The organism is Acinetobacter sp. YH12241, from assembly GCF_013417535.1.
GTDB lineage: Bacteria > Pseudomonadota > Gammaproteobacteria > Pseudomonadales > Moraxellaceae > Acinetobacter.
This window is the reverse complement of record NZ_VPDQ01000011.1, coordinates 57672-115342: the sequence shown is the minus strand read 5'-3', so window position 1 is coordinate 115342 and position 57671 is coordinate 57672. Positions and strand designations below refer to the sequence as shown.

Below are 57671 nucleotides of genomic sequence, written 5' to 3'. Positions count from 1 at the left end.
TTTATAAATCATCAAAATTATGCTGATTTTTTCTGCTTAAAATAGCCCAGAATTTCATCCAGTTTCAGAATAAATTCCAGACCAGGCTGCCAGTGATAAGCGCCTTGTTCAGCCTGACCATTTATACCGCGCAAATACAGATAAGTCGCCCCACCCAGATGCTGCTGCATGTCATATCCCTGCATGTTCACGCTTAGATAACGATGCAATGCCACCAGATATAAGGCCGCTTGCAGCCAGTAACTGGAGTGGGTCATATTCTGCTGGATGGCCTCGGCCGTGTAATGCTGCTGATCCGGCCCGAGAAAATTGCTTTTATAATCGGCAATATGATAACGCTGGCCATCAAAATAAACCAAATCGATAGAACCGGTCAGATAGCGTGCTGATTTTGCCTCATTAAAATCAGGCATGAGAATATCATGCTCGACAAACAGTTGCTGGATCTGACGAATCTGTAACGGCACATCGGTTAAAGACAGGTAAAACGGGAATTCAGACAAATAAGTACCTTGCTGCAACTGCTCCAGGCTGAACTCTGCCTGTAGGGGTGCAGCCAGAATTTCTTTGAGCCAGTCATGAACCCGATTGAGCAGAAGATCTTCAATCATCTCATCAATGAAATGATCGAATGCCTGCTGAAAAACGGTTTCTACATCCAGTTGCGCTGCTGTCTCAGCAGGCGTCATCTGCGCTATTTCCTGTTCGAAAAACAGGATAAAAGGTTCATCATCCAGTTCTGTAACATAGCGTTGAAACTGCCCTAAGAAGTTCAACCATTCAGAGTGATCGAATGTTTGAGCGGAACGGAAAAACTGCTGCCATTCCTGACGATAAGCTTCACTCTGATCATGCAGGCGAATTCCGGTCAGGATTTTATAATTCAGGCTGGAGAGTACTTTTTGCATACTCTGCTGCAATTTCTCCGGCTGCATTTGACCTTGACGGGCCACCTGACTGAACAGGGTCTGTAAATTCACACAGGCCGTCTGATAGCCCGGGGTAAATGCCTGCTGTAACAATGGACGAATATGAAAGGCCTGATGAAATTTCTCTTTCAGTTCCTGCCAGATTTGTGGTGCGGTATTTTTAAAACGACGACGGATTTCCAGATTCCAGTAACTGCGATCCTGAAAATCGATATGCTCAAAAATACTGTGCAGGAAGGTTCCGGTTACCGTGCCTTTTGGGAAATTCAGCTTAATCCAGTCCAGTGGCTGACCGGCTGATTGCTGTTCCAGTTCCAGCAGATTCATTTCATCTGCGGCACTGTCCGGACGTTCAGAAGCGATGACCAGATCATCCTGCAATATCGCCTGATGCGGGAGATGCTGTGACAGCGCGGTAAAGCTGGTTTTAGTCCGTGGATAGAACTGTCGCTCCGGTAAAGGATGAGCCTGCATCTGTAACGATGCTTCTGTCTGTTTTGCCACAATTCTAGGCGGCTCAGAAGCCAGAGGTTGTTCCAGCAGACTTAGGGCATGCTGAAAGGCCGCCTCACCTTGTCCACGCCAGAATGCCAGTCCTGAATCCGCCTGTCCGCTCTGATCTTGCAGCATGGCATAAACCCGGTGACTGGCCCGGGTCAGTGCCACATACCAAAGCCGGTGATTTTCTGCGGCATTCCGAGCCGCATTTTGCAAAATCGCCTGCTCATGCAAATCCTTATGATTAACTGCAATCACTCGGGATTGTTCCAGTACATTTTCCGCGGCTGACAGGGAAAAGTTCAGATTCCCTTTATTTACATCAAAAGGCGCATCGGCACCTAACAGGAACACCACTTTGAATTCCAGACCTTTGGAAGCATGGATGGTCAGCAGTTGCACCCCATGATCGCCGGAGAGTTTGCGCTCTTTTTCATTGTCCTTGCCGGAAGGTGATTGCAATTGACGCAGATACCAGTGATACAGCTTTTGAGCACCCTGATAATATTCACTTTGCTGGCACAGAATCTCGGTCAGGTGACGTAAATTCACCACTACCCGTTCATTGTCCAGGCTCTGGCTTGCAACCAGATTGGTCCAGACCTGAAACAGGTTTAAGGCATAATTCCAGGCCGTCAGAAACCCTTTTTCAAACCACATTTCCCGGATAGCATCAAAGTCTGCAATATAACGGCTCAGACCTTCGCTCTGCTCTTGCAGTTCGATTAACTTTTTCAGGTTAAAGCCCAATAAACGGGTCAATAAGGCACGTTTGACTTTGGTTTCATTAAAAGGCTCCATGATCGCGGTCAGAACAGCTGCAACATCCTGAGCCACCGGGCTGGCAAAGATGCTCTGCTTGGATTCCTTATAACAGGGAATACCCATACGTTGCAGACGCTGCTTGACCTGTTCCAGCGCATAATGGCCAAAACTCAGGACTGCAATATCATCCGCTTTTAAGTGCTGAACGTTGTCACCCTGCTGGAAATACAGTTGCTGCTGTTCAGACTGATTCAATAACTGGCGGATTTTCCAGACCACCTGATCGGCTTCAACATCCTGTTCACCGAGTTGAATCCAGCGCAGTGGATGCGGATTGCTCAGCGTTTTATCGATTAAATCCGGATGTGGCCGGCTCCCCGCCTGAATCAGGGTGTAATGCACCTGTTCACCAAAATCCATCTGGCGTTGAAACAACGCGTCCACCACCTCGACCAGAGGTTTTACCGAGCGATGGTTCTGGATCAGAGTATATTCACGGCCCTGCTTTTGCAGCACATCGGCACGCGCCTTGTTATAGGTCAGCATGTCGCCGCCACGAAAACCGTAAATCGCCTGTTTCGGGTCCCCAACCATGATCATACAGCCAGCTTTCACTCGGTTCGGATCACGCCAGATTTTAGCCAGCAGATCATCCTGATCCTGGTTGGTATCCTGAAATTCATCCACCAGAATGAGTGGATAGCGTGCCTGTACAAACTGGGCAAAGCGTTGACCTTGCTGTCCCTGTAAAGCTTCAGCCAAGGTTCGAATCTGTTGGGAAAATGTGGTTTCACCCTGTTTTTGCAAGGTTTGCGGCAGACGGTTCTGCACACTGCGAATAATATGATATTCAAGATAGGTGGTCAGCTGCTTCAACTGTGCATCCATCTTCTCTTTGACTTCACACAATCCATCAATGGCCTGAATCAGGCTATGTTGCAGAATCTGCTGCTGCTCTGCTTCCGGACAGCTTTTGTTAAATACTTGCTTCATTGAGACCGGTTGAAAATCGGTTTTCTTGCGGCGCAAATAACACAGATTCAATAAAATCGCATGCAGTTCTGGATCAAAAAAGCTCATCGCGCCTTTGGTTTTCAGCACAGCCATCCAGGTCATAAAGTTTTCACAGACATCGCTTAATCTGGTGAAAAAACTCTTATGAAAATACTTCGGAGAATTCTGGCAATACTCCCGAATGATCTCAATTTCATGTTCATGTACATCGAACAGGCGCTGAATGCAGTGCTCTAGTTCAGCCAGATCCCATTCGACGTTTTCTACCTTCTGAAAGTATTGCACACGGAAATTTAGAGCATCACGAACTAGTCCAGTATAGTGTTCTACTGGTTTCAACAGGTTTTGCAGATATAGATGATTGACCATATACTGCGGCTGCTGCTGGATCCATTCTCGTAGCACATCATGAATCAGCTGCTGGATATACAGGTCCTGATCTTCAGTCAGTTCGGCCCGTTCAATCTTGCCGCTTTCAAAGGCAAATTCACGCAATAATTTCTGGCTAAAGCTGTCCAGTGTTCCGACAAACAGCTCATCCAGCTGGTTCAGAACCAGACGTAGACGGCGCCGGGCATAGTCCATGCGTGAGCCATAATCTTTCAACACCTGCTGGAACAGCGGATCCGATTCAGCCTGGATTTTGGCGGTGATTTCGACCGAATTCAGCTCCTGATGACGCTGAATGAAGGCTAGCGTTTCCTCGACTCTGAGACGTACCCGGTTTTTCAGTTCAGCTGTAGCCTTACGGGTAAAGGTTGTGGCAATCACCTGATGCGGATAATACTGATCCAGAAAAATCCGTACCATCAAACTGGATAAGGTATAGGTTTTACCGGTCCCCGCGGAAGCTTCAATCCAGTGCAGGCCGCTAAAGCGCATGTCCTGAATCGGATTGGTTGAAATCTTTTTGTTCTGGTTGGGTAACATGGTCATTATTCTTTTATCCATTCCAGATGTTCATGAATCGGTGCATATAACGCATGGGCAAAATCATGGCAACAGCGTTGCAAGGCCAGATCCGGGTCCTGATCCTGCAAAATAAACTGCCAGTCCTGATGCAACTGGCTGGATTCATCGCTGGCCAAAGGCTTGGCACTTTCATAGCTGTTGTTCCAGGCCTTTAGCAGTTCCTGCATCTCGGCAATGGTGATCTGTCCCTGTTCATTTTCGGTCCATTCCCAGGCCTTTTTCATCAGTAATTCGGCAGGCAATACCAGCGGCTGGGTCTGTCCGATTTCCCAGGCTTTCAACCAAGCCTGTAAATGATGACGTGCCTGACTAGAACGCAGCCCGGAGAACTTCAGGGTTTTATTACTGAAAATGACAATCCGTTCCAGCTGCGGAGACAGTTCATCATTGTTCAGATAGGCCAGCCAGAGCAGATATTCCAGCCAGACCTGTGCCCGACGTTTTTCCGAAGCGGAGGAAGACTGCATACTCAGCCAGTAACTGCTGTGCGGCACTTGCGGCAAGGTAATATGAATCAGCAATTCAGGGTTATATTGCCAAGTTTGCTGCGTTACAGGTGTCAGCTCTTTATTCAGCTGCAATAAACGTTCTTTTAGCGATTGCTGTTCCTGCTGACTGCTGAGCCAGGTCGCTTCCTGAGTTTTTCCGACCGGTAAGCGGTCCAACATCAGCTGTGGCTCAATCTCTTGATCCTGTTGTAATAGGAAATCACGGACCTGATACTGTTCCAGTTTATTCAGCAATAAGGGTTCTCGTGAACTTGGCAGATCGGCATATCTCACACTGGAAACACCGATACTTTTCAGGAATAGACGTGCTGGGAAAATCATGTCACGAATCCATTCATCCCCTTTCAGCACCCGGATTTCTTTCTGCATCAGTGCCGGATAATGGGCATTGATCCAGCTGCTGCGCTTGCCCTCTGCACTGCGAATATATTCTGCTACAGCAAACCACTGGGTCTGATAACGTGGAGTATGAGATTCAACGTAACCAATTGGATCGAACGGCTGTAATGGATGTACATAATAGAGTTGACGGATATGTTTGGCCACGCTCAAACCATTGATTTCAAACGTTTCATCGACTTCAGCATCGGGCTGGTCTGACTGGCAAATCAAGGCAATATGCTGGATCAGTTCCTGCAATGAAGTGGATGGATCACGCGCTTCACCATCATCAACATCAAAGCCATTATAGAACAGCCATAAATTGTCCTGTGCCAGTAGCAATGCATCCAGAAAAGCGCCTTGGTCATCATCCAGACGGGAACGATCCCCTAACTGCGGCTTCAGACTGTTCATCAGGTCAAATGGCACCTGCTGATTCCGGCTCGGAAATTTACCGGTATCCAGATTCAGCATCACCACCAGCTTATACGGCAACGGACGGATCTGGCCGATTTGACTAAAGGTAATTTGTCCGGTCGGCTCGGCCTGATCCAGTTGCATCTCCAACGTATTCTGAATTTCTTCCAGTACATAAGGCAATGGCAGACTTAAGGCGACCAGCTCCTGGCTGGCCTGCGGATCATCCTGATCATGGTAATCGGCCAACGTCAGCATCCGCATCTGCTTGTCAATGATTTCTGCGACCGTCTTTAAGGACTCAACCCCGGCTTCACGGAACTCATTCAAGTCTTCACGCAGATATTCCAGCCAAGTTTTTACCGGGGTACGTTGTCCCTGTTCATGCAAAATCAGCCAGTCACGGCGCTGAACCAGATCCTGATAAATCTGGATTAAAGTCGAGATCAGAGGAAAATCACTACTCAAGACCTGAGCATAGCTTAAGGTATCCTGAAACAGGGCGTGTTCTGGCACTGCAAGTCCGAGTGCCAGCCGATCCAATGCAAATTTAAAACTGAAACGGTAATCTTCATCACCGGCAGTCAGGCTTTGCTGTAAATGCTGCTGATCCAGACCGCGTTTAAAGCCCGCTTCGCCCAGTAACTGCAACATGCGCTCAACTTGCGCGTAGTCCAGCGCATATAGTTGCTGGGTCGCATTCAGGCTGAGCCAGTCGGCAAAATCTTCGATACTGAAACGTCGATGCACCAGCTGAATCCGGCCCAGTACCGCGCGCCAGGCATTGCTGACATCGAGTCGGGACACCCCGGCAATCTGAATCGGTAAATATAGATTATCTTTTTGCAAACGCTGGCTATGGCCTTCCCGTTCTCGCGGGGGTGGTGCAAAGACGCTACGAATCGCCGGTTCCAGCTCTTTCAGGTTCGGGGCCAGCACCAGAATATCGCTCGGCTGACGTGGGGCATCTTCCGTGCCTTGGGCCAGCCAGTGAATCATCTGTTCTTTTAAGACTTCCAGCTGGCGCAGTGAGGAATGACAGACATGAATCTGTACCGAATCATCGTCGGGTTTGAGCGGATACTGGTGTTTTTCCGGTTCCAGCAGGTACAAAATATCCGACTGGATTTTGGCCAGTAACTTATCCTGATATTCATCCACGAAAGCATCGGCCCAGAGACCTTCTTCACCTGAAGACAGTTTGGACAATAACGAGAAATGATCACGCGCCTGTTTGCCAAAGCGGGTCAGCAAGGGATGACGCGATTCCCGGTCTTCGGCATTAAAATTCAGCTGAAAGGCTGCAAAGAAATGCTGGATTTCGGTATCAGTTGGCAAACGCCCCTGCGATTTTTCAAATTTCCTGATGAAACGTTCCTGCACGCCAAGGTCATAACGCGCTTTCCAGTCCGGATCGACGCTGTCGGCCCAGTATTCCTGTGAAGGGTTAAAGTGGAAAATATAAATATCGATGTATTGACCGAGACGGCGCAAGAAATCCAGCTGACTCGGTGGCAATTCTAGCAAGGTAAAGACCACGACCTGTTCTGGCAAACGTTTTAAAGCCTGTACCTGAGTATCTTCATTTTCCAGACGTTCCCAGTACATCTGTTCGATGTCCAGAATCTTGGCATAATCATCCTGAAAGACATGCTGCCACAACCAGCGCTGCCAGGCTTCCAGTTCGCGTGCCTGAATCTTGACGAAGTCTGCCACCGGAATTTCATGGCCATTTTCATCTTTAGGAATATAGATCATATGCTCAACATCGAGCGCAATATCCTGCCCCCAGGACACCAGCCAGTTAGTGGGACAACGACATTCCTGTGGTGGGCAATTCCGCGAGCAATAACCACGGTAATCCATATAATGGCTAAACAGGCGCGAGACCTGTTCGGATACCCAGTACAGCATGCTTTGTTTTTTCAGCTGCTTCTCTGTGCCCTGTTCCAGACGATCTGCGCTGTCATAAATCCGCTTGATAATCGAATACAGCGGATGATCGATCTCTAAAGGAATTTGCTCAGGCAAAATACATTTGCGTAGTGCCTGAAATACCCGCCATTTAATAATAATTCGGGGAATATTGGCTTCACGGACCTGTTCAACTTCTTTTGGATTATTTAGCACCCACTGATAGGAAGTCCACTGAAAGGCACGGATCCGATGATGAAACTGGGTATTGGCACTGATGCCCTTTTTCTCGGCAATTTTCTGGGTGAGCCAGGCCTCGACTGCAGGAGACGGTACAATAAAATGCCGTGCCTGTAACACGGCCAAGGGATTTTTCGCGCTCTGGTTGACGATACGCAGCATACTATCCAAAAGCACATCAATGCGTTGACTCTGAATAACATGAATTGCCATCGTTTCCCCTGAAAAATGAGATGGAGCAGTACTACAAAATGATAAAGATTATTTACTATACTTACCGAACTGTCTATGTCACTTTAAAACTCATACTTCAGTCAAAAAAGTTCTTTGAAAAAAGCATCTTATTGATGTTTGAACAGAAAAAAACAACATCTAGCTTTAGGTAATGCCCATGAAATTAGACAAAATTCCAGATCGTATCGATCCAAGTTTAGATTTAGACAGAATTCGCAACGAGTGCTTAGAGCTAACCAAAAAACGTGCCTATTATTCTGCCGGAGCAGCTGTGATTCCGGTGCCATTTCTGGACGTGGTCATTGATGTCGGCATTCTGTCGCAACTGATTCCGGAGATCAATGCCCGCTTTGGTCTAGCCCCTGAACAGATCAGTGTGTTTGATCCTGCAACCAAACAGGTGCACTGGAATGAACTGCGTAAACGCGGAATCGAGTTTTCCGGTCTGGTGGTAGCACGTACAGCAGTCAAAAAATCTTTGAACAATGTTGCAGCGAAAGTGATCACAAAGCAAGTCACAAAATTCATTCCGCTGGGTGGTCAACTGGTAGCCGCGAGCCTCGGTTATTTTGTCATGAAGAAAATTGCTGAAGCGCATGTGGAAGATTGCTATCGCACAGCAAAAAATATTCAGCAAAAACAGATTGCTCAAGGCAAATAAATTTCCCGCCCCATTGTTTATCCCCAAACTTTTCAAAACTCAGGCAGATTAATCTGCCTGAAGCTGCTTTAAAATTGTTTTTAAAATTTCGACCCGAGCGGTGTTTTTATCATCAGTGGCGATAATGTGCCATGGTGCCTGTTCTGTCGACGTACGTTCAAACATGTCGGCGGCCGCTTTTAAATAATCATCCCAACGTTCCCGGTTACGCCAGTCCTCATCGGTGATTTTAAAGCGCTTATGTGGGGTATCTTCACGCGCCTTGAAACGGGCCGCCTGCTCTTCCTGGGAAATCGCCAGCCAGAATTTAATAATTACGGTTTGATGGTTAATCAGGCTCTGTTCAAATCGGTTAATTTCATCATAGGCCCGCTGCCATTCTGCCGGGCTGGCAAAGCCTTCTACCCGTTCTACCAGCACCCGACCATACCAGGAGCGGTCAAAAATACAGATATCATCATCAGTTTGCAGCTTGTTCCAGAAACGCCATAAATAAGGTCGATTCAGTTCATATTTTTCCGGCGCCCCGATGGTCTGGATTTCATATTCACGTGGATCCAGCTTTTTCACAATCCGCTTGATTGCTCCGCCCTTGCCTGCTGCATCCATCCCTTCAAACAGCAAAATCACATTACGTGGGTCTGAGCGCAGCGCCTTGGCCACCTGAGGAGACAGTTTTTTCAGTTCCGCTTTATAGTCCTCTGTCTTGGCAAGTTCTTGCGAAGGATGCTGCAATAATTCTGGAATTTTGGCCTGTTTCCATCGTCCTTTGGCCCGAACCGGATGATTGGGACAATGTTTTAGCGCCTGCAAAATATACTGTGCAAACTGCTGGTCACGCTGTTTTTCATCTTCCCCGTCAATGATCAGCCAGTCTTCGTCTTTAGTAAACCGCTCTCGCAAACGTTGCACGGTGTCGTACTTTTTTTTGTCGCGCCAGTCCAGCCCATGCAGTTTGTGCCATTGCATTTCACTCGGATCCATCTGATCCAGGCGTTTTTGTAGCGTTTTCCAAGGTAAGTCGAACCAGACCTTGACCACATCAACATAGTTATTTTTTAGATCCTGCTCAAAGACACGCATATCTTCCAGATAGGCATCAAACTGGGCATCATCAATGGCACCAGTCTGCATGGTGGTTCTGAGCAGATCGCTGTACCAGTTACCAAACAAGACCATGATCTGGCCTTGGGCAGGAATAAACCGTGTATAAGGTTGCCAGAAGGTCTGTTTTTCTCCTAATACTTGCGGCTGATCGGCCTTCACCTGCAAATAACGGGGATCTACCCATTCACGTAACTGTTTGACCGCTTCGCCCTTACCTGCCAGCTCAATTCCATTGACCAGAACAATTAGGCTTTTGCCATTTTTCTGACCTTGGGTTTTTCTCAGATCATACTGGGCATTGATCAGCGCAAGGGATAGCTCGTCTTCATCCATTAACTGGAAAATTTGTTCTTCTGTACGCATGGAGATCCCTCATCTTTTATTCTTGTGGGCAGTATAGCGAGGAGTCTGAACGCAAAAATAGCGTTAGCAACGTTTTTCACACGATTAGATTGTCTGTTTAAACAGCAAATTGACATTCAAATAAGGAATCATTGATCAATTTGTCATAGCGAGATTGCGCCACACCCTCTAAGATTCTGAGATCGAAAAATCATATTTGAAAATACATGTCCAAACTTGCCCGATTAGATGAACTCTTAGAACAGTATTATCAGCTGAAATATCATACTCAGCCTGAAATTTTAAGCCGTTTACAGGATGTGCAGGCATGGCAAAAGGCACGGATGCAGCGTAGCCATCATCAGCATTTTTCTGAAAAAAATAACCAGCTGATGGCCGAATATTTCCTGAACCGGCTCTACGGCGGCCCGGACTTCGACGCACTGGCCGAGCAGATTGCACGACTGATGAAATATGCGCACAAGGCAGAAAAAATGATTCCGGAAAATGCCCTAAAAACCGGAACCTCAGGCGTAGAACTGGCGATTCTGGCGGTACAACTGGATGAACAGGTCGCAATCCAGCTTTTAGAGGATTATCCTGCCAACGCACCATTGACCGATGAAATGATGCGTGTGACCTATCTGAAACTGGATCAGGGTGAGGCGCGCTTGAAACAGCTGGCATTGCTGGATCAGCTGGGTGTCAGCCTGGATAAATATATGCGTTCCTTTGTGGTTTATACCGCCTTCAAGATGTGTAAAGGCGCAGCCAATAAATATCATTTTCAGGTGATGTATGAGTTTATGCAGGACGGTTTCCAGGCCATGAAACCGTTAAAATCGGCAGAAAAATTCGTACATGACTTTACTGCGATTGAACGCGGCATTATTGATAAGGTGCATTCAGGCGATCCAACGCCATTTCAATAATAGATGCCTTTCCCATGCCCAATGAGGAAAGTTTATGGTCCTGCCTGATCCTGATATTTTCAGGTTTTTATGGCAGGCCATCGCCAGTGATAAATCATATGAATTATTCGATCACTGGCAGTGAAGATTTCCGCCCATATTCCTATTTTTCTGTATATTATTCATAACAATTGCATCATGATTGCTGAATAACATCCAAGAATCTGTCATTATGCAGGCAATGCAAGATTAACCCGATTGATATGTTAGGAGTGACTCCAATGTCGAATGAAAATCAAACGCCTACCCCTACACCCGAGTCGGCACAACAGACAGACAAAGTGAGCCCATTCTTAACCACTCCGCTTCCGCAAGGCGCTCCACAAGGTCAGCAACAATCTCTAGAACAACGCCTGACCGATATGCCTGTGACTGGAACTGTCCCTAAATATAACCTGCCACGCGGTGCCAATACCGGTAACGTCGGTCCAACCACGCACTTCGGCTACAAGACTGTGAGCAGTGACGAAAAAGCCCAGAAAGTGGCTGAAGTATTCCATTCGGTGGCCAGCAAATACGACATCATGAATGACCTGATGTCATTCGGTATCCACCGTCTATGGAAACGTTTTGCGATTAATATGTCAGGTGTGCGCCGTGGCCAGCATGTGCTGGATATTGCGGGCGGTACAGGTGACCTGGCTAAAGTATTTAGCCGTGAAGTAGGCCCTACCGGCCATGTGGTATTGTCTGATATTAACGAATCCATGTTGAATGTTGGCCGTGACCGTCTGATTGATGCCGGCTGTACCAATGTTGATTTCGTTCTGGCGAATGCGGAAACATTAGAACCATTTGCCGATAACAGCTTTGATCTGGTAACGATTTCTTTTGGTCTGCGTAACGTCACCGATAAAGATGCAGCACTGGCTGCGATGTATCGCGTACTTAAGCCAGGCGGCCGTTTACTGATTCTGGAATTCTCTAAACCAGTCTTCGAGCCATTCTCAAAACTGTATGACCTGTATTCATTCACCGCTTTACCAATCATGGGTAAAATCGTGGCGAATGATTCAGAAAGCTATAAATACCTGGCTGAATCAATCCGTATGCATCCAGACCAGCGTACTTTAAAAGGCATGATGGAAAATGCTGGCTTCCAGAACTGTGATTACCACAACCTGACCGGTGGTATCGTTGCCGTTCACCGTGGCTTCAAGCTTTAAGGGTCGTACCCGATATGTGGTCACTTCTCGCCCTCGGTGCTGTTGAACGCCTGATTCATCATATGATTGATCTGGATGCGATTACCCGCATTCAGCTCAATACTTTGGCTGGCAAAATGCTGCGGGTGGTCATTGCTTCACCACAGCTGTCCGTCGATGTCTTCTTTGATGAGGGCAAGGTTCGTCTGGAACCAACGCCAACCGGCCATACTGAAGACTCTTCGATATTTGAACAGCGCCCTTATGAAGCCAATAGCGCACAAACGCCTGAAGCAACGGCGACGCTACAGGTGAGCAATATCGTAGAGCTGCTTAAGCTGCTGCTTGCTGATGAAGTCGGCAATATTCCGCTGCAAGGTGACTATAAACTTCTGCAAGAAATCCAGCGTATTATGCAGCAGGCTGAACCTGATCTGGCGGCGCATTTAAGTCCCTGGATTGGCCCTGCTCTAGCGCATGAAATTGGCAAGTTGCAGCTGGCTCCGAAGCATTTAAAACGCACTTTACAAAGCCAGTTATTTTTTGCTGAAGATGCCCTGAAAGAAGATAGTGGTCTCTTTGCCCCGCGCTGGCAAATGGATGACCTGAATCAGGATACCCGTATCCTGAACCAGAATTTAGATCGCGTCGAAGCCAAAATCCGTCAGCTTCAGGCTCAGATTGAATCTGACGATTCTACTGATCAGCCATTTACTCCTGCTACACCTCATATTCCTTCTCAATACTAGGTACACCGCTTTATGATTCCGCATGTTTCACGTTTACTCGAACTTTGGCGCATCGCCGCGCACTATAGACTCGACACGTTGTTTCCTGCGGAAGAACTTCCTGAGAAAGCCCGACATATTTTATCTTTGATCCGTATGCATCCGGCAGCCTGGTCCAGCCGTGAGCGCAAGAATTCACTTAAGCTGAAACTGGCACTGGAAGAAATGGGACCGCTAGCGATCAAGCTGGGACAATTGCTTTCGACCCGTCGTGACCTGATTCCGCCTGAAGTGCTACAACAACTGGTCCTGTTACAGGATCAGGTCAAGCCCTTTGATAATGATGTCGCCAAGATGCGTATTCAGGAATCCTTAAAAGCGGATGTAAATACTCTATTCGCCCGATTTGATGTTCAGCCATTGGCAGCAGCTTCGATTGCACAGGTGCATACTGCTGCCCTGCATGATGGCCGTGAAGTAGTGGTCAAAGTGACCCGCCCGAATATTCGTCAACAGATCTTGCAGGATTTTGAGATTCTAAGCTGGCTGGGTGATTTTCTGGAAAAGCGTCTGGAAGCAGCGCGTGCCCTACACTTGTCTGAAATTATTCAGGACTATCGCCAGATCATTCTGAATGAGCTAGACCTGACTCTGGAAGCGGATAATACCCGCCGTATGCGTCATTACTTCACTGGCTCCAGCATGATGTATGTGCCTGAAGTCTATATGGACAGTAAGGACGTGCTGGTAGCAGAACGGATTACCGGTGTTCCGATTTCGGATATTGCCACCTTTGATGAACTGGGTATGGACCGTGCTGATCTGGCACGTAAAGGTCTAACCATTTTCTTTACTCAGGTGTTCCGCGATAACTTCTTCCATGCTGACATGCATCCAGGCAATGTCTTTGTCGAAACTATCAATCCGGCCAATCCGCGCTTTATTGCGCTGGACTGTGCGATTATGGGCGAGCTGTCCAAACATGACCAGATGACCGTGGCACGTATGCTGCTGGCGGTCATGAACAGCGACTTCATGCAGCTGATTCAGATTGTGCATCAGGCAGGCTGGATTCCACCAGGTACCGATCAGGACGCGCTAGCACGCGAAATGCGTCGCACTGTGGGCCCAATGGTGTCCAAACCGATGCATGAACTGGATTTTGCCGGGATTCTGATTCAGGTCATGGACATCGCCCGTCGTTTCCATCTGGAAATCCCGCCACAGCTAATGTTGTTATTGAAAACGCTGGTTCATGTAGAAGGTCTGGGAACAGACTTATATCCTGAGCTGGATATCTGGAGTCTGGCGAAACCCATCCTCACCGATTGGGTCAAAGCCCAGATGAATCCGCAAAAGAATATCAAGGAACTCGGACAAAAAATCCCGGATCTGCTTTTGGGCGCGCAGGACCTACCGACCCTGATGATCGACAGCCTGAACGGTCTGAAAAACCAGTCCGCCTGGCATGCCAAGCAGCTTAATGAATTGCAAAGCATGCGCCTGCAAATGGAACATCAGCAAAAACGTAGCTGGATTTTTGGCAGCATCATGGCCATTCTGCTTTCGATTGCGATCATTTCACCATGGTTTGTGTCAGTGATTTTGATCGTACTGGCAAGCGTACTCGCAGTCTGGCGGATTGCAAAATAACTGAAATAACCTGCTTAAAAGACCTGACATTGTTCAGGTTTTTTTATTTTTCTCCTTCCCTATGACTGCAAAGTCACCTTAGGGTATATCTTGCCATTGGGCTTTGTGACCAGATGCTTAAAATATGTCCTCATTGGTCAAATATGGGTTGAACCTTTATGCAGATTTTACAAAAACATGCGCCTGCTCTGAAAATCCGCGCTGGGCATCAGGCTCGTGAGCTGATTCTGAAAGAAGGTTTGCAACCCGAACAGGTCGATATTGTGCCGGGTGCTGCAGGTGGACCCAAAGGTATTGGTATTCAGGGACTGGATCAGGCCATTTTTGGCGAGTTTTTCCCACGAGCTCCTCAGCGTAGAACGCTAGTCGGCTCATCCATTGGTAGCTGGCGTTTTGCCAGTGTCGCGGCATGGGGAGCCAAAGCAGGTACTGAACGTCTTGCCGACTTGTATACCCATCTATACTTTCACAAGAAAATGACCCGTAAGAAGGTCAGTGACGTTTGTCGTGGCATGCTGCTGGATCTGGTACAAGGCAAAGAAACCGATTTAGTGAATCATCCAGATTATCATCTGACGGTATTATCGATTAAAGCCCAGCACATTTTCCAGAGTGACAAGGCGCTCCCCCTACTCGCCTCTGTGGCCGGCATTGTCGGAACTACCGCTGTGGCGCGCAAACATAGTCGCCATTTTATGCAACGTGTGATTAGCCAGCCGAATACGGGTGAACAGTTTAAAATTGCCGATGATGGATTTACTACACATTATCACGCCTTGACTGAGCAAAGTGTTTTGTCCTGGCTGATGGCTTCTGCCTCTATTCCGGGCGTGATGGCAGCAGTCAATAATATTCCGGATGCACCGCAAGGTTATTATCGCGATGGCGGTCTGATTGACTATCATATTGACCTGCCTTTCCAGAGCAAAGGCATCGTGCTGTATCCGCATTTTACTGACAGCATTACTCCCGGCTGGTTCGATAAACTGTTTAAACGCACGGCACGCCCGGAAAATCAGGCACGAACTTTGCTAATTTCACCCTCTCAGGAATATTTGCAAAGTTTGCCTTTGGGTCGTTTACCGGATCGTAAAGACTTCACTTTGAAAGGTTTGGATCAAGCTCAGCGGATTCAGCTCTGGAAGCAATGTATTGCTGAAAGTCAGCGCCTGGGAGATGAATTTCTGGAACTGGTCGAGAAGCAGAATTTTGCCGATGTGATGCAAAGCCTGTAATGGGCACAGCCTGTCCGAATTGTTTGTATAATTGCCTTAATTTTTTGAACTGTTGAGATTTATGCAGAAATTTTTAGTGATCCTGCAATATGCATGTATAGCCTTTGGACTTTATCTGATTTATAGCGTTAGCATGTCGCTGTATACCCAGCAATTTGAGCTGATGGAACTGGTGGCAGATATTGGCACCATTCTGATCTGTCTGGATTTGGGTGTGTTTTTATATACCAGTAAAGGCAAACAAGGCATCACCATGGAAGAGTATGCTAAACAGCTAGAACAACCACCATCTAAACTGGTTTATGTGACACGTAAACTGGGACATCTGGGTATTTTATTGATTATTACCAGCTGGATTGTTCCAATCGTGAACTCATAAAGATTCAATAAAAAAACCTCCCAATTGGGAGGTTTTCTTTTAGAACCTAGCTTTTTTGTATTGATTTGCTAATTTAGGAAGATCCAAAAATGCATACCGTTCTTTCGACTTAATTGGATATGTGGAATACACATATTCAATAAATTCATTAAAATACATAGATTTAGTCTTTTCTATAACTAAATAAAGAATTTTTTCAACTTGAGTAGTCAAAATTATTTCATCTCTAGAACCAATAAACTGAATCACAGTCTTTACAGAACCGAATGCGGTTTGTTCATATGAAATTTGAAATTTATCATTATGGTTTTTTGCACATAGGTAAATATCATCGACATAAGGACCATAGTGATTAAAATACCAATTGATTTGTGTAATTTGCTCTTCATATGCTAATGAATAAAACCAATCTGCCAAGTAAACCATTTTGGTTAATCTTGCATCCGATAGTTCTGAAGGATAAGGATACGATATACAAAAGAAAGCTATCACATCAATTAATCTATTCATGAGCAGCTCCAACACCATTTATTTCTTTTAAAATTTCTTCTTCGATATCGACTGAGTCAAGATCACCTTTTGCCTTCATCATTCCTATAGTATCGCATCTAATACCTTCCTTAACATATGAAGTCAAATGAACCTGATGTTTAGCGCAATAATCCCTAATCACACCAACTTTTTGAGTAGTAATAGGTCTTTTACTGTCTATAGTTTCAAAAACAATAACACCTAAAGGTTGGATCTGATCTTTAATAGCAAAAGCTATATATTGACATGACTTCATTGTCAATCTTCGCGCTTTTTCCTCATCAAAACCATATTTATCTTTCATATATTGTAAGTATTTATCAGGATTTTGGTCATAAATCGGACAAGCAACTATATCGATACATTCTCCATGCTCCCAAGCTTGACTAATTACCCCTTTATTTTTTTCAAAAGAAATAGAATGCATATCATCAAATAAGGGATTTGCAGAATAACGACTCAAATAAAAAAAACTTCCGTTAGAGTAAACAAATATAGTGACTCTAAATTTACTATTATCTATTTTCATAGCAATCATAGTTGCTTTAAGCCAATTTTGTAGAAAATTGCTGTAGAGTTTAGAATGTTCTTGTTTAGCTTTCGTCAAATCTTCTGTTAGCTTTCTTACCTTCTTTTGTTCAATTTCTAATATTTTTTTAGCTTCATCACCTTTAATAGCATAGTCATTTTGCAATTCTTCAAAAGATAACTTTATGTTTTCATTACTAATAGTTAAATTCTCAAAATCTTGAGATTTATTAGAACGACCAAACCATACTAAACTAATACCAATTGCTCCCCAAAAATAAGGACTGCAAACTAATTCAATAATACTATGATTTGAAAAATCCCATGAATAATAACTTGGTGATTTTATTGTGGTAGCTACTCCTGTAATAATTAAAGCACCTAAATATTCAGCAAATGTATAAACCCCTCTTGATACTACGATTGCTTTATTAATAAAGAATTGAGAATCTCCAGTAAAACCAAAAGGTATTTTTTATATTTTTTCATTAAACTACCATAAATATTAAAAAGCCCCCTTAAGAGGAGGCTTTAATATAACGTAGAAATTCAAAGATTATTTCGAACCTTTAATCCCTGCTTGCAATAACAATGCCCCTAAACCACCAATTTTATTTTCTTGTGGTTTAGCCGCTTGAGGTTTCTTGCCATGTGGGCGATCACCTTGCGGACGCGCATGCTGTGGACGTTTGCCTTGTGGCTTGCGCTCACCACGTTGCTCATTGTCACGACGTGGTTGACGTGGTGCTTTCGCTGGCGCTTCCGAACCTTCAGGACGCATCGACAGATTGACACGGTTACGTTCCACATCAACGTTCAGTACACGAACTTGTACGATTTGACCTGGTTTTACCACTTTATGCGGATCAGCCACAAATTCATTCGCTAGTTCAGAAATATGTACCAAACCGTCCTGATGTACACCAACATCCACGAAAGCACCGAAGTTAGTCACATTGGTGACTACGCCTTCCAGCTGCATGCCTTCAGTCAATTGAGCCACTTCAGTAATATCATCACGGAATTTTGCGGTACGGAATTCTGGACGCGGGTCACGGCCAGGTTTTTCCAGTTCAGCCAAAACGTCCTGAACGGTTGGCAGCCCGAATTTATCATCGACAAACTCTTCTGCATTCACTTGACGAATGATTTCAGTATTACCAATAATATCTTTTACAGTGGTTGCTTTCGCTTCAACAATTTTAGATACCAGTGGATAAGACTCAGGGTGAACTGCAGACGCATCTAGTGGTTCTGAACCTTGCTGGATACGCAAGAAACCAGCCGCCTGTTCAAAAGTACGTTCGCCTAGACGTGGCACTTTTTTCAGATCCTGACGATTGTCAAAACGGCCATTTTCTTTACGGAAGTCCACGATTTGCTGCGCGATTGACTTGTTCAGACCTGCGATATAACCCAGGATCGCAGCAGATGCAGTATTCACATCCACACCGACCGAGTTCACACAGTCTTCAACCACGGCTTCAAGAGTTTTTGCCAGACCGGTCTGGTTTACATCATGTTGATACTGACCTACACCAATGGACTTAGGATCGATTTTCACCAGTTCAGCCAATGGATCTTGCAGACGGCGCGCAATTGATACTGCACCACGGATCGATACATCCAGTTCAGGCAATTCCTGAGAAGCCAGTTCAGATGCTGAGTAAACAGAAGCACCCGCTTCTGAAACAGAAACACGAGTCAATTTCAGGTCGCTATTTGCAGCCATCATTTCAGCAACCAATGCTTCAGTTTCACGGCTTGCCGTACCATTACCGATTGCAATCAGGTCAACATTGAATTCGCGGCAAAGACGTGCCAATTCAGTCTGTGAACCTTCTTTATCATCTTTCGGTGCAAATGGATAAATGGTGCTATGTGCCAATACATCACCTGATTCATTCACCACTGCCAGTTTTACGCCAGTACGGATACCAGGATCTACGCCCAGTGTCGTACGTGCGCCTGCAGGCGCAGAAAGCAGTAAATGACGCAGGTTTTCAGCAAAGACCTGCATTGCTTCAGCTTCAGCAGCCAGACGTTTTTCAGTCAATAATGAATGTTCGATCGTTGGACGAACTTTACCAAGCCAGAACAGTTTTGCAGTCTGTTTCAGGAAATCCTGACGAGATTGCGGCTGAATGGTATCCAGGTTGTATTCAGTCTCAATACGTGACAATGGTGCATCATCTTCACCATCTACTTTAAGGCCCAGTACATTTTCCTGACGACCACGTAGCATTGCCAATAAGCGGTGTGAAGGTACCTTGTTCAGATTTTCAGAGAAATCGAAGTAATCACGGAATTTTTTACCAACTTCTTTTTTCTCTTCGCTAGCGACCAGACTTTTCAGCACAGCAGTTTTAGCAAACATTGCTTTAAGCTCAGTGGTCAGCGCAATATTCTGTGCCCAGTCATCAATCAGGATATGCTGGATCGCATTGAGCTGGCTTTCCTGATCTGGATAATCTTCATGGCTAAAGCCCGCTAAAGCTTCTGCTGGATCCACGGCTTCAGTAAAGATTTTTTCTGCAATCGGACCTAAACCGGCTTCTTTGGCTTTAAACGATTTGCTGGTACGTTTTGGACGGTATGGTGCGTAAATTTCTTCTAGGGCATTTTTAGTTTCTGCCGCATTCACCCGTGCCAATAAATCATCAGATAATTTATTTTGTTCTTTTAGTGATTCGATCACCTTTTCACGGCGTTCATATAAATCACGCAAATACGATAAACGTGTATCGAGCTGGCGTAGTTGCGTATCGTCTAAGCCCTGCGTTACTTCTTTACGGTAACGTGCAATGAAAGGAACGCTGGCACCCTCATCAATCAGTTTGATGGCAGCTTCTACTTGATTTGGACGTACGGCAAGTTCTTTTGCCAACTGCTGAACTAAGTCAGTCATCGTGTTTGATCCCACAAGGATAAGTACTAAATGGCATGATTATAAAGACCAGGTCTATAAAATCCACCATTGTTTTTATTAATTTATATAAGCTTCAGATAACCGTATACGATCGTTTTCCAGTTTTTCCACTAAAGTTTGCATGAACTTTGCATTTTATTCTTGTTCCGGGACGATTTTTTTCGCATATAGATGTATATATTTGGTATCTATGTCTTGATTTTAACTGCAATATTTGATGCTTTAGAGCATAGTCAATTAATAGTAATGAATCGTATACTCAAAGCATATTTCATTTTTTGTTTATGACGACAATAAAGAATAAAGGAGCACCTCATGAGTTTAGTGGTACCTGCTGAAAAACCCGATGCTGTACATACCGAAACCGACCGGGTCGAGCGCATCCTGGTTGTCGATGATGATGTGCGTCTGCGTACCCTGTTACAACGTTTCCTTGAAGATAAAGGCTTCGTCGTTAAAACTGCGCACGATGCTACCCAGATGGATCGACTATTACAGCGGGAACTGTTTTCTCTAATTGTGCTCGATTTTATGCTGCCTGTAGAAGACGGCCTCAGCATCTGTCGTCGCCTACGCCAGTCGAATATTGATATTCCAATTATTATGCTTACCGCACGTGGCAGCGATTCGGATCGTATTGCCGGTCTGGAAGCCGGTGCAGATGATTACTTGCCTAAGCCATTTAATCCAAATGAATTACTGGCACGTATCCGTGCAGTTTTGCGTCGTCAAGTTCGTGAAGTTCCAGGTGCTCCTAGCCAGCAAATGGAAGTGGTATCCTTTGGCCCATGGTCACTGGATCTGTCGACACGTACCCTGACTCGTGAGGGCCAGGTAGTGACCCTGACCACTGGTGAATTTGCGGTATTGAAAGCACTGGTTCAGCATCCACGTGAACCTTTAACGCGTGACAAACTGATGAATCTGGCACGTGGCCGTGAATGGGGTGCGATGGAACGTTCAATTGACGTTCAGGTATCACGCTTACGTCGTTTGATTGAAGAAAACCCTGCCCGTGCGCGTTATATTCAAACCGTTTGGGGTGTCGGTTATGTGTTTGTTCCAGATGGTGCTGAATAATTTTCTTATTAGAAGAAAGTAAAATATTCGTCCGTCTATCAATTTAGTTTTTAATTACGTGACAAATTCATTCGCAACTGTTTGAGGCAGGAGGTATTCATCTCTAATGTTTCTGCGATAAATTGATTACTTGCCGCAATTTGACGAGTTTTGCGAATGAAAATGGTTTTGCCTACTTTTGCCGAAACAAAAGTAGGTCGAACCGAAGGTTTTAACCTATATCTAAATTACAGATGGTTTGACTCCGGTGTGATAAGGCCTTTTAATCAACTCATAATAATTTGCTGAAGTCATAGCACAGGATTGCTCAGTGAAACTCGACCCCATCGACCCACAAAAATTTACCGATTTTGTCAGCTACTCAGAAAAAAAACGCACCCCTTGGGAACGCTTTCTGGACAAAATCAAACCGCGCTCTGCAGCAATGCGAACCACTGTACTGGTGGTCTTTGTGGTCTGTTTCAGCCTGTTCATGTCAATCTGGTTTTTCTGGCGCACACTTTATTTACCTGAAATTCAGCAACACGCGCGTTATCTGGCCATGGAGCTGGAAATTCTCAATAATCCGGACCTGCGTCTTTATCATAAAGAACAGGAAGTCGATATTGATACCTGGCTCAAAAACCGGATCGGAATCGAATATGTCACCAATCCGGCTGAATATCCGAATGTAAAAGACAAGGTCATTGCCGAATTCTTTACTAACCAGATTGAAACCAAACTGGCCAAAGAATTAAGAATCGAACAGGCAACCGTTTATTTTCAGTTCAAGCCAAGTCCACGCATCTGGATTCAAACTCCAGAAATGAATGGCAACTGGGTACGTGAGCCTCTTAAAACCTATGCCAACTATAGCCCTGAACTGATTCTAGGCTGGCTGCTTGGTACGCCACTCATTGCCGGAATTATTATCCTGACCCTGGTGCGTCAGCTGAACCGCCCTTTACGCCGCTTGCAGAATGCAGCAAACAGCTATAGTAAAAATGGTTCCGCTCCTTATCTGGATACCAATCATGGTCCGCTGGAAATCCGTCAGGTGAATCATGCCTTTAACCAGATGATTTATACCTTGGATCAAACCGAGCGTGATCGTCGAATCATGCTCGCGGGGATTTCACATGACCTGCGTACACCGTTGACCCGTATCCGTCTTAGCGCAGAAATGATGCCGGATGAAGACTTCCTCAAGGAAGGTCTGATTTATGACGTGGAGGATATGGATGCCATTCTGAACCAGTTCATTTCCTATATGCGGGATGGCTCCGATGAAGAACTGCAAGAAACCAATGTTAATGTGCTGTTGCAGGAACTGGTCAAGCAGTTTAAGCCACTCGATATTCGCTTTACACCTCAAGAGATACCCCTGGTTGAGGTACGCAGCATGTCGCTGAAACGTCTGATTGGTAATCTGATCAACAACTCGAAACGCTATGGTGCCGAACCGATCGAGCTGGCTGCCTATGTGCAGGATCATAAACTGATGATCAGTGTGGCCGATCATGGTGAAGGGATTCCAGAAGACCAGATTGAAGCACTGATGCAACCCTTTGTTCGTGGAAATTCTGCGCGTACCGTACAAGGCAGTGGTCTGGGTCTGGCAATTGTCAAGCGTATTGTTGATATTCACTCAGGTGAGCTGCATATCCAGAATCGGCCTGAAGGTGGTCTGGAAGCCATTATCGCCTTACCTCTGAAATCAGCGGATTCAGAGACGCCTGCTGCCCCAACCACCTTGGATAAAATTCGTCAAACGCTCACTGATCACTTCTAGTAAGTGATCATAAAAGCAACAAACGACTTTTTAGTATTTCTATACAATTCATTTTAATTTTTAATAATTCAATCATTTAAAAAACATCATTTTTTATTATACCTACATTTAGCTAAAAAATTAGACCTTAGCCTAACACCTATGCAAAATACATTTTTTGATCGGTACAATCCGTATCATTATTTAAGAATTTATGAGAGTTGAAATGTCTTTAGATCGTATCCGTTTAGCCTCCCTACACAACAAAGTCATCAGCCCTGAACAAGCTGCTGAATTCATCGAAGATGGTATGACTGTGGGTATGAGTGGCTTTACTCGCGCTGGTGAAGCGAAGGCGGTTCCTTTAGCTTTGGTACAACGCGCAAAAGCAAATCCACTGAAAATCACGTTGATCACAGGTGCATCACTCGGTAACGATTTGGACAAGCAACTCACTGAAGCAGGCGTATTGGCACGTCGTTTACCATTCCAGGTAGATAGCACTTTACGTAAAGCGATCAACAAAGGTGAAGTGATGTTCATCGATCAGCATTTGTCTGAAACCGTTGAACAGATGCGTAACCAGCAGTTGAAAAAACCTGATGTGGCGGTAATTGAAGCGGTTGCGATCACTGAAGATGGCGGCATCATTCCAACAACTTCTGTAGGTAACTCTGCAAGTTTTGCAATTTTTGCTGAAAAAGTAATTGTTGAAATCAACACGAATTTAAGCCCAGCGTTTGAAGGCTTGCACGACATCTACATCCCGACTTACCGTCCAACACGTCAAGCAATTCCATTGACTCAAGTGGATGAGCGTATCGGTACACATGCAATCAATATTGATCCTTCAAAAATCGTGGGTATCGTATTCAACAATGAATTGCATGACTCTCCATCAACTGTAACTGCACCAGATGATGAGACTCAATCAATTGCTAACCACTTGATCGCTTTCTTTGAAAAAGAAGTAGCTGAAGAGCGTTTACCGAAAAACCTTGGCCCTCTTCAAGCAGGGATCGGTTCCATTGCAAACGCCGTATTGACGGGTCTGAAAGATTCAAACTTCGAAGACTTGATCATGTACTCAGAAGTACTACAAGACTGTACCTTTGAATTGATCGATGCAGGAAAAATGAAATTTGCTTCAGGTTCTTCAATTACACTTTCTGCAAAATATGGCGAGAAAGTATTTAACAACCTTGAGCACTACAAAGACAAACTTGTATTACGTCCACAGGAAATTTCAAACCATCCTGAACTGGTACGCCGTTTAGGTATTATCGGCATCAACACTGCACTTGAATTCGATATCTACGGTAACGTGAACTCAACTCACGTATGTGGTACCAAAATGATGAACGGTATTGGTGGTTCAGGTGACTTCGCGCGTAATGCCCACTTGGCGATCTTCGTAACCAAATCAATCGCGAAAGGTGGCGACATCTCTTCTGTAGTGCCGTTTGCTTCACATATCGACCATGCAGAACACGATGTTGATATCCTTGTGACTGAACAAGGTCTTGCAGATCTTCGTGGTTTGGCTCCGCGTGAGCGTGCACGTGCGATCATCGACAACTGTGCCCACCCAATGTACCGTGATGCATTAAATGACTACTTCGACCGTGCATGTGCGAAAGGTGGCCATACCCCTCATTTGCTTCGTGAAGCATTGTCTTGGCACTCTAACTTTGAAGAAAATGGTCATATGCTTGCAGTAGAAGCTGCAGTCAAAACTGCTTAATTGACCGCTTCAGAAAACGCCCTACGGGGCGTTTTTTTATGGGAAAAATAATAAATAAACGAGGACAAATCCATCTATAAAAATCTAATCAGCTTAACTTCCTAAATATTTTGAATGATTAAACTGCACTTAGTCTGGATGCAGGGCTTTAAATTCCAGTTCTTCACCCTCATACTTCTAACAAGACAAAGATTAGAGACATGACATGCGCGTAGATATTTGGTCAGATGTGGTCTGCCCTTTTTGCTATATTGGTAAAAAACGGCTGGAAGCTGCTGCAAAGGAAAGCGAAATTGAACTTGAAGTCCATTGGCATAGTTTTCAGCTAGATCCTGAAGCGCCAGTCCGTCAGGAAGTTTCCAACTCTGAGCGTTTGGCACAAAAATATGGCCGTTCAGTGGCAGAAGTTGAAGACATGCAGCGCAATATCGCAGCCATGGCCAAACAGGAAGGCATTGAATTTAACTGGGAAGGTGCCAACTCTGGCAATACCTTGAATGCGCATCGCATCATTCACCTGGCACAAAGCAAAGGCTTGGGCAATGAAGCTCAGGAAGCTTTTTTCTACAGCTATATGACGCAAGGCCTGCCAATTGGTGAACGTGAAACGTTGGAAGATGTCGCGGCGCGTATTGGCCTGAACCCGGTTGAAGTAGATGATTTACTCGACTCGGATGAATTTGCGGATTTTGTTAAGTTTGACCAGGAAGTAGCACGTGACCAGCTCAAAGTTACCGGTGTTCCGTTCTTTGTATTTGATCAACGCATTGCTTTGGCAGGTGCCCAGCCGAAAGAAGTCTTTCTACAAGTTCTTGAAAAAGCTTTAGAGGAACCACAACAACAGCCAGCAGCTGATCAGTGTTCTACAGATGCTTGTGATGTTCCAGCAAAGCCTGAGTAAAAACTAAATCAAAAAATCCCCATTTAAGATGGGGATTTTTTGATGAATGATGTGAATTATTCAACCAGAAAACTGATCTTTAGATTGACACGATATTCGGTAATTTTATTGTCATTAATCACGACTTTCTGTTCATTGATCCAGGCACCTTGAACATTTTTAATCGTTTCTGTGACTTTCGCGATGCCACTTTGAATTGCATCCTCAAAGCTTTTACTACTGCTTGAATTGACTTCTACCACTTTTGCAATTGCCATGATTCAACACTCACTCTGTGAAGATAGAAGCATTCATCTTAGTCGATTTAAATTTCTCTACAGCTCCTAGCAAACAAGTAATAGCAAAAACTTACAGGGAATGAACAAATACTGATCTGCCCTTACTGCTTTAAAAAAAATTTAAATCTGGATCTCTAGTTTTAAATAATCAACAAATAAATGTTTGCTTAAAAGCTTCTAAAACATCTAAAAAATGTATAAAAAACAATCCAAAACCATCTAGAGCAAATATTCTAATATATTGTTTTATAGAGTATTTTATCTAAATTTAGTTGCTTTTCTTGCCGATTTGATCATTTTTTATTAATTGCCATTTGATATTATTTTTCACGTGATTTAAGACTAATTTTTTCCTTGTTCAAGCTCTTGAACATCCAGATATCAAAAGGTCATGTTATGAAAACTGTTAAATTTTTATGCGCAGCAACTGTGATGGCTTTTTCTCTACAAGCTTCAGCACAAATGGCTCAAGTGGTTTATCTTCCAGATTTCCCTGTGAGCAAAGCTCCAGTTAAAACTGTAGCTACAGATACTGCAACTGCAGAAACTGAAAAAGCGGCTTAAGTCTTTAAGCAAAATCTCCCAGCAGGCTGAATTATTCAGCCTGTTTTTATTTCAGGGCTTCGAAAATTTAACTTGTTCTTCTATTTAAAGAGCATTAAAAACCTCATTATTTTTTATTTTATTTTGATTTCGTTCACTTTTTATTCAAAAACAACTACCAAATTCGCTTAAAAAATACTCAAAATAATCAAGTATTTTTTCAATCAGATGCTTATAATCAGAACCTGATCTTTTATGGATTTCAGACTTTCTTGTTATGAACCAGCTTCAAGCATTAATACAGGGAAAAATTTCTCCGCAGGCAATTTCTGTGGATTTTTTGATTGAAATGGCTGAGCGTTATCCAGATCCCAACTCTACCGAATACAAACTGGTAGAACTTGCAGTCAATATGATCATGGCCAAGTCACTGGATAAAGCACTCAAATATATCTAGAGAGCTAAAATGAATGCTTTAGAAAAAGCAAAGTTAATTAAAGAATTAAATGAATTGGGGCAGCAATTAGAACATAAATCCCTCAGTTTATATGAAGCCGCCCGAACCAAAAAACGGCTCCAGGATATTTTTCATCTCTGTGATGAACCTGTTTTTAAAAATCAGATTTTAAGCTTTAAATCCCGTGTTCAGCCTGAGCTGGCAGCACATCAGTTTGCGGCGAGCACCGAGTTTCATCACTGTTATCGCGGTTATTTTAAGGATACTGTCCGGCTGCAACAGGCACTGACTGCGCATACAGAAACAGGCTGGGCCTTTTTGCATCAGCCACAACAAGGCTGGCAAATCTGGCTAGGTCCCGTAGAGCAATCTGATTTTTTACATAGTGAATGGGATGAATTAGTAAATTCCCACAACTGGCTTTTGCAGCAACAGCAACAAGGCACATATTTTCCTCTCGATCCCCAACTGAATATTCCGGCTTTATCTGTTCAGGACGCCGAATTCGATACGCTTACCCTGGAAATCGCGCGTTATCATCAGGGCAGTTTGCAGATTCAGACCAAGATCACTGCACCTCAACTGTCTAAAACAATTAAACCTGATTTAGACAGAGCAACTAGCGAAACAGAAGAAGCTAAAACAGCTGAGCTGTCTATAGAAATAGACAATACGGATAGTTCATCCTCTATTTTGATAATAGATGAAAATATTAATTTTCCTGAATCTATACAACTAGGTGAATTCTCTGCCCTGCTGCATCCATTAGAACATGCTGGAGCGACTATACGGCGCCTCTGTGCCCTAGAATTACAACCAGCTGCTTCCCAACCAGCTGATCTGGAAATGGCGCTATATTATGCTGAGGAAGACCACTGGCAGGCACGTCCTGTTTATCTCTCCATGCAGACCGATCAGCAAGGGCAAGGTCTGAAATATCTGATGCTCTTGGGCGCACCGAGCCTCTTGCAGGCCAATTCCTGTATCCAGCACTGGGGCACGCAACGTGGACGGCGTTGTATAGAGATAAAATCCATATCATGGGCAGCTTTAGGTGCCTGTCTTGATCAGATAGATCTTTTCAGTGAAATATATCTGCAACAAGCCGAAACGGTCTGGATGCCTGAGGAAAGCTATGCCTATATTCCGGCTCGATGTATTCATCAAAAGAAATTTATCAATTTTGAGGAAGCGCCCGCTGATTTTTCTACTCCAATTTTATTGCTACAGGAACATCAGAAAATTCGGGTGATTCATGGAGAACGTCGCCTGGCATTGTCCAATCAGGAAATCGCTTATCCTTATTTAATGCTCAAACGTGATAAGGATTTGAATTGGCAAAAAATTCATCAAATTGTTTTAGGATTGTCACAGCCGGTACGGGTTTTAGATCTTTATATGGCAATTCAGGCACAAATCATTAAATAATTGATGTAGTTATGTAGTTTATCCTTGCTTTTTTTCCTTATTTTTTAGAAAACTAGCGCAGTAAATAAAATACGATAAGAGCAAGAATCAACTCATGCGAATAAACCAAATTACTCGAATCTTATTGCTATCACTTGGCGTGGGATTAAGTAGTAGCCCAGTTTGGGCAGAAGCATCTCCTACAGAACCTGCAGAAACAGAACAGCCTACAGGTACAGGTACAGGTACAGGTACAGGTACAGGTACAGGTACAGGTACAGGTATTTTAGATCAGATTCCACGCTTGATCGATGCCACGCCTACGATTTTACCTGAACAGTCAGACGAAGCGATGGTGCCCACCACCGAAGAAACAGAAGATAAATCTTGGGCTGACAAAAAGCAGAAAAGAATCCGTGAATGGGCAGACCGCACCGCACATAAGATTGATAACTGGTTTGGCCAGACCAACCCGGATGAGCCAGCAACTGCGACTTTGCGAATCATCCTGGATAATAGCTGGGACAAATATGAAAACTATGAAATCAAGCCGAGGATTCGAGGAAAAATCAAGCTTCCAACCTTGGAACAAAAGTTAAGTCTGGTCTTTGGTGATGACAGCCTGGATAACGAACTGGATAGCAATGTCGCAATTACCAATGAAAATCCTGGCAATGCCCGGGATAAAAATCTGGATATTCGCCGTACCCGTGAAAACAACAGCTCGTTTGCACTACGCTGGTCAGAATTTTCAAATGGCCTACCTTTCGATAGCGATCTGGATCTGGGGGTACGTTCTGGGGATGATATCTATGTACGGGCCAAAATCAGTAAAGACTGGGCGATGCAGAATGACTTCTCTTTTCATGCCGAACAGATTTATCGCTATGGATTGCAGAGTGAAAATTATTTGCGGACCAACCTGGAACTGATCCATGCTCGTCCCAATGAGGCCTTTTTTTCCAATCAGTTAAGTTTAACCTATGCAGATGAGCAGGAAGACGATTTGACCTGGGACAACTATACCTTCAGACAGCATCAATTTTTCCAGGGCAACCGCTTTAACTATGGCATCTATACGGGCGGCTATCTGGATGATAAAGATTTACGCTTAAATCGCTGGGGACCTTATGTGTCCTGGAGACAGCCTTTCTTACGTGAATGGTTCTTTGTGCAAGGCGACCTGAACTATCTGAATGATGACCGACTGGACCGAAGCCATTATCTGGGTGCGATGGTACGTCTTGAGGCCATTTTCTAAATTTGAACAAATCCGAAACTATAAAAGCCCATAAAATATGGGCTTTTTAATGTCTGAATCCAATAAGTTTTTATTGGCGGTGCTCAACCGTTGTAAAGGCAATTCGATCACTACGAATCATACGTTTTTGCTGCAAAGAAGGCTGTTCCATCTGTGGCATATTCCATACCGCGCGGTCGGTACGCTGCATTCGTTTTACTTTTGGCGCTTCTTTTTTCATGGGTGCCTGAAAACTAATACGATCGCTACGAGTCACTTTTTTGGACTCAGTATCGGCCATTGTGGCTGCGCTCATTGACATCAGAATGACTGTACTCAGACTCATCATCAGTGATTTTTTCATGGGAGAATTCTCTAAACTTAATAATCGTTATTATAAATTAATATATAAAATATTATCTATTTTTCAGATTTAAAACTTAAAGGTATTTTTTTATTCTGGCTATCGCTTTTTTAAATCATTAAAGGGGAATCCAAGTTTTAAGCGCTAAATTCAGAACATAAAAAATCCCTCCGTAGAGGGATTTTTGAAATATAAAAATTAACCCAACAATAGACTGTTAATACGTTTTACATACTCAGCCGGATTTTCTGGTAGACCACCTTCTGCAATCATTGCCTGATCAAAGATCACATTGGCCAGATCATCAAACTGGGCAGAACCTTCCAGTTTTTTCACCAATGGATGTTCCGGGTTAATCTCCAGAATCGGCTTCACATCCGGTACAGGCTGACCTGCATCTTTCAGCATACGGATCAGTTGTGGAGAAAGCTCCCCTTCCCCTGTGACCAGACAGGCTGGTGAATCAACCAGACGAGTCGTTACACGTACTTCTTTGGTTTTGTCTTTCAAAGAATCTGTCAGCTTTTCAACCACAGGTTTGAACTGTTCAGCAGCAGCTTCCAGTGCTTTTTTCTCTTCTGCATCTTGCAGATCACCTAGGTCGACTGCACCCTTAGATACGTTTTGCAATGGGGTACCATCAAACTCATGCACGAAGTTCATTGCCCATTCATCGACGCGTTCTGACATCAGCAATACTTCAATGCCTTTTTTCTTGAATACTTCCAGTTGCGGTGAGTTTTTCGCAGCATTCAGGCTTTCAGCGGTAATGTAGTAAATCGCTTTCTGGCCTTCTTTCATGCGTGCTTTATAGTCTGCCAATGAAGTGCTCACCTCATCATTGGTCGAAGTTGCATAGCGCAGCAGTTTCAAGATGCGTTCGCGATTACCGAAATCTTCACCCAGACCTTCTTTCAGCACCGCACCAAATTCGCGGTAGAAAGTTTTGAAGTTTTCCTGATCTTTTTCATCTTCAGATTTTGCCAGATTATCCAAAGTGGTCAGAATACGGCGAGTGTTACCTTCACGGATGGTTTTCACATCACGGCTTTCCTGCAGCAATTCACGGCTCACATTTAATGGCAGATCGGCACTGTCTACCACGCCCTGTACAAAGCGCAGATAGTTTGGAATCAGGTTATCCGCATCATCCATAATGAAGACACGTTTCACATAGAGCTTGATGCCGGCCTTGGCTTCACGAGTGAAAATATCCTGTGGCGCTTTGCTTGGGATATAAAGTAGCTGGGTGTATTCCGTGCTGCCTTCGACACGATTGTGCGCCCAAGCCAATGGTGCAGCAAAATCATGGGTTAGGTTTTTATAGAATTCGGTATATTGCTCTTCAGTAATCTCAGATTTATTCCGAGTCCACAGTGCGCTGGCCGAGTTAATCGCTTCCCACTCATCGGTCTTCACATATTGACCGCCTTTTGGTGTTTCACCTTCAGCAGCTTCTTCTTCCTGCCAGACTTCTTTTTGCATCTGGATTGGCAGGCTGATGTGATCTGAGTATTTATTGATGATCTGTTTGACTTTATAGCTTTGCAGATAATCCAGTGCATCTTCACGCAGATGCAGGATAATATCGGTACCACGACCTTCTTTAGTGATCTGTTCAACTTCAAATTCACCAGTACCGCCACTGATCCAGCGCACCCCTTCTGAGGTATCCGTACCGGCACGACGTGATTCTACAGTAATCTTGTCAGCCACAATAAAGCCTGAGTAGAAACCGACACCAAACTGGCCAATCAGCTGCGCATCAGCTTTCTGATCACCCGTCAGTTTTGACATAAAGTCTTTGGTCCCTGATTTAGCAATCGTCCCCAGATTTTCAATGGCTTCTTGCTGGCTTAAACCGATCCCGTTATCTGAAATGGTAATAGTTTTATTTTCTGGATCGAGGCTGACACGTACGCGGAGGTCAGGATCATTTTCATAATATTCAGGATGATTAATGCCTTCAAAACGTAATTTGTCACACGCATCTGAAGCATTAGAGATCAATTCACGCAGGAAAATTTCAGGATTTGAATAAAGCGAATGGGTCACGAGGTGCAGTAACTGCGCTACCTCAGCCTGGAAACTGTGTTTTTGTACGCTTAAATCGCTCATGAATCACTCCTATTATTTTAGATACAGATGTTAACTGTTGCCTATATGAATGGAGTGAGTTCAATAATTTTCAATAGCATCAAAATAATTTTTTCGCAAAAAATATTTTTATGGCTTTCATTTTTATCAGTTTAATTGATGGGATGGACAAGACTTAATAAGGCCCCATTTTATAGATACGATCAAAATGCAGATCCAGCTGCTGCTGACGCATGTTATAAACCTGACTCAAGCAGGATATGGATTCCTGGCAACGGTCACGAAACTGCAGCCATTTCACCTGATCGCGTTGAATCACCGAACGTGTTCCCATCGGCACCATACGGCGCAAGATGTTATAGCTGGTACTCATTTTGACATCAGCATCATTCAGCAAACGATGTTCACAAATTGTTTTCTCAGTCGCGGTTGTCGCTTTCTGACAATTAAAACTGGCAGCATAACTCTGTGAAATAAACAGCGTGCTGAAGATCAAAAGACTCTTCGACAAAAAACTCATGCTTTGATCTTCCTTATTATTAAGTCGTATTCAATTAATATTTACTTTATTCGTTTTAATATATTTGAGTATTGCCAATCTGCTCAATTTCAATACGTTATAAATCGTTGTTATTTTGAAAAAAAGCCCCATGCAGGATGAGGCTTTTGGAAAAAATGAACCAAAAAATTGGAGCTTAGAATTTATAGCTATAACCGATCGTATAAACCCAAGGATCGATTCCAAATTCACCTAAATTAATTTTTGTCCCATCAGCAGTCTTTGCTTCCAGATCTGTATCTAAGTCTGCATAACGTGCATCAACAAAGACACCCCAGTTTTTTGCATCCGCTGGCTGGAAGTTAAAGCCGACTTGGCCAGCTACCCCATAAGCAACATCTGCATCAAGCTTTGCTACACCTAATGCGTCTTTTGCAGTTTGGCTAAATTCTTCATCCCATGGAATGAATACTGTAGCACCTACACCGATATATGGAGTAAAGCGGCTTGAATTTTTAAAATTATATTTGGCTGTAATCGTTGGTGGTAGATGTTTTAATGATGCAATTTTCACATCACCCGCCATCTCAACATCATGTTTAAATGGGGTAGCCAATAATAATTCGGCTGAAATATTGTCATTGAAGAAATATTCGACTGAAGGAGTAAAATTGAGTTCGCTACTTGCTTTAGCATCTTCAACTACACCAGGAATCAGGTCAGTTTCCTGAGTAGGCGCTAATACAGAAGCCCCCACTTTCACTTGCCATTGCCCTGCCATCGCAGATGCTGAAAGACCCATTAATGCAATTAGAGCTACTTGCTTTAACATTTTAAAATACCCCCAAGGGAAGAATAATTATTAAGAAAATATTTCTTAATTAATAATAAACATGGCTTAAATTAATATGCAATAGATATTATAAAACTAAATTTTATTTATTACTTAAGTATATGTAATTATTAAATATTTATTTTAAATTGACTATATTGGTTGGTTTTAAATACCCAGTAAATTAATCAGGTTAATATAATAATATTCAGAGTAAAATAATCAGGTTTATATTAATTTTTTATTTAAAAATATATTTTAAATACATCTTATAATTTATTTTAAATCTAGGCAAATCTGCTCCGATTTATATCAGAGCAGATTATAAAAAGGACTTACAGAACCATGGCTGCAATCCAGCCAAAAATGATAAGCGGAATATTAAAATGAATGAAGGTTGGAACCACACTATCCTTCATATGGTCATGCTGACCATCCATATTCAGACCGGATGTTGGGCCTAAAGTTGAATCTGATGCTGGAGAACCGGCATCGCCCAAAGCAGCCGCAGTCCCAATGATCGCAATAGTTGCTGCAGGACTAAAACCAAATTGAATACAGAGCGGTACATAAATAATCGCCAGAATCGGAATGGTAGAGAATGATGAACCGATACCCAAAGTAATCAGCAGACCAATCAACAACATTAAAAAGGCGGCAAGTGCCTGGCTATTACCAATCCAGTCAACCGACGCTTCAACCAGCGCAGGAACCTGTCCTGTTGCCTCAATCACGGCAGCAAAACCTTGCGCGGCAATCATGATAAAGCCAACCAGGGCCATCATACGCATACCGGTGATGATCACATCATCTGCTTCTTTCCATTTAAAGATTCCGGCACAGCTCAAGATTGCGACACCGACCAGACCGGCAAGAATCATCGAATCTGAATAGAGCTGTACCACAAGGGTTGCAATCACCGCGATCGCTGCCATCCAGATGGTCAGTTTGGCAATTTGTGGTTTCGCTGATTTTTGTTCTACACCCAGTTCAGCAGAGATACTTTGCTGCTGTTCCACATGGATATCTTTATAGAGACGCGGCTTACGGTAGCTGATAAACATGGCCACCAGCAAACCCACGAACATACCTGAGACCGGAATCGCCATCGCAGCGGGAATCTGGTCATAAGTAATCTCAAAGCCATAGGGCTTACCAAAGGTATTGATGTTATGGCCCAAAATATCATTCAGGAAGATGGCACCAAAACCGACTGGAACCAACATATATGTTCCCACCAGACCAAAGGTCAGCAGACAGGCCACCAAACGGCGATCCAGCTTCAGATGGTTAAATACCAATAATAACGGTGGAATCAGAACCGGAATAAAGGCGATGTGCACCGGAATCACGTTTTGCGAGAAAACGGCAGCCAATGCGACGGTACAGAAGATCAGATATTTAACCTTGTTCTGTGCCTTTTCTGATGCCTCACCTTTTAAGGTGGTAATCATTTTATAGGCCAGCAAGTCAGGTAAACCGGAACGTGCCAAGGCCAAAGCAAAGGCACCCAGGATGCCATAGGCCAAGGCAATTTTAGCGCCACCGCCCAGACCATTGTTAAATGCGTCTAAAGTTCCCTGGAGGCCAAGACCTGCCAACAAACCACCCGTAACAGCACCAATGACCAGGGCAAAAACCACAGGTACACGTGCCAATGAGAGTCCAAACATGACTCCAATAGCAGCAAGAATTGCGAACATAATGAATTGGGAATGAGAGAAAACGGCTATTTTATCAGAAAATCCGGATAAAAATTCTTCCACTTATCCCTTGCCGAGTCACGTTCCCAATCTCCATATTAAGTAGTTGCTGTTAATTTTTGCTGAATAAAATTATGGATTAGATGAGCCACCTGTTCCGGCTGACTCAAAATCGCCCAGTGATTGGCATTTAACTCTACCCTGGAAAAATCTTCCACCCATTTTGGCATTTCATCAATCAGATCCGGGCCAACAAACTGGTCTTTTTTGAGCACAATTGCCTGTACCGGACAGACCGCAAAACGCTGTCTAGGTCGAGATAAACGCGGCAAAAAGTTCGCCCGATACAGATTGACGCCATATTTTCCATCTTTGACAATATTCTGGTTTAGCGGCAGATTATCCTGCTGTTCCAGCTGGCTGATCATTTTGCCCCAACGTTCTGCATTAAAAAAATTCCATGCAGTAGGCGCTATAAAAGGCAGCTGGAATACCGCGATATACCAAGACTTGGTCATCTGTTTAAAAAACTTGGCCTTATGCTGTTTAAACTGTTCACGCATCCAGAAAGCCGCATGATCCAGACATGGACCTGACATGGTGCTGAAAGACAAAATCCGGCCTTTAAATTTAGGTTCGGTGACCGCTTCCCAAGCCTGGATTGACCCCCAGTCATGAGCCGCGAGGTGGAAAGTTCGTCCCGGCAAGACCTGATCGACCACTTGCTCTAAATCTGCACACAGACGTTCCAGACGATAATCCCGAATTTTCTTGGGAACGCTGGAGTCTCCTGCTCCGCGCACATCATAGGTCACCACAAAATAATCCTGAACAAGGTGAGAAATCACCGCTTCCCAAACATCCTGATGGTCAGGATAACCATGAACCAGCACTAAAGCTGGTTGTTCAGGCTCGCCCCAGGTTTTCACATAGAGACGTTGATGATCGCTGGTATCTACCCACTGGCTATGTCTTTGCATAGATGTATCCTTATTCGCTGATTGACTCTTTTATTGTTGAAATAGGCACGATTTATCAATGCCAGCTTATTTTTGTTGTTCTAGTATGCATACAAGACCAGAAAAAAGAATATCCGCATGAGCCTATTACGAAAAATTCAGCAACTGCCTTTATTATCCAAATTTATCCTGAATCGCTATGCCCCCTATCGTGGAGCAGGCATTGTCATTGATGAAATGGACTTTGCCAATTATCACGTTCGCGTGAAAATGCCACTGACTCGCAAGAATCAGAATATTGTGGGAGTACATTTTGGTGGCAGCCTGTATTCCATGGTCGACCCTTTTTATATGTTATTGCTGATGCATCATCTTGGTCCGAAATACATTGTTTGGGATAAAAGCTCTACCATTCAGTTTCTGGCACCAGGACGCGGAACAGTCTATGCTGACATCCGGATTTCCAGGCAGGAAGTACAAACAGTAAAAGAACTGGCAGCTAACCATAGTCCGGTTTATCGCCAGTATCAGCTTAATATTTATGATGATTCCGGTGTGCGTATCGCTGAGGTACAAAAGACCGTTTATATCCGCCTTAAACAGAGCAAAGGCAAGCCTCGAGAAGCTAAATAACGAAATTGAATAAACTAAAAGCGCCATTGAGGCGCTTTTAAATCGATCTGGAGGATAGTTCTGTCGATTAACGACGACGGTTATTCTGTTCGATCGCTGCACCAGCACCACCACCGATGGCACCACCAATTGCAGCCCCACCTGTACCGCCAAAGATGCTTTTACCCACTGCAGAACCTACAGCACCACCGACACCACTATAGGTCGCATTACGGTTTGAACCACCTTGAGCTTTACTACCGACTGCTGCACCGGCACCACCGCCAACTGCTGCACCAACACCACCACCCACTCTGTTACCTACACCACCACCCACTGCACCACCGAGCGCAGCTGCGCCAATACGCTGATCTTTAGCAGACATATTTTCACAGCCTGCCAACATAAAAGTGGAGATAGTTGCAACAGCCATTACGCTCATTAACTTTTTCATGATCTTGGCCTTCCTTCGTGCTTTGACTTAAGATTAACCTGATTTTAAGGAGCGATTCATAACAAGATGTTAAATCTTGAAACCCTCATGATTTATTTTGTAAAGAGCGCATGAAAGATCATGTTTTATTGATGATTTCTCCATATTTAGGACAAGTAACCACCAGATAATCTGATCTTTTCTAGCGATATAAATATGAATAATTTTAGGAAATAAAAAAGCCACCCGAAGGTGGCTTTTTAAAATGATTTAGCGGCTAATTACAGACCGTTAAATTCATCGCTGAATGCTTGGCTCAACGCCTGGTCTACATCAGAGAAGTCATTGTGCAATTCAAATTCTGCAGCTTCTGCTTCCTGACGACGACGCTCTAAGTGGTAAGCCAGGCCTGTACCCGCTGGGATCAGACGACCTACAACTACGTTTTCTTTCAGACCGCGTAAATCATCTTCTTTACCTGTTACAGCCGCTTCAGTTAACACACGAGTGGTTTCCTGGAACGATGCAGCAGAGATGAACGAGTCAGTAGAAAGCGACGCTTTGGTAATACCCATCAATTGACGTTCAAACTTCGCAGGGAACTTGTTCTGCGCAAGAACAGCTTGGTTCTCTTGCATCACACGGATGTAATCCACTTGTTCACCTTTGATAAAGCTTGTATCGCCACCGTCAGTGATGTCCACTTTACGCAGCATTTGACGTACGATCACTTCAATATGCTTGTCGTTGATTTTTACACCTTGCAGACGGTAAACGTCCTGAACTTCGTTCACGATGTAGTTAGTCAACGCCACTTCACCTTTCAAACGTAAGATGTCATGCGGGTTCTGTGGACCATCAGAAATAGTTTCACCACGGTTCACATGTTCGCCTTCGAACACGTTAATGGTACGCCATTTCGGAATCAGCTCTTCGTAGATCTCAGAACCATCATCCGGAGTAATCACCAGACGGTTTTTACCTTTGGTCTCTTTACCGAAACTTACAACACCTGAAACTTCTGCAAGGATTGCATGTTCTTTCGGTTTACGCGCTTCGAACAAGTCAGCAACACGTGGCAGACCACCGGTAATATCACGAGTACGTGAAGATTCTTGTGGTACACGACCAATTACGTCACCCACACCAATTGTTTCGCCATCACGGACAGAAAGAATAGTGTTTTGTGGCAAGAAGTAGAACTGTTCGCCGCCATCTACTGTGTCAAGCACAACAGCTGGACGTAAATCTTTACCAGAAGCAGGACGTGCTGTTACAGGCAAGATTTCAACAGTGGTCATACCAGTTGCATCATCAGTTTTCGATGTTGCAGTTACACCATCAGCAATCTGGCTGAAGCGAACTTTACCAGCTACTTCTGTTACAAGTGGATGTGTATGCGGATCCCAAGTCGCTACGATACCGCCTGCTTCTACAGCTTCACCATCTTTCAGCAAGATCGACGCACCATATGGCAGTTTGTAACGTTCACGTTCACGGCCTAAGTCATCTGCAATACCGATTTCACCTGAACGTGAAGTTGATACCAAGTGACCTTTGGCATGTTGTACAGTTTTTACGTTATGGAAACGTACAGTACCTTTATTACGGACTTGTACGCTGTTTGCAGCAGAAGTTCGGCTCGCAGCACCACCTACGTGGAAGGTACGCATGGTTAACTGTGTACCCGGCTCACCAATTGACTGAGCAGCCATAACACCCACAGATTCACCTGGGTTTACCAAGTGACCGCGTGCAAGGTCACGACCGTAACATTTCGCACAAACACCGAAAGTAGATTCACAAGATACGACTGAACGTACTTTAACTTCATCAACACCTTGCTCTTCCAGGTAGTTTGCAAGTTTTTCGTCGATCAATGTGTTACGCGGCAGAATAACTTCTTCAGTACCAGCACGTTTCACATCTTCAGCAACTACACGACCTAGTACTCGAGTACCTAGGTTCTCGATCACGTCACCGCCTTGAATGAACGGAGTCATGACAAGACCAGACAACGTACCACAATCCGGCTCAGTGATGACCAAGTCTTGCGCAACGTCTACCAGACGACGAGTCAGGTAACCAGAGTTCGCTGTTTTCAGTGCTGTATCGGCCAAACCTTTACGCGCACCGTGTGTTGAAATGAAGTACTGAAGTACTGTCAAACCTTCACGGAAGTTCGCTTTAATTGGTGTCTCAATGATCGAACCATCCGGTTTCGCCATCAGACCACGCATACCAGCCAACTGACGAATCTGAGCTGCAGAACCACGGGCACCAGAGTCAGACATCATGTAGATGCTGTTGAATGATTTCTGTTTCTCGTCCTCACCCTGTTTGTTCTTAACAGTCGTGAATGACAAGTTATCCATCATCGCTTTCGCTACCTGGTCGTTAGTACGCGCCCAGATATCGACCACTTTGTTATAACGTTCGCCGGCAGTTACGAAACCTTGTTCGAACTGTTGTTCAATTTCACGAACTTCAGCTTCGGCTTTCCCGATAATCGCTTGTTTTTGTGGTGGAATGACCATGTCTTCCATACCTACAGAAACACCAGAACGAGTCGCTTGACGGAAGCCAAGGTACATCAATTGGTCAGCGAAGATAACAGTGTCTTTCAGACCCAGTTTACGGTAGCAAGAGTTGATTAACTTAGAGATGTTCTTTTTAGTCATCTCAACGTTAATTTGCTGGAAGTCCATACCTTCAGGCACAACTTCCCAAAGCAGACAGCGACCAGGAGTTGTATCTACGATAATCGTTTGCTGTTCACGTTCGCCGTTTTCGTTGATCACGGTTTGGTGTACACGTGCTTTCACGCGAGCGTGCATATCCACCTGACCAGTCGCAAGCGCACGGTTCACTTCGTCAGTGTCCGCAAACACCATGCCTTCACCTTTGGCATTTACCGCATCACGAGTGATGTAGTAAAGACCCAAGACAACATCCTGAGACGGTACGATGATTGGCTCACCGTTCGCTGGAGACAGAATGTTGTTGGTCGACATCATTAACGCACGAGCTTCTAACTGAGCTTCAAGTGTTAATGGTACGTGTACCGCCATTTGGTCACCATCGAAGTCGGCGTTGAACGCAGCACATACGAGCGGGTGAAGACGGATCGCTTTACCTTCAATTAGGATAGGTTCGAATGCTTGAAGACCTAGACGGTGAAGTGTTGGCGCACGGTTCAACATCACTGGATGTTGACGAATCACAGATGCTAGAACGTCCCAAACTTCTGGAGTTTCGCGCTCAACCATTTTCTTCGCAGCTTTAATGGTTGTTGCTTGACCAGATGCTTGCAGTTTCGCAAAGATAAATGGCTTGAACAGCTCAAGCGCCATTTTCTTAGGAAGACCACATTGGTGTAAACGCAGGCTTGGACCTACGGTAATTACCGAACGACCAGAGTAATCGACACGTTTACCCAACAAGTTCTGACGGAAACGACCTTGTTTACCTTTGATCATATCTGCCAAAGATTTAAGCGGACGTTTGTTAGAACCAGTAATTGCACGACCACGACGACCGTTATCCAGCAATGCATCTACAGATTCTTGCAACATACGTTTTTCGTTACGTACGATGATGTCTGGAGCCGCAAGGTCAAGAAGACGTTTTAAACGGTTGTTACGGTTGATCACACGACGGTAAAGGTCGTTCAGGTCAGAAGTCGCGAAACGACCACCTTCAAGTGGTACAAGCGGACGAAGATCTGGTGGAAGTACAGGAAGTACGTTCATCACCATCCATTCTGGCTTGTTGTTCGAATCGTTGAATGCTTCCATCAATTTCAGACGTTTAGAGGCTTTTTTAAGCTTAGTTTCTGAAGTTGTGTTAGGGATTTCTTCACGAAGACGCGCAATTTCAGCTTCAAGATCGATATCTTTAAGCAAGTCTTGAACCGCTTCTGCACCCATTTTCGCAGTGAATTCATCACCGTGTTCTTCTAACGCATTGAAGTATTCTTCATCGTTCAGAAGTTGGTATTTCTCAAATGGAGTCATACCTGGGTCAGTTACAACATAAGATTCGAAATACAATACGCGTTCGATATCACGTAGCGTCATATCTAATAAAAGACCGATACGGCTAGGCAATGATTTCAGGAACCAGATGTGCGCAACTGGAGAAGCCAGTTCGATGTGACCCATACGCTCACGACGAACTTTCGCAGTTGTTACTTCAACGCCACATTTTTCACAAATGACGCCTTTGTATTTCATACGCTTGTATTTACCACACAAGCATTCGTAATCTTTTACTGGACCAAAGATTTTGGCACAGAATAAACCGTCACGTTCTGGTTTGAACGTACGGTAGTTAATGGTTTCTGGCTTTTTAACTTCACCATGAGACCACGACTTAATCATTTCTGGTGACGCAAGACCAATACGGATGCGATCAAACTCTACAGGAGCATGACCGTCGGAATCCGTCTTTTTGCGCATGATATCGAGCAAGTCTTTCAATTTTTTTCTCCGTGTGTCGAGGAGATTTTCACTTCCCGACTGGGTCACAAATATTGTTTTTTACTGAAATTCGGGAATCTCAAGAATCCCCCTAAATCCCCCTTTATAAAGGGGGACTTTCTCCCCTCTTTCTTAAAGAGGGGTCGGGGGAGATTTCTTAGTCACCATTTTTCAGTTCAATGTTGATACCTAAAGAACGGATCTCTTTGGTCAATACGTTGAACGATTCAGGCATACCTGGGTCCATATAATGGTTACCATCTACAATGTTCTTATAGATACGGGTACGGCCTTCAACGTCATCCGACTTCACAGTAAGCATTTCTTGAAGCGTATATGCTGCACCGTATGCTTCCAGTGCCCAGACTTCCATCTCACCGAAACGCTGACCACCGAATTGTGCTTTACCACCAAGCGGCTGTTGCGTTACTAGAGAGTAAGAACCAGTAGAACGCGCATGCATCTTGTCGTCAACCAAGTGGTTCAGTTTCAGCATGTACATGTAACCTACAGTTACAGGACGGTCGAAACGTTCACCAGTACGGCCATCATACAATACAGTTTGACCCGTACGTGACAAGCCAGCAAGCTCAAGTAATTCTTTGATCTGACCTTCTTCAGCACCATCAAATACTGGAGTTGCCAGAGGAACACCTTTACGCAAGTTACCAGACAGTTTCAAGATTTCTTCATCAGTCAGGCTGTCAAGATCTTCTTGCTGACCGCCAACCTTATTATAAATCTTGTCTAGGAAATCACGCAGTTCAAGAACTGTACGCTGTTCTTTCAGCATCTTATCGATTTGATCGCCAAGACCTTTAGCAGCCATACCCAAGTGAGTTTCCAGAATCTGACCGACGTTCATACGTGATGGTACACCGAGCGGGTTCAGTACGATATCTACTGGTACACCATTGGCATCGTGCGGCATGTCTTCAACAGGCAGGATGTTAGAAACTACACCCTTGTTACCGTGACGACCCGCCATCTTATCACCAGGCTGGATACGACGTTTAACGGCCAGGTAAACCTTAACAACTTTCAATACGCCAGTTGTCAGTTCGTCACCTGTAGAAAGTTTGCGTTTTTTCTCAGCAAATTTCTCATCAATTTCAAGGCTCTTCTCTTTTAAGAACACTTGAATTTGAGTTAAACGTTCAGCAATTGCTTCATCACTTGGTTGGATATCAAGCAGATCAACCAGCTCTAAACCAGATAACAATTCTTCAGACAGTTTGTCACCGCGTTTAGTAGTACCGCCACCGTTAGATTCCTGACCTTTCAACAGACGGACAATACGTTCGCGTGCTGCTTCTTCGAAGATTTTGTATTCTTCTTTCAAGTCTTTACGGTAAGCATCCAGCTGAGCTTTTTCAATTGCCTGAGCACGTTCGTCTTTCTCAAGACCGTCACGTGTAAACACTTGAACGTCGATCACAGTACCTTTAGTACCCGATGGAACACGTAAAGAAGAGTCTTTTACGTCAGCCGCTTTTTCACCGAAGATTGCACGAAGCAGTTTTTCTTCAGGAGTTAACTGAGTTTCACCTTTAGGCGTTACTTTACCTACCAGGATGTCACCCGCGGTCACTTCAGCACCGATGTAAACGATACCTGACTCGTCCAGTTTAGAAAGCGCTGCTTCACCCACGTTCGGGATATCGGCAGTAATTTCTTCAGCACCCAGTTTGGTATCACGTGCAACACATGAAAGTTCCTGGATGTGAATAGACGTTAAACGGTCTTCTTGAAGAACACGCTCAGATAACAAGATCGAGTCTTCGTAGTTGTAACCGTTCCAAGTCATGAACGCTACACGCATGTTTTGACCCAATGCTAGCTCACCACCATCAGTTGATGGACCGTCAGCCAGAACGTCGCCACGGCCTACTTTATCGCCCAGGTTCACAAGAACTTTCTGGTTGATACAAGTGTTCTGGTTAGAACGTGTGTATTTGATCAGGTTATAGATATCTACACCTGCTTCGCCTGCAACCATTTCGTCTTCGTTGACACGAATCACGACACGCGAAGCGTCAACAAATTCAATACGACCACCACGTTTCGCGATTACACATACACCAGAGTCATGTGCTACGTTCGCTTCCATACCGGTACCAACCAGTGGTTTGTCAGCGATTAACGTAGGAACAGCCTGACGTTGCATGTTCGAACCCATCAATGCACGGTTGGCGTCATCGTGCTCAAGGAACGGAATCAGTGATGCTGCTACAGATACAACCTGTTGAGCAGATACGTCCATATGCGTCACTTTTTCAGGAGGCATACGTACGAATTCACCTTGGTGGCGTACAGAAACGAATTCTTCAGACAGGTTGCCGTCTTTATCTACTGCAGAGTCGGCCTGTGCAATCACAGTACCTACTTCTTCAATCGCAGACAGGTATTCAACGTCATCAGTTACGCGGCCATCAACCACTTTACGGTATGGAGTTTCCAGGAAACCGAAGTTGTTACATTTGGCGTAAACAGACAGAGAGTTGATCAAACCAATGTTTGGACCCTCAGGAGTCTCAATTGGACATACACGACCATAGTGAGTTTGATGTACGTCACGTACTTCGAAGCCCGCACGTTCACGAGTCAAACCACCAGGCCCAAGTGCTGATACACGACGTTTGTGTGTAATTTCAGACAACGGATTGTTTTGGTCCATGAACTGAGACAACTGGCTTGAACCAAAGAATTCTTTGATTGCAGCAGCCACTGGCTTCGCATTGATCAGGTCTTGCGGAGACAGATTATCAGTTTCAGCTTGAGACAAACGTTCTTTAACAGCACGTTCTACACGAACCAGACCTACACGGAATTGGTTCTCAGTCATTTCACCCACAGAACGAACACGACGGTTACCCAAGTGGTCGATATCGTCGACTTCACCTTTACCGTTACGGATTTCTACTAATGTTTTTAATACATCAGTGATATCTTCATTCGAGAGAATGCCTTCAACTTCGCGTGACTTCTGATCAGTACCCACTTCGTAAGGACGACCCAAACGACGGTTGAACTTCATACGGCCGACTGGAGACAGATCATAACGCTCAGAAGAGAAGAACAGGTTGTTGAACAGGTTCTCAGCAGCTTCTTTTGTTGGTGGCTCACCTGGACGCATGACTTTGTAGATTTCTACAAGTGCTTCATCACGGCTTACTGTGGTATCAGCACGTAATGTATCCGCAATGAATGGACCACGGTCGATATCGTTAGTGAACAGGATGTTGAACTGTTTCACGCCGCCTTCTGCAATTTTCACCATAATTTCATGGCTTAGAACAGTATTGGCTGCAATCACATCACCATCTTTCAGTGGGATGTCTTCAGCAGTGATACGTTCGTACAGGTATTCATCAGGAACAGAAAGCTTCTCAAGACCAGATGCTTCCATTTGACGTACATGACGTGCGTTAATACGTTTACCTTGTTCAACAATGACTTTGCCGTCTTTGTCAGCAATGTCGAACTGTGCCATTTCGCCGCGCAGGCGCTCTGGAACAAGGTCAATCTGGTAGCTACCCATGTCCAGATACACAGGTACTTTCTCGTAGAACATGTCGAGAATTTGTTCGTTGGTATAACCCAGCGCACGAAGCACCACAGTCGCAAGCAATTTACGACGACGGTCAATACGTACGTAGACCAGGTCTTTGGCATCGAATTCAAAGTCTAACCATGAACCACGGTAAGGAATGATACGAGCTGAATAAAGGACTTTACCGCTTGAGTGAGTTTTGCCTTTATCGTGGTCAAAAAATACGCCCGGTGAACGGTGCAATTGCGATACGATTACACGCTCGGTACCGTTAATGACGAAAGTACCGTTGTCTGTCATAAGCGGCATTTCGCCCATGTAGACTTCTTGTTCACGTACGTCTTTGATTGATTTAGTTTCGCGATCTTTCAGGATCAAACGAATTTTTACGCGCATTGGTGCTGCATAAGTTGAGCCACGAAGGATACATTCGCGTACATCAAACTCAGGCTTACCAAGACTATACTCAACGAATTCTAAAGCAGCATTGCCAGAATAACTTTCAATAGGAAAAACTGAACGAAATGCGGCTTGGAGACCGATATCTTCGCGGTTTTTTGGTGATTTGCCATCTTGTAAGAATGTTCTGTACGAGTCGACTTGAATCGCGAGCAGGTACGGAGCATCCATGACGCTAGGCAATTTACCAAAATTCTTACGGATCCGTTTCTTTTCGGTATATGAGTATGCCATCTGGAGTCCTCGGAAAGTGTAAACCAAGCCCGCCTGCAGAACGGGCTCAGAAGGAATTACGCTGGCCGATATGGCCACCACTCTTTACAAATGCTGCAATTTTTAGTGGTATTAAAACGCTTAACAATATTTTTTTAATGAAAAATATTGGTAAGCGTTTGTTCATTATGTTTATTTTTAATTTGTATGAATTTTATATCATGCAAACAAAAATCGAGCCGATTATTGTAACGCAAAAAGGCTGATGACCCAAGAGCCATCAGCCAATTTTTGGAGCCGATTATAAAAAAACCGGCTCCTTTAAGAAATTACTTAAGAGTAACTGTAGCACCAGCTTCTTCAAGTTTTTTCTTAAGCTCTTCGCCTTCTTCTTTAGAAACGCCTTCTTTAAGAACTGTAGGTGCGCCTTCAACCATGTCTTTAGCTTCTTTCAAGCCAAGACCAGTAGCTTCACGAACTGCTTTAATTACAGCAACTTTGTTACCACCGAAAGAAGTCAACTCAACGTTGAATTCTGATTGTTCTTCAGCAGCAGCAGCAGCGCCAGGAGCAGCAGCAACAGCAACAGCAGCAGCAGATACGTTGAATTTCTCTTCGAAAGCAGAGATTAGTTCAACAAGTTCAAGAACAGTTTTTTCTGCAACTGCGTTTAGGATTTCTTCGTTAGTTAAAGCCATGAGAATAACTCCAAATGGAAATTGAATGGTGTGGAAATAAATTTAAGCTTATGCAGCTTCTGACTCGTTTTTCTCTTTGAGCGCAGTAATAAGGCGACCCAATTTCGAAATAGGAGCTTGAAGAACGTTTGCAAGCATAGTAAGCGCTTTTTCTTGGTTCGGAAGGTTCGCGATTACGCTAACTTCAGCACCTTCGTAAACTTTGCCATCAAATGCAGCAGCTTTAAGTTCGAATGCTTTGTTAGTTTTTGCGAATTCTTCGAACAAGCGTGCAGCTGCACCCATGTCGTCTTCAGAAGTCGAGAAAGCTAAGATTGTTGGGCCAACAAGGCTGTCGTTCAAGATATTGAATTGAGTATCTTGAAGAGCGCGTTTAGCCAGAGTGTTACGCACGATACGTGTTTTAACACCTAGTTTACGAGCTTCAACACGAAGAGCAGTTAATTGCTCAACTGTTAAACCTTGGTAGTCAGCAACAACAGCGGCAAATGCAGTAGAAGCAATTTCACTTACTTCAGCTACGATCTGTTTTTTGCCTTCAATAAGAAGAGCCATTGTAAAACCTCCTAACGGTGATTTATGTGCCTGATCACAAGCACACTCCCAATTCGTGAATTCATCTCTGAAATCACACGCGGAGGATGAACAAATCACACCACCGCGTCTACGCAGGCTGGAGTATTAAGAGGAAAGCATAAAACTCCCCTCGCCTGAGGTCTTTGACGCTGATAAATTTACATTTATCAATTCAAAGTCTGCCTAAGTTCGCAAGTAGTCCGAAACCGGTTTCTTCTTGCGTAAGTTTTAAAGCAGTGCTTTAAAACTTACTCAGGGCTTTAAAATTCTGTATAAGTTTATAACTTATTTAGAAACGTTTGCTACATCAACGATCAGACCAGGACCCATAGTAGAGCTTAGAGTGATCTTTTGAATGTAAACACCTTTAGAAGTAGCAGGTTTTGCTTTCTTAAGGTCAGCTACAAGAGCTTCAACGTTTTGACGAACAGCTTCAGCAGAGAAACCTACTTGACCGATCGCAGCGTGGATAATACCTGCTTTGTCTACACGGTAACGCGCTTGACCAGCTTTTGCATTTTTAACTGCAGTTGCTACGTCAGGAGTTACAGTACCTACTTTAGGGTTTGGCATTAAGCCACGTGGACCAAGAATCGTACCCAGTTTACCAACAACGCGCATTGCATCAGGAGCAGCAATCACTACGTCGAAGTCAAGGTTTCCGCCTTGGATGCTTTCAGCAAGATCGTCGAAACCAACAACGTCTGCACCAGCTTCTTTCGCAGCTTCAGCAGCAGCGCCTTGAGCAAATACAGCTACGCGTACAGTTTTACCAGTACCTGCAGGAAGAGTAGTCGCGCCACGAACAACCTGATCAGATTTACGAGGGTCAACACCCAGGTTTACAGCGATGTCCAAAGATTCTTTGAATTTCGCAGCTGGAAGGCTAGTAAGAACTTCTACAGCTTCTTCTAAAGTGTAAACTTTCTGTGCTTCTACAGCAGCAGCAATGGCTTTTTGACGTTTAGTTAACTTTGCCATGTCTTATAGCTCCACTTCCAAGCCCATAGAACGTGCAGAACCAGCGATGGTACGTACACGCGCGTCTAAATCAGCACCAGTTAAGTCTGGTTCTTTAGTAGTCGCGATTTCTTCCAATTGAGCACGAGTCAACTTACCAACTTTAGTTTTGTTAGGTACAGAAGAACCCTTTTGGATACCAGCAGCTTTCTTAAGAAGAACAGCAGCAGGTGGAGTTTTCATGATGAATGTGAACGACTTGTCGTTGTACACAGTGATCACGACTGGAATTGGTAGACCAGCTTCAACTTTTTGTGTAGCAGCATTGAATTCTTTACAGAATGCCATGATGTTAACACCACGTTGACCTAGTGCAGGACCAATCGGTGGAGATGGATTCGCTTTACCAGCTGGAACTTGCAGCTTGATATAGCCGTCAATCTTCTTAGCCATTTCAAATTACCTCTGGGTGCAAACGCCGTTAGGCTCCCCAATGATTTCAAGTAACGATACCGTTACAACAACAATGCCTGATTTGCACGCAAATCAGGCGTTTTCAACCCGAACAAATTAAACTGTTTTTTCGACTTGGCGAAATTCCAGTTCAACCTGAGTTGGTCGGTTAAATACGTTAATCGTCAGCGTTAAGCGTGACTTGTCGTAAAGCACTTCTTCCACTACACCTTTAAAGTCAGTGAATGGACCGTCAATTACGAGTAATTCTTCACCTGGTTCAAACATGGTCTTAGGACGCGGTGCTTCACCAGTATTGCGTACACGTGCAAGGATTGCATCAGCTTCTTTTTGCGTAATTGGAGCCGGTTTTTCAGCCGTACCACCAATAAAACCAAGCACTTTTGGACACTCTTTCACGATGTGCCAAGTGTCATCGTTCATTTCCATTTCGACTAATACATAGCCAGGAAAGAACTTACGCTCTGATTTACGCTTCTTGCCATCCTTCATTTCTACCACTTCTTCGGTAGGAACAAGGACTTCACCAAAGCTATCGGCAACAGCGCTACGCTGGATTCGATCATTAAGCGAACGCATCACTTGTTTTTCATAACCTGAATAGGCATGAATAATGTACCAACGTTTCATAGCTCTCTTACCCGATAATAAACTTCATTAACCAGCCTAAAACATAGTCAAAGCACCATAGAACAATGGCTGCAATTACTACAACAGCAAGGACTTGCCAAGATGTGGTCACAGTCTCTTGTTTGGTAGGCCAGGTCACTCGACGTAACTCGATTCGTGCATCCTTAAGAAGACGAACAAAGCCTTTGCCTTGATGGGTGGCGTATAATAAACCGAATGCCACAACGATACAAGCCAAAATTACCCCAACGCGCACCCAAATATCATTCGCAGGCGCCCAGTATGCAGGTAAATATTGGTTTACCATCATAGCACCGACCAATAAAATCAAGGCGATAACCCATAGAACAATGTCTAATGGAGAACCAGAACTTACATCTACAGCAGGATTATTTCTTTGAGGAATTGCCGCTTCGCTTAATGCGTCGCGTGATTTATCATTCGACATTTTTGTACTCGTCGTAGGTTTCGCGACTTATTATATGACCAGTTTTGCCGACATCAAGCGTCTTTTGAAAAAAACTTGGCAGGCCAGGAGGGACTCGAACCCCCAACATTCGGTTTTGGAGACCGACGCTCTACCAATTGAACTACTGGCCTGTAGATAAACTGGAGCCGAAACTCCAGCTTATTTTCTATTCTATGATTATGCAGTTACTTTAGCAACTACACCAGCACCAACTGTACGACCACCCTCACGGATCGCAAAACGTAGACCTGGGTCCATTGCGATTGGGTGGATTAGTTCTACTGACATTTCTACGTTGTCACCAGGCATAACCATTTCAACGCCTTCTTTCAAAGAAATCGCGCCAGTTACGTCAGTTGTACGGAAGTAGAACTGTGGACGGTAACCGTTAAGGAATGGAGTGTGACGACCACCTTCGTCTTTAGAAAGTACGTATACTTCTGCATCGAATTTAGTGTGCGGTTTGATAGAACCTGGTTTAGCAAGTACTTGACCACGTTGTACGTCTTCACGTTTAGTACCACGAAGCAAGATACCACAGTTCTCACCAGCACGGCCTTCGTCAAGAAGTTTACGGAACATTTCAACGCCAGTTACAGTAGTTTTAACTGTATCTTTGATACCCACGATTTCAACTTCTTCACCAACTTTGATGACACCAGTTTCAACACGGCCAGTTACAACTGTACCACGACCAGAAATTGAGAATACATCTTCGATTGGCATCAAGAATGCTTGGTCGATTGCACGTTCTGGTTCTGGGATGTAAGAGTCAAGCGCTTCAACAAGAGCTACAACAGCATCTTCACCGTATTGACCAGCCTCACCGTTAAGTGCAGCAAGTGCTGAACCACGGATTACAGGAGTGTCATCACCTGGGAAGTCGTAAGTAGAAAGAAGTTCACGAACTTCCATTTCTACTAATTCAAGAAGTTCTTCGTCGTCTACAAGGTCGCATTTGTTCAAGAATACAACGATGTAGGGTACACCTACCTGACGAGAAAGCAGGATGTGTTCACGAGTTTGTGGCATTGGACCGTCAGTCGCAGCACATACAAGGATCGCGCCGTCCATCTGAGCAGCACCAGTAATCATGTTTTTAACATAATCGGCGTGGCCCGGGCAGTCTACGTGAGCGTAGTGACGAGTTGGAGAATCGTATTCTACGTGTGAAGTATTAATTGTAATACCACGTGCTTTTTCTTCTGGTGCAGAGTCGATTGCAGCGTAGTCTTTCGCTTCACCACCGAATTTTTTCGCACATACAGTTGCAATCGCAGCTGTTAAAGTTGTTTTACCATGGTCAACGTGACCGATTGTGCCCACGTTAACGTGTGGCTTATTACGTTCAAACTTAGCCTTAGCCATGTTAATCTTCCTCGTTTACGTCGAACACAATTCTGAGTAAAACCCAGCTCCGACATATCGTTTAAAAAAAACCAAACACCAAATACTTGAAAAGCAGACTAAATAGCCTGCTTTTGAAATATTTTTGCAACCACGTTGCCAAACTGTAATCTGGAGCTCTTATCGAGATTTGAACTCGAGACCTCTCCCTTACCAAGGGAGTGCTCTACCACTGAGCTATAAGAGCAAATATTAGCACTTCAAACAATGGAGCGGGAGACGAGGATCGAACTCGCGACATGCAGCTTGGAAGGCTGCCGCTCTACCAACTGAGCTACTCCCGCACGATGTTGGTACTTACCACTTTGAAGTCTTAAAATTGGTGGTGAGGGAAGGATTCGAACCTTCGAAACTTTCGTAGCGGAGTTACAGTCCGCCCCCTTTGACCGCTCGGGAACCTCACCATTTTTACACTTACATCAGTGTCGTTCTTTACTTCGCACTCCAAACTCCCTAAGATGGTGCCGGCACACGGATTCGAACTGTGGACCTACTGATTACAAGTCAGTTGCTCTACCAACTGAGCTATGCCGGCGTTTCTTAGTGTTTCGTACGTTTCGTATCGGAACGGTGTGCAGTTTAGCAAAACTCAGAATCCATGCAAGTGTTTTTTTCAAAAAAAACGCCAAAAACTCACAAAATCAATCCGTTTGATGATAATTCAACCGCTTTGATCACTGCGCGAGCTTTTATTTGGGTTTCATTCCATTCTGACTCAGGATTTGAGTCCGCAACCAGCCCTGCTCCGGCCTGAACATAGACCTTATTTTCACGAATCACGCAGGTACGAATCGCGATCGACATGTCCATTTCGCCATGCCAGCCTAAATAACCAACAGCGCCGCCAAAAATTCCGCGTTTCACAGGCTCAACTTCGTCAATAATTTCCATAGCACGGATTTTTGGTGCACCAGAAAGTGTTCCAGCCGGGAAAGTTGCCTTAAAAACATCCAGTGCATCGACATCATCACGCACTTCACCTTGTACATTCGACACAATGTGCATCACATGCGAGTAACGTTCGATCACCATTTGATCAGTGACTTGTACTTTACCGATTTTGGATACTCGACCGACATCATTTCGGCCCAGGTCAATCAGCATTAAGTGCTCGGCAATTTCTTTTTCATCAGACAGCAAATCTTTTTCCAGTGCCAGATCTTCTTCTTTGGTCTTGCCACGTGGACGCGTACCCGCCAGTGGACGAACAGTCGCAATGCCATTTTCCAGACGTGACAGAATTTCCGGTGAAGAACCCACAATATGGAACGGCGTATTATTTTCTAGGGTCTGCCCTTGCACGAGGAACAGGTAAGGTGATGGATTAAGATGACGTAATGCGCGATAGACCTGTAAAGGCTCACCATCGAAATCAGAAACCATACGATGACCCGGCACGACCTGCATCACATCTCCGGCACGAATGTACTCTTTTACCTTTTCAATAGAGGCAATAAAGTTGTCATGTCCAGTTAAAGACTCAAAGTGCGGTGCTGTATGTTTTTCTGCTTTCAGGCTCACTGGTGTTGCCAGAATATTTTCCAGCTCATCCAGCTGCTGCTGCGCTTTCTCATAAGCTGCCTGATCCGCTGCATCGGCATGGACAATCAGGAACAGGGTATCTTTCAGATTATCGAATACGATGACGGTTTTGGACAGCATCATCCAGATATCTGGCAAGCCTACCGGATCAGCTTCAGGCACATTTTTTAGCTTAGGTTCGATATAACGTACTGAGTCATAACCAAAGTAACCGACAAGACCACCGGTAAAGCTTGGTAAGGCTGGAAGTTCTGCCTGGGTCGGTACTTTAAACTGTGCCTGAAAGTCACGGATATACTGGAATGGATCGGCACAGTGCTGTTTTTCAATAGAGCCATCTGGATGCTGAACAGTCAGTTCACCCGCATTACAGGAGAATACAGTCGATTCACCCAGGCCGATAATTGAATAGCGCGCCCAGTTTTCTCCCCCTTCCACAGATTCGAACAGATAAGCCTGTTGGTGCTGTTTTAGACGGGCAAAGATAGATAAAGGAGTATCGGTATCAGCCAGACGCTGACGGTATACTGGAATCAGGTTGTAGCCTTGAGATGCAAGTTGCTGGAATTGAGCTGAAGTTGTCATTCGGTTTTTCTCTTTAAATTAGGGTTACTCAGTATGAAAATGGAATTGAACTGAGCGACGCCATCGAAAAACCTTACAACTATTCATCTTATTTCCTTCGTACCCTATTTAAGCAAGCAACTCACGTAGATCATCAACAATTTCTTGAGGATCACAGTCTGCTATATTTTCACCATGATTATAGCCATAGCTGACTACAATACAATCTATACCCGCACGGCGCGCAGCTTCGATGTCATTGACTGAGTCCCCGATCATCAGTACCTGCTCTTTGGTCACGCCATAATGCTCCACACAATGCAACAACTGACGCGGATCTGGCTTACGCTCGGCAAAGCGATCACCACCAATGGTGTCATCAAAGTATTTCGCCATTTCCAGAATATCCAGAATACTGCGTGCCGGTTCTTCTGGTTTATTGGTCACACAGATCAGTTTTTTATCGTTAGCCTTACCCCATTCCAGAAACTCGATAATTCCGTCAAATGGCTTGGTATCTACACAAGGATCGGCATTATAAATTTCCAGGAACGTCGCAAGTAATTCCTGATGCTGGGCAGGTAATACTTCTCCCACCAAATGCTGGAGTACGCTTTCACAGAACTTGGACGTTCCTTTACCGATCCACACCCGTACCTGCTCCTCAGTCACCAGTGGTAGCTGCAAGACATTCAGGCTCATATTCATGGCCCGATACAAATCATGGGCTGAATCCACCAAGGTACCATCCAGATCGAATAAAATCAGCTTACGTTGTTCCAGTTGTGCAATTGACATCCTGCCCCTCATTTTCTTTATTTGCAGCCATAAAAAAGGCATGCGTGATGCATGCCTCGATTGTAACCAATCATGGGCTTATTTAAACAACACCCAAGCGATAATCGCCAAAATAATCAGAACGATTAGTGAAATCAGTCCAATAGATGCATTTTTCTGTGCTTCTTTTTCCTGCTCTACACGAGAAACAGGCTGTTCCACCGGAATCGGTGCGGGTTCTGGCTTAACCGAGCTCAGGTCTACCCCTTCAGCAATAGGCGCAGGTTTTGGAATACCGACATTGGTCGGCATACCATCACGGGTCAAGTTGACTGAAGCATCACGCTCTTTCAATTCTGGAATGCCCTGCTCATTCATCTGCTGGGCAGGAGTTTTCTCAACCGTTTCGATTTCTTCAACCACTTGCTCTGCTGTTTCTTCAACTTCTGGCGCCACTTCAACAGGCGCTACAGGTTCAAGAACCAGAAATTTCAAGGTGGCAAACTGGACTACATCGTCTTGTTTTAATCGCGTTTCCTGCTCAATACGCAAGTCATTCACGAAAGTGCCATTAGATGAGCCTAGATCCTGTACCCATAGTGCATCGTTTTTCAGCAGAAAAGCAGCATGCTTACGCGAGATTTCCGCAGCCTGCAGCACAATATCAGCCGCCTGATGACGCCCTACCAGCATGTCACGGTCGATTGCTATTTCCTGTCCGGTCAAGTCATCGGTAATTGCCTGTATTTTCCAAGTCATGAAATCTACTTCTCTATTTTCTTTGACATTATCATAACATGCTGTATGCAAATGCGAATGGTCTAGCTTTTGGGTCTAAGTGTGGTTGTTGTAACGGTATTTCTACTTTTTTCAACCTGCTGGACTGGCTGCTGTACCACTTGTCGCTGAATCCCCGGCTCAATTGCTACCGGTGTAGCTACTGCTGTAGCTGACGGCGTTGGTACTGGGGCACTTGGGACATTCTGGTAGGTCGAATTCGTCAGTGGTGTCTTGGAAACTGGAATACGCTGCTGATACACATCTTCAACACTTTCCGGCAGCTTGGCAAAATTACCGTCTGAATCGAGTGCCAATTGCAGGCTATAGAGTTGACCATAACGTTGCTGCGTCAGTTTACGCACTTCATTTTTATCCCCCACAATCGTTGGATGGATAAAGATCAATAAGTTACGTTTCTGATTAGACTTACCTTCAGCGCGAAATAAGCGTCCTATACCTGGAATCGCTCCCAGACCTGGAACAGCCTGACGTCCATACGTAGTATTATCCGAGATTAAGCCACCGAGTACGATGGTTTGCCCATGTTCAGCCAGAATCGAAGTTTTAATTGCACGCTTGCTGGTCACCAAATCCTGTGCTTGTCCACGATCTCGATTGACCGCAGAGACTTCCTGTTCAACTTCCAGACGTACCGTACCATCTTCACCAATGTGCGGTACGACTTTTAAGGTTACGCCGACATCTTTACGCTCAATGGTGGTATAAGGATTAGCCACGCCTGAGCCACTGGTCGAAACCGAACCGGTCACAAAGGGCACATTTTCACCCACGACAATATAAGCTTCCTCATTATCCATGGTCACAATCGACGGCGTAGATAACAGGTTAGACTTGGTGGTTTCTTTCAATGCCTGAATCATCGCACCATACAGGCGACGTGAACCATCACTGCCTTCCTGAAAATCTCCAATCACAATGGAACTACCCGCACCCACAGTACTTGCAGCACCTAAGCCACCACCTGCGAGATAGCCCGCCGCAATATTTCTCAGACTAGTACCAAACTTATCGAAGTTAATTAAGCCAATTCCGCTGCTGATATCACCCAAAGCCCATTGCACACCTAGCTGATCTGCATCTGTTCCTTCTACTTCAATAATTGCAGCTTCAATCAGAACCTGTTGACGGCGCACATCCAACTGATCAATCGCAGATTCAATTTCACGCATCAGTTGCGGGTCAGCCTTGACCACCAATGAATTTTGCGTGGCATCTGCAATGATGCTGACGCCATTGGCATTAAAGCTGCTGATCCCGCCTTGCTCGGTTTTCATGCCAGTATTGAGCTGAATATTGGATGCACCTGAGCTATTTGAGCTAGTGGTATTATTGTTATTCAGGTTATTAGTCGAATTATAAGAAGATGAGCTGGAAGAAGAATTATCCAAACCAGTATTGACTGCCTGCCCTGTCACTAACCCCTGCAAAATTTCCGAAAGATTCTTGGCACTGGCATATTTCAAACGAAAGACTTTTAAACCACCCAGACGGTCTGCTGCAGGCACATCCAGCGTTTCAATAATCTGACGAATACGCTTGCGCGTTGCTGGATCCCCTTTAATCAGAATCCGGTTGGTACGCACATCTGCTATGACCCGCACCCGTGAACCACGCAGATCTTTAGCTGCACCTGTTGCTGCCATTGAATCAATCAGCTCAATCATTTCTTCAGCCTGACTAGACTGTAGACTAATGGCTTCAATATCATTCTGACCTGTGCCATCCAGATTACGGATGATGGTTTCCAGCTGATAGATATTGGTCGCCCGGTCCGACACAATCAATGCATTGGTGCCCGGAACGGCAGCCAAATGGGCAAACTGTGGCATTAACGGACGCAGGGCTGGAATCAGGTCATTTGGATTGGTATTTTCCAGCCAGATCACGCGAGTGACAATCTGGTCACCGGTCGCACGATGACGAGCATCATAGGGAATCCCGGAGCTTTTAACATTGCTGTCTGGTACCAGCTTGATGGTATTTCCTGAAGGGATGGCCACTACACCATTGACATTCAAGACGCCTAAAAACAGGTCATAAACTTCATTTTTATTCAGTGGTTTGTTGGAAATGACCGTGACATTGCCTCGAACCCGTGGGTCTACCGCAAAATTTTTACCGGTAATATCCGCCACTTCATTAATGAATGCGGTTAAGTCTGCATCCCGGAGATTGATTTTCCAGGTTTGCGCATAACTTGCCGTACTGACCATAGCAACCAATGGTACGGCCACACAGAATGCCCATGCTGATCGATTATTATTAAATAAAGCCATAAACTTTTGTGTTTCCTAACCCTATGCGTGATGACACATCACTTCAAATCTTGTTGTATGGTCATCACCTGATCACCACGTTTTATTTCGAGTTTTACCTGACCTTCACGTCGAGCCTGTTCCAGTAACTGTGCTTCGGTTTGTCCCTGTGACAGAGTCTGACCATTCAAAGACAAAATCCGGTCTCCCGGTCTTAATCCCAAGCGATTACGCAGTGCAGCCGGTGTCCGGGAAGTGACTTCATAACCACCATCTGCTGCACTTACCCCCATATTCTGTAAGTACTGGTCCTTATTTTCCTGCATCTGCTGGATGGCCCGATTGATTTCACTCTGTGGTGAAGGTTGTTCAGGCATACCACTTTCCGTATGCAGCGGAGGCATTGAATTTGCAGATGCTGCTGAGGTATCCGGCACGATTGGCTGGTTTAAACCATTTTCCAGCCCTTTAAACAGGATTTCTTGGGTAGCACCGCTTGATTTACGCAGAATCACCCGGTCCCAATACACTTCAGCCAGTGTAAAACCGCTATTCCCCAATACTTCTCCGACCCGATAACGGTCAGACTGGTCATTAATTTTCAAGACTGCTGAAGAGTTATAGCTTGGGATCGCCACCACAACCCCCTGCAAGACAATATTGGCAGTTTCAGCAGTGTTCGCTGCGTAAGTATTTTCCTGAAATAGTGAAAAGGCACTAATGTTCGGCACTTGAGCCTGTTGTGACCCCAGTTCTACCTGATCAATCTGCATCGCTTGTGGCGGAGCCACCAGAAGCCAGAATAAGGCGGCCAATTTCCAGCATAAATAC

At 44.5% G+C, this 57671-nt stretch carries 45 protein-coding genes and 5 tRNA genes (1 of these 50 only partly in view); 17 read left to right on the top strand and 33 right to left on the bottom strand.

Features of this window, described 5'->3' with window-relative positions; all coding sequences use genetic code 11:
- Positions 1-17: 17 nt before the first annotated feature.
- On the bottom strand, positions 18-4142 hold the full coding sequence (locus FTV18_RS08715) for a UvrD-helicase domain-containing protein (RefSeq protein ID WP_180017465.1): 4125 nt from the start codon (positions 4140-4142) through the stop codon (positions 18-20).
- Positions 4142-7852 carry an exodeoxyribonuclease V subunit gamma gene (locus FTV18_RS08710; RefSeq protein WP_180017467.1) on the bottom strand — a complete coding sequence of 1237 codons (3711 nt, stop codon included), beginning with the start codon at positions 7850-7852 and terminating at the stop codon, positions 4142-4144. Before FTV18_RS08710 ends, FTV18_RS08715 begins: the two co-directional genes overlap by 1 nt.
- Before the next feature lie 178 nt (positions 7853-8030).
- Here FTV18_RS08710 and FTV18_RS08705 point away from each other — a divergent pair, with 178 nt between their 5' ends.
- Positions 8031-8534: a hypothetical protein gene (locus FTV18_RS08705; protein ID WP_159123426.1), complete on the top strand. Its 504-nt coding sequence runs from the start codon at positions 8031-8033 to the stop codon at positions 8532-8534.
- A 48-nt stretch (positions 8535-8582) separates the two neighbouring features.
- Here the strand turns inward: FTV18_RS08705 and FTV18_RS08700 are convergent, their stop codons facing one another.
- A complete protein-coding gene (locus FTV18_RS08700; RefSeq protein WP_180017469.1) occupies positions 8583-10004 on the bottom strand; it encodes a phosphate--AMP phosphotransferase in 1422 nt (473 codons plus the stop codon).
- A gap of 206 nt (positions 10005-10210) precedes the next feature.
- Here FTV18_RS08700 and FTV18_RS08695 point away from each other — a divergent pair, with 206 nt between their 5' ends.
- The 6 genes from FTV18_RS08695 (at position 10211) to FTV18_RS08670 (ending at position 16094) form a co-directional block, all read left to right on the top strand.
- Positions 10211-10915, top strand: coding sequence for a hypothetical protein (locus tag FTV18_RS08695; RefSeq protein ID WP_104426682.1), 705 nt, complete (start codon positions 10211-10213; stop codon positions 10913-10915).
- A gap of 260 nt (positions 10916-11175) precedes the next feature.
- Positions 11176-12120, top strand: coding sequence for a bifunctional demethylmenaquinone methyltransferase/2-methoxy-6-polyprenyl-1,4-benzoquinol methylase UbiE (gene ubiE / locus FTV18_RS08690; protein ID WP_180017471.1), 945 nt, complete (start codon positions 11176-11178; stop codon positions 12118-12120).
- A gap of 14 nt (positions 12121-12134) precedes the next feature.
- Positions 12135-12848, top strand: coding sequence for an SCP2 domain-containing protein (locus FTV18_RS08685; RefSeq protein WP_180017473.1), 714 nt, complete (start codon positions 12135-12137; stop codon positions 12846-12848).
- A gap of 12 nt (positions 12849-12860) precedes the next feature.
- Complete coding sequence (locus FTV18_RS08680; protein WP_166134791.1) at positions 12861-14480, top strand: AarF/ABC1/UbiB kinase family protein; 1620 nt, start codon at positions 12861-12863, stop codon at positions 14478-14480.
- Between the two features lie 158 nt (positions 14481-14638).
- Positions 14639-15715: a patatin-like phospholipase family protein gene (locus tag FTV18_RS08675; protein WP_180017475.1), complete on the top strand. Its 1077-nt coding sequence runs from the start codon at positions 14639-14641 to the stop codon at positions 15713-15715.
- A gap of 61 nt (positions 15716-15776) precedes the next feature.
- Positions 15777-16094: a hypothetical protein gene (locus FTV18_RS08670; RefSeq protein ID WP_159123431.1), complete on the top strand. Its 318-nt coding sequence runs from the start codon at positions 15777-15779 to the stop codon at positions 16092-16094.
- A gap of 39 nt (positions 16095-16133) precedes the next feature.
- Here FTV18_RS08670 and FTV18_RS08665 read toward each other — a convergent pair whose 3' ends face one another.
- The 3 genes from FTV18_RS08665 to FTV18_RS08655 all read right to left on the bottom strand — a co-directional run bounded on the left by FTV18_RS08665 (position 16134) and on the right by FTV18_RS08655 (position 20061).
- Complete coding sequence (locus tag FTV18_RS08665; RefSeq protein WP_075167849.1) at positions 16134-16604, bottom strand: Panacea domain-containing protein; 471 nt, start codon at positions 16602-16604, stop codon at positions 16134-16136.
- Positions 16597-17319 carry a hypothetical protein gene (locus FTV18_RS08660; protein ID WP_180017478.1) on the bottom strand — a complete coding sequence of 241 codons (723 nt, stop codon included), beginning with the start codon at positions 17317-17319 and terminating at the stop codon, positions 16597-16599. The genes FTV18_RS08665 and FTV18_RS08660 overlap by 8 nt, the downstream gene beginning before the upstream one ends.
- 390 nt (positions 17320-17709) lie before the next feature.
- Positions 17710-20061: a Tex family protein gene (locus tag FTV18_RS08655; RefSeq protein WP_180017479.1), complete on the bottom strand. Its 2352-nt coding sequence runs from the start codon at positions 20059-20061 to the stop codon at positions 17710-17712.
- Positions 20062-20397: 336 nt separating this feature from the next.
- Between FTV18_RS08655 and ompR the strand changes: the two genes are divergently transcribed.
- From ompR to FTV18_RS08635, 4 genes are all read left to right on the top strand, one after another.
- On the top strand, positions 20398-21162 hold the full coding sequence (gene ompR / locus FTV18_RS08650) for a two-component system response regulator OmpR (protein WP_004781707.1): 765 nt from the start codon (positions 20398-20400) through the stop codon (positions 21160-21162).
- A 310-nt stretch (positions 21163-21472) separates the two neighbouring features.
- The gene (locus FTV18_RS08645; protein WP_180017481.1) at positions 21473-22933 is read left to right on the top strand and encodes an ATP-binding protein; all 1461 of its coding nucleotides are present in this window, start codon (positions 21473-21475) and stop codon (positions 22931-22933) included.
- A gap of 205 nt (positions 22934-23138) precedes the next feature.
- Positions 23139-24656: an acetyl-CoA hydrolase/transferase family protein gene (locus FTV18_RS08640; RefSeq protein ID WP_159123434.1), complete on the top strand. Its 1518-nt coding sequence runs from the start codon at positions 23139-23141 to the stop codon at positions 24654-24656.
- 205 nt (positions 24657-24861) lie between these two features.
- A complete protein-coding gene (locus FTV18_RS08635) occupies positions 24862-25557 on the top strand; it encodes a DsbA family oxidoreductase (protein WP_180017483.1) in 696 nt (231 codons plus the stop codon).
- Positions 25558-25613: 56 nt separating this feature from the next.
- Here the strand turns inward: FTV18_RS08635 and FTV18_RS08630 are convergent, their stop codons facing one another.
- Positions 25614-25814: a dodecin family protein gene (locus FTV18_RS08630; protein WP_179991974.1), complete on the bottom strand. Its 201-nt coding sequence runs from the start codon at positions 25812-25814 to the stop codon at positions 25614-25616.
- Positions 25815-26231: 417 nt separating this feature from the next.
- Between FTV18_RS08630 and FTV18_RS08625 the strand changes: the two genes are divergently transcribed.
- The 4 genes from FTV18_RS08625 (at position 26232) to FTV18_RS08610 (ending at position 29503) form a co-directional block, all read left to right on the top strand.
- Positions 26232-26399 carry a hypothetical protein gene (locus FTV18_RS08625; protein WP_166134776.1) on the top strand — a complete coding sequence of 56 codons (168 nt, stop codon included), beginning with the start codon at positions 26232-26234 and terminating at the stop codon, positions 26397-26399.
- Positions 26400-26655: 256 nt separating this feature from the next.
- Complete coding sequence (locus FTV18_RS08620) at positions 26656-26835, top strand: hypothetical protein (protein ID WP_004781696.1); 180 nt, start codon at positions 26656-26658, stop codon at positions 26833-26835.
- Between the two features lie 9 nt (positions 26836-26844).
- Positions 26845-28263, top strand: coding sequence for a hypothetical protein (locus FTV18_RS08615; RefSeq protein ID WP_180017485.1), 1419 nt, complete (start codon positions 26845-26847; stop codon positions 28261-28263).
- Between the two features lie 94 nt (positions 28264-28357).
- Positions 28358-29503 carry a hypothetical protein gene (locus FTV18_RS08610; protein WP_180017487.1) on the top strand — a complete coding sequence of 382 codons (1146 nt, stop codon included), beginning with the start codon at positions 28358-28360 and terminating at the stop codon, positions 29501-29503.
- Between the two features lie 70 nt (positions 29504-29573).
- Here the strand turns inward: FTV18_RS08610 and FTV18_RS08605 are convergent, their stop codons facing one another.
- From FTV18_RS08605 to FTV18_RS08580, 6 genes are all read right to left on the bottom strand, one after another.
- Positions 29574-29846 carry a hypothetical protein gene (locus FTV18_RS08605; RefSeq protein WP_159123438.1) on the bottom strand — a complete coding sequence of 91 codons (273 nt, stop codon included), beginning with the start codon at positions 29844-29846 and terminating at the stop codon, positions 29574-29576.
- A gap of 198 nt (positions 29847-30044) precedes the next feature.
- Complete coding sequence (gene htpG, locus FTV18_RS08600; RefSeq protein ID WP_005232515.1) at positions 30045-31964, bottom strand: molecular chaperone HtpG; 1920 nt, start codon at positions 31962-31964, stop codon at positions 30045-30047.
- Positions 31965-32118: 154 nt separating this feature from the next.
- Entirely contained in the window at positions 32119-32463 is a 345-nt protein-coding gene (locus tag FTV18_RS08595; RefSeq protein ID WP_166134767.1) for a lysozyme inhibitor LprI family protein, read from the bottom strand.
- Positions 32464-32638: 175 nt separating this feature from the next.
- Positions 32639-33274 (bottom strand): OmpW family protein, encoded by a 636-nt coding sequence (locus FTV18_RS08590; RefSeq protein ID WP_034706934.1) that lies wholly within the window; start codon positions 33272-33274, stop codon positions 32639-32641.
- Positions 33275-33609: 335 nt separating this feature from the next.
- Positions 33610-34977 carry a Na+/H+ antiporter family protein gene (locus FTV18_RS08585; protein ID WP_159123440.1) on the bottom strand — a complete coding sequence of 456 codons (1368 nt, stop codon included), beginning with the start codon at positions 34975-34977 and terminating at the stop codon, positions 33610-33612.
- Positions 34978-35075: 98 nt separating this feature from the next.
- Positions 35076-35957: an alpha/beta fold hydrolase gene (locus tag FTV18_RS08580; protein ID WP_180012050.1), complete on the bottom strand. Its 882-nt coding sequence runs from the start codon at positions 35955-35957 to the stop codon at positions 35076-35078.
- Between the two features lie 117 nt (positions 35958-36074).
- Between FTV18_RS08580 and FTV18_RS08575 the strand changes: the two genes are divergently transcribed.
- On the top strand, positions 36075-36569 hold the full coding sequence (locus FTV18_RS08575) for a DUF4442 domain-containing protein (RefSeq protein ID WP_180017489.1): 495 nt from the start codon (positions 36075-36077) through the stop codon (positions 36567-36569).
- A 67-nt stretch (positions 36570-36636) separates the two neighbouring features.
- Here the strand turns inward: FTV18_RS08575 and FTV18_RS08570 are convergent, their stop codons facing one another.
- The 3 genes from FTV18_RS08570 to rpoB all read right to left on the bottom strand — a co-directional run bounded on the left by FTV18_RS08570 (position 36637) and on the right by rpoB (position 45708).
- A complete protein-coding gene (locus tag FTV18_RS08570) occupies positions 36637-37002 on the bottom strand; it encodes a DNA transfer protein p32 (RefSeq protein ID WP_034170980.1) in 366 nt (121 codons plus the stop codon).
- A gap of 260 nt (positions 37003-37262) precedes the next feature.
- Positions 37263-41462, bottom strand: a complete 4200-nt coding sequence (rpoC, locus tag FTV18_RS08565; RefSeq protein ID WP_004781676.1) for a DNA-directed RNA polymerase subunit beta' — start codon at positions 41460-41462, stop codon at positions 37263-37265.
- Positions 41463-41619: 157 nt separating this feature from the next.
- Positions 41620-45708, bottom strand: coding sequence for a DNA-directed RNA polymerase subunit beta (rpoB, locus tag FTV18_RS08560; RefSeq protein ID WP_180017491.1), 4089 nt, complete (start codon positions 45706-45708; stop codon positions 41620-41622).
- On the opposite strand from rpoB, the gene FTV18_RS08555 reads away from it, so the two are divergent.
- Positions 45702-45953: a hypothetical protein gene (locus tag FTV18_RS08555; RefSeq protein WP_034170979.1), complete on the top strand. Its 252-nt coding sequence runs from the start codon at positions 45702-45704 to the stop codon at positions 45951-45953. The two genes, rpoB and FTV18_RS08555, sit on opposite strands and share 7 nt — an antisense overlap.
- Positions 45954-46016: 63 nt before the next feature.
- Here FTV18_RS08555 and rplL read toward each other — a convergent pair whose 3' ends face one another.
- The 17 genes from rplL to FTV18_RS08470 form a co-directional block, all read right to left on the bottom strand.
- A complete protein-coding gene (rplL, locus tag FTV18_RS08550) occupies positions 46017-46385 on the bottom strand; it encodes a 50S ribosomal protein L7/L12 (protein WP_159123444.1) in 369 nt (122 codons plus the stop codon).
- A gap of 48 nt (positions 46386-46433) precedes the next feature.
- Complete coding sequence (rplJ, locus tag FTV18_RS08545) at positions 46434-46940, bottom strand: 50S ribosomal protein L10 (RefSeq protein WP_004781671.1); 507 nt, start codon at positions 46938-46940, stop codon at positions 46434-46436.
- 306 nt (positions 46941-47246) lie between these two features.
- Entirely contained in the window at positions 47247-47942 is a 696-nt protein-coding gene (gene rplA / locus FTV18_RS08540) for a 50S ribosomal protein L1 (protein ID WP_004781669.1), read from the bottom strand.
- A 3-nt stretch (positions 47943-47945) separates the two neighbouring features.
- Positions 47946-48374 carry a 50S ribosomal protein L11 gene (gene rplK / locus FTV18_RS08535; RefSeq protein WP_004781668.1) on the bottom strand — a complete coding sequence of 143 codons (429 nt, stop codon included), beginning with the start codon at positions 48372-48374 and terminating at the stop codon, positions 47946-47948.
- A 117-nt stretch (positions 48375-48491) separates the two neighbouring features.
- Positions 48492-49025, bottom strand: a complete 534-nt coding sequence (gene nusG / locus FTV18_RS08530; protein WP_005232530.1) for a transcription termination/antitermination protein NusG — start codon at positions 49023-49025, stop codon at positions 48492-48494.
- Positions 49026-49032: 7 nt separating this feature from the next.
- Positions 49033-49473, bottom strand: coding sequence for a preprotein translocase subunit SecE (gene secE, locus FTV18_RS08525; RefSeq protein ID WP_179991968.1), 441 nt, complete (start codon positions 49471-49473; stop codon positions 49033-49035).
- Positions 49474-49549: 76 nt separating this feature from the next.
- A tRNA-Trp gene (locus tag FTV18_RS08520) sits at positions 49550-49625 on the bottom strand.
- A gap of 46 nt (positions 49626-49671) precedes the next feature.
- Positions 49672-50862 (bottom strand): elongation factor Tu, encoded by a 1191-nt coding sequence (tuf, locus tag FTV18_RS08515; protein WP_179991967.1) that lies wholly within the window; start codon positions 50860-50862, stop codon positions 49672-49674.
- 151 nt (positions 50863-51013) lie between these two features.
- Positions 51014-51088: transfer RNA gene (locus FTV18_RS08510), tRNA-Thr, on the bottom strand.
- Between the two features lie 21 nt (positions 51089-51109).
- A tRNA-Gly gene (locus FTV18_RS08505) sits at positions 51110-51185 on the bottom strand.
- A gap of 36 nt (positions 51186-51221) precedes the next feature.
- Positions 51222-51305 (bottom strand) — tRNA-Tyr (locus tag FTV18_RS08500).
- Positions 51306-51360: 55 nt separating this feature from the next.
- Positions 51361-51436: transfer RNA gene (locus FTV18_RS08495), tRNA-Thr, on the bottom strand.
- 98 nt (positions 51437-51534) lie between these two features.
- Complete coding sequence (gene trpE / locus FTV18_RS08490; protein WP_179991966.1) at positions 51535-53028, bottom strand: anthranilate synthase component I; 1494 nt, start codon at positions 53026-53028, stop codon at positions 51535-51537.
- Positions 53029-53136: 108 nt separating this feature from the next.
- Positions 53137-53805, bottom strand: coding sequence for a phosphoglycolate phosphatase (gene gph / locus FTV18_RS08485; RefSeq protein ID WP_180017492.1), 669 nt, complete (start codon positions 53803-53805; stop codon positions 53137-53139).
- 78 nt (positions 53806-53883) lie between these two features.
- Positions 53884-54543: an FHA domain-containing protein gene (locus FTV18_RS08480; RefSeq protein WP_179991964.1), complete on the bottom strand. Its 660-nt coding sequence runs from the start codon at positions 54541-54543 to the stop codon at positions 53884-53886.
- A gap of 62 nt (positions 54544-54605) precedes the next feature.
- The gene (gene gspD / locus FTV18_RS08475) at positions 54606-56861 is read right to left on the bottom strand and encodes a type II secretion system secretin GspD (RefSeq protein WP_180017494.1); all 2256 of its coding nucleotides are present in this window, start codon (positions 56859-56861) and stop codon (positions 54606-54608) included.
- A 38-nt stretch (positions 56862-56899) separates the two neighbouring features.
- Positions 56900-57671 carry the 3' portion of a type II secretion system protein N gene (locus FTV18_RS08470; protein ID WP_180017496.1) on the bottom strand. The gene runs 86 nt beyond the window's last position, so 772 of the gene's 858 nt are visible here — the last part of the coding sequence; its start codon lies off the right edge, out of view; it ends in the stop codon at positions 56900-56902.

Excerpts from the sequence above, each read along its gene's own strand:
- FTV18_RS08695 (WP_104426682.1), top strand. The coding sequence starts at position 10,211 with ATGTCCAAACTTGCCCGATTAGATGAACTCTTAGAACAGTATTATCAG.
- FTV18_RS08580 (WP_180012050.1), bottom strand. The coding sequence starts at position 35,957 with ATGCAAAGACATAGCCAGTGGGTAGATACCAGCGATCATCAACGTCTC.
- gph (WP_180017492.1), bottom strand. The coding sequence starts at position 53,805 with ATGTCAATTGCACAACTGGAACAACGTAAGCTGATTTTATTCGATCTG.
- ompR (WP_004781707.1), top strand. The coding sequence starts at position 20,398 with ATGAGTTTAGTGGTACCTGCTGAAAAACCCGATGCTGTACATACCGAA.
- FTV18_RS08675 (WP_180017475.1), top strand. The coding sequence starts at position 14,639 with ATGCAGATTTTACAAAAACATGCGCCTGCTCTGAAAATCCGCGCTGGG.
- nusG (WP_005232530.1), bottom strand. The coding sequence starts at position 49,025 with ATGAAACGTTGGTACATTATTCATGCCTATTCAGGTTATGAAAAACAA.
- FTV18_RS08625 (WP_166134776.1), top strand. The coding sequence starts at position 26,232 with ATGAAAACTGTTAAATTTTTATGCGCAGCAACTGTGATGGCTTTTTCT.
- FTV18_RS08595 (WP_166134767.1), bottom strand. The coding sequence starts at position 32,463 with ATGAGTTTTTTGTCGAAGAGTCTTTTGATCTTCAGCACGCTGTTTATT.
- rplK (WP_004781668.1), bottom strand. The coding sequence starts at position 48,374 with ATGGCTAAGAAGATTGACGGCTATATCAAGCTGCAAGTTCCAGCTGGT.
- FTV18_RS08570 (WP_034170980.1), bottom strand. The coding sequence starts at position 37,002 with ATGAAAAAGTTAATGAGCGTAATGGCTGTTGCAACTATCTCCACTTTT.
- FTV18_RS08700 (WP_180017469.1), bottom strand. The coding sequence starts at position 10,004 with ATGCGTACAGAAGAACAAATTTTCCAGTTAATGGATGAAGACGAGCTA.
- tuf (WP_179991967.1), bottom strand. The coding sequence starts at position 50,862 with ATGGCTAAGGCTAAGTTTGAACGTAATAAGCCACACGTTAACGTGGGC.
- FTV18_RS08665 (WP_075167849.1), bottom strand. The coding sequence starts at position 16,604 with ATGAATAGATTAATTGATGTGATAGCTTTCTTTTGTATATCGTATCCT.
- gspD (WP_180017494.1), bottom strand. The coding sequence starts at position 56,861 with ATGGCTTTATTTAATAATAATCGATCAGCATGGGCATTCTGTGTGGCC.
- FTV18_RS08705 (WP_159123426.1), top strand. The coding sequence starts at position 8,031 with ATGAAATTAGACAAAATTCCAGATCGTATCGATCCAAGTTTAGATTTA.
- FTV18_RS08555 (WP_034170979.1), top strand. The coding sequence starts at position 45,702 with ATGCCATCTGGAGTCCTCGGAAAGTGTAAACCAAGCCCGCCTGCAGAA.
- FTV18_RS08680 (WP_166134791.1), top strand. The coding sequence starts at position 12,861 with ATGATTCCGCATGTTTCACGTTTACTCGAACTTTGGCGCATCGCCGCG.
- FTV18_RS08635 (WP_180017483.1), top strand. The coding sequence starts at position 24,862 with ATGCGCGTAGATATTTGGTCAGATGTGGTCTGCCCTTTTTGCTATATT.
- FTV18_RS08575 (WP_180017489.1), top strand. The coding sequence starts at position 36,075 with ATGAGCCTATTACGAAAAATTCAGCAACTGCCTTTATTATCCAAATTT.
- ubiE (WP_180017471.1), top strand. The coding sequence starts at position 11,176 with ATGTCGAATGAAAATCAAACGCCTACCCCTACACCCGAGTCGGCACAA.
- secE (WP_179991968.1), bottom strand. The coding sequence starts at position 49,473 with ATGTCGAATGATAAATCACGCGACGCATTAAGCGAAGCGGCAATTCCT.
- rpoB (WP_180017491.1), bottom strand. The coding sequence starts at position 45,708 with ATGGCATACTCATATACCGAAAAGAAACGGATCCGTAAGAATTTTGGT.
- FTV18_RS08670 (WP_159123431.1), top strand. The coding sequence starts at position 15,777 with ATGCAGAAATTTTTAGTGATCCTGCAATATGCATGTATAGCCTTTGGA.
- rplL (WP_159123444.1), bottom strand. The coding sequence starts at position 46,385 with ATGGCTTTAACTAACGAAGAAATCCTAAACGCAGTTGCAGAAAAAACT.
- FTV18_RS08620 (WP_004781696.1), top strand. The coding sequence starts at position 26,656 with ATGAACCAGCTTCAAGCATTAATACAGGGAAAAATTTCTCCGCAGGCA.
- rplA (WP_004781669.1), bottom strand. The coding sequence starts at position 47,942 with ATGGCAAAGTTAACTAAACGTCAAAAAGCCATTGCTGCTGCTGTAGAA.
- FTV18_RS08605 (WP_159123438.1), bottom strand. The coding sequence starts at position 29,846 with ATGAAAAAATCACTGATGATGAGTCTGAGTACAGTCATTCTGATGTCA.
- FTV18_RS08710 (WP_180017467.1), bottom strand. The coding sequence starts at position 7,852 with ATGGCAATTCATGTTATTCAGAGTCAACGCATTGATGTGCTTTTGGAT.
- FTV18_RS08715 (WP_180017465.1), bottom strand. The coding sequence starts at position 4,142 with ATGACCATGTTACCCAACCAGAACAAAAAGATTTCAACCAATCCGATT.
- htpG (WP_005232515.1), bottom strand. The coding sequence starts at position 31,964 with ATGAGCGATTTAAGCGTACAAAAACACAGTTTCCAGGCTGAGGTAGCG.
- rplJ (WP_004781671.1), bottom strand. The coding sequence starts at position 46,940 with ATGGCTCTTCTTATTGAAGGCAAAAAACAGATCGTAGCTGAAGTAAGT.
- FTV18_RS08585 (WP_159123440.1), bottom strand. The coding sequence starts at position 34,977 with ATGTTCGCAATTCTTGCTGCTATTGGAGTCATGTTTGGACTCTCATTG.
- FTV18_RS08480 (WP_179991964.1), bottom strand. The coding sequence starts at position 54,543 with ATGACTTGGAAAATACAGGCAATTACCGATGACTTGACCGGACAGGAA.
- FTV18_RS08685 (WP_180017473.1), top strand. The coding sequence starts at position 12,135 with ATGTGGTCACTTCTCGCCCTCGGTGCTGTTGAACGCCTGATTCATCAT.
- FTV18_RS08640 (WP_159123434.1), top strand. The coding sequence starts at position 23,139 with ATGTCTTTAGATCGTATCCGTTTAGCCTCCCTACACAACAAAGTCATC.
- FTV18_RS08615 (WP_180017485.1), top strand. The coding sequence starts at position 26,845 with ATGAATGCTTTAGAAAAAGCAAAGTTAATTAAAGAATTAAATGAATTG.
- FTV18_RS08655 (WP_180017479.1), bottom strand. The coding sequence starts at position 20,061 with ATGACTGACTTAGTTCAGCAGTTGGCAAAAGAACTTGCCGTACGTCCA.
- FTV18_RS08590 (WP_034706934.1), bottom strand. The coding sequence starts at position 33,274 with ATGTTAAAGCAAGTAGCTCTAATTGCATTAATGGGTCTTTCAGCATCT.
- FTV18_RS08630 (WP_179991974.1), bottom strand. The coding sequence starts at position 25,814 with ATGGCAATTGCAAAAGTGGTAGAAGTCAATTCAAGCAGTAGTAAAAGC.
- FTV18_RS08610 (WP_180017487.1), top strand. The coding sequence starts at position 28,358 with ATGCGAATAAACCAAATTACTCGAATCTTATTGCTATCACTTGGCGTG.
- trpE (WP_179991966.1), bottom strand. The coding sequence starts at position 53,028 with ATGACAACTTCAGCTCAATTCCAGCAACTTGCATCTCAAGGCTACAAC.